The 57,671-nt window shown below is 49.4% G+C and carries 58 protein-coding genes and 2 pseudogenes (1 of these 60 running past the window's edge); 56 read left to right on the top strand and 4 right to left on the bottom strand.

Features of this window, described 5'->3' with window-relative positions; all coding sequences use genetic code 11:
* The 6 genes from DW922_RS13930 to DW922_RS13905 form a co-directional block, all read left to right on the top strand.
* Window positions 1-229, top strand: partial view of an SseB family protein gene (locus DW922_RS13930; RefSeq protein ID WP_118720080.1) — the 3' portion only. It extends 236 nt beyond the left edge of the window; the window shows 229 of its 465 coding nt (coding positions 237-465); its start codon lies off the left edge, out of view; it ends in the stop codon at window positions 227-229.
* A gap of 1 nt (window position 230) precedes the next feature.
* Window positions 231-854, top strand: a complete 624-nt coding sequence (gene coaE, locus DW922_RS13925) for a dephospho-CoA kinase (protein WP_118726895.1) — start codon at window positions 231-233, stop codon at window positions 852-854.
* A gap of 12 nt (window positions 855-866) precedes the next feature.
* Window positions 867-1,664, top strand: coding sequence for an MBL fold metallo-hydrolase (locus DW922_RS13920; RefSeq protein WP_118726894.1), 798 nt, complete (start codon window positions 867-869; stop codon window positions 1,662-1,664).
* Window positions 1,665-1,700: 36 nt separating this feature from the next.
* Window positions 1,701-1,973, top strand: a complete 273-nt coding sequence (locus DW922_RS13915) for an ACT domain-containing protein (protein WP_118726893.1) — start codon at window positions 1,701-1,703, stop codon at window positions 1,971-1,973.
* Between the two features lie 76 nt (window positions 1,974-2,049).
* Window positions 2,050-3,414 (top strand): PFL family protein, encoded by a 1,365-nt coding sequence (locus DW922_RS13910; RefSeq protein WP_118540799.1) that lies wholly within the window; start codon window positions 2,050-2,052, stop codon window positions 3,412-3,414.
* Window positions 3,415-3,497: 83 nt separating this feature from the next.
* Window positions 3,498-4,682, top strand: coding sequence for an SAM-dependent methyltransferase (locus DW922_RS13905; protein ID WP_118726892.1), 1,185 nt, complete (start codon window positions 3,498-3,500; stop codon window positions 4,680-4,682).
* A gap of 188 nt (window positions 4,683-4,870) precedes the next feature.
* Here the strand turns inward: DW922_RS13905 and DW922_RS13900 are convergent, their stop codons facing one another.
* Window positions 4,871-6,160 carry a nucleotidyltransferase gene (locus tag DW922_RS13900; RefSeq protein ID WP_195715074.1) on the bottom strand — a complete coding sequence of 430 codons (1,290 nt, stop codon included), beginning with the start codon at window positions 6,158-6,160 and terminating at the stop codon, window positions 4,871-4,873.
* 240 nt (window positions 6,161-6,400) lie between these two features.
* Here DW922_RS13900 and pta point away from each other — a divergent pair, with 240 nt between their 5' ends.
* The 18 genes from pta to trmD all read left to right on the top strand — a co-directional run bounded on the left by pta (window position 6,401) and on the right by trmD (window position 23,705).
* A complete protein-coding gene (pta, locus tag DW922_RS13895) occupies window positions 6,401-7,396 on the top strand; it encodes a phosphate acetyltransferase (protein ID WP_118540793.1) in 996 nt (331 codons plus the stop codon).
* Between the two features lie 33 nt (window positions 7,397-7,429).
* Window positions 7,430-8,629 (top strand): acetate kinase, encoded by a 1,200-nt coding sequence (locus DW922_RS13890; protein WP_118726891.1) that lies wholly within the window; start codon window positions 7,430-7,432, stop codon window positions 8,627-8,629.
* An 85-nt stretch (window positions 8,630-8,714) separates the two neighbouring features.
* The gene (locus DW922_RS13885; RefSeq protein ID WP_118726890.1) at window positions 8,715-9,242 is read left to right on the top strand and encodes a DUF177 domain-containing protein; all 528 of its coding nucleotides are present in this window, start codon (window positions 8,715-8,717) and stop codon (window positions 9,240-9,242) included.
* Between the two features lie 3 nt (window positions 9,243-9,245).
* A complete protein-coding gene (rpmF, locus tag DW922_RS13880) occupies window positions 9,246-9,428 on the top strand; it encodes a 50S ribosomal protein L32 (protein ID WP_118540788.1) in 183 nt (60 codons plus the stop codon).
* A 295-nt stretch (window positions 9,429-9,723) separates the two neighbouring features.
* On the top strand, window positions 9,724-10,749 hold the full coding sequence (gene plsX, locus DW922_RS13870) for a phosphate acyltransferase PlsX (protein WP_118540784.1): 1,026 nt from the start codon (window positions 9,724-9,726) through the stop codon (window positions 10,747-10,749).
* Between the two features lie 100 nt (window positions 10,750-10,849).
* Window positions 10,850-11,080, top strand: a complete 231-nt coding sequence (gene acpP / locus DW922_RS13865; protein ID WP_118540782.1) for an acyl carrier protein — start codon at window positions 10,850-10,852, stop codon at window positions 11,078-11,080.
* A gap of 132 nt (window positions 11,081-11,212) precedes the next feature.
* Complete coding sequence (gene rnc, locus DW922_RS13860) at window positions 11,213-11,908, top strand: ribonuclease III (RefSeq protein ID WP_118540780.1); 696 nt, start codon at window positions 11,213-11,215, stop codon at window positions 11,906-11,908.
* Window positions 11,899-15,459, top strand: a complete 3,561-nt coding sequence (gene smc, locus DW922_RS13855) for a chromosome segregation protein SMC (protein ID WP_118726889.1) — start codon at window positions 11,899-11,901, stop codon at window positions 15,457-15,459. Before rnc ends, smc begins: the two co-directional genes overlap by 10 nt.
* A 109-nt stretch (window positions 15,460-15,568) precedes the next feature.
* Entirely contained in the window at window positions 15,569-16,507 is a 939-nt protein-coding gene (gene ftsY / locus DW922_RS13850; protein ID WP_118726888.1) for a signal recognition particle-docking protein FtsY, read from the top strand.
* 90 nt (window positions 16,508-16,597) lie between these two features.
* Window positions 16,598-17,860: a threonine ammonia-lyase gene (ilvA, locus tag DW922_RS13845; protein WP_118705662.1), complete on the top strand. Its 1,263-nt coding sequence runs from the start codon at window positions 16,598-16,600 to the stop codon at window positions 17,858-17,860.
* A gap of 20 nt (window positions 17,861-17,880) precedes the next feature.
* Window positions 17,881-19,188, top strand: coding sequence for a chloride channel protein (locus tag DW922_RS13840; protein ID WP_118726887.1), 1,308 nt, complete (start codon window positions 17,881-17,883; stop codon window positions 19,186-19,188).
* A 117-nt stretch (window positions 19,189-19,305) separates the two neighbouring features.
* Entirely contained in the window at window positions 19,306-19,941 is a 636-nt protein-coding gene (gene nth / locus DW922_RS13835; RefSeq protein ID WP_118726886.1) for an endonuclease III, read from the top strand.
* 86 nt (window positions 19,942-20,027) lie between these two features.
* Window positions 20,028-20,369 carry a YlxM family DNA-binding protein gene (ylxM, locus tag DW922_RS13830; protein WP_118726885.1) on the top strand — a complete coding sequence of 114 codons (342 nt, stop codon included), beginning with the start codon at window positions 20,028-20,030 and terminating at the stop codon, window positions 20,367-20,369.
* 42 nt (window positions 20,370-20,411) lie between these two features.
* The gene (ffh, locus tag DW922_RS13825; RefSeq protein ID WP_118540768.1) at window positions 20,412-21,773 is read left to right on the top strand and encodes a signal recognition particle protein; all 1,362 of its coding nucleotides are present in this window, start codon (window positions 20,412-20,414) and stop codon (window positions 21,771-21,773) included.
* 87 nt (window positions 21,774-21,860) lie between these two features.
* Complete coding sequence (gene rpsP / locus DW922_RS13820) at window positions 21,861-22,103, top strand: 30S ribosomal protein S16 (protein WP_118532608.1); 243 nt, start codon at window positions 21,861-21,863, stop codon at window positions 22,101-22,103.
* Window positions 22,104-22,120: 17 nt separating this feature from the next.
* The gene (locus tag DW922_RS13815; protein WP_118532606.1) at window positions 22,121-22,348 is read left to right on the top strand and encodes a KH domain-containing protein; all 228 of its coding nucleotides are present in this window, start codon (window positions 22,121-22,123) and stop codon (window positions 22,346-22,348) included.
* Window positions 22,349-22,413: 65 nt separating this feature from the next.
* Complete coding sequence (gene rimM / locus DW922_RS13810; RefSeq protein WP_118541211.1) at window positions 22,414-22,926, top strand: ribosome maturation factor RimM; 513 nt, start codon at window positions 22,414-22,416, stop codon at window positions 22,924-22,926.
* A gap of 26 nt (window positions 22,927-22,952) precedes the next feature.
* Window positions 22,953-23,705: a tRNA (guanosine(37)-N1)-methyltransferase TrmD gene (trmD, locus tag DW922_RS13805; RefSeq protein ID WP_118705666.1), complete on the top strand. Its 753-nt coding sequence runs from the start codon at window positions 22,953-22,955 to the stop codon at window positions 23,703-23,705.
* Window position 23,706: 1 nt separating this feature from the next.
* On the opposite strand, the gene DW922_RS13800 is transcribed toward trmD, so the two are convergent.
* On the bottom strand, window positions 23,707-25,296 hold the full coding sequence (locus DW922_RS13800; protein WP_118720098.1) for a potassium/proton antiporter: 1,590 nt from the start codon (window positions 25,294-25,296) through the stop codon (window positions 23,707-23,709).
* 288 nt (window positions 25,297-25,584) lie between these two features.
* On the opposite strand from DW922_RS13800, the gene rplS reads away from it, so the two are divergent.
* From rplS to pgeF, 6 genes are all read left to right on the top strand, one after another.
* On the top strand, window positions 25,585-25,932 hold the full coding sequence (gene rplS, locus DW922_RS13795) for a 50S ribosomal protein L19 (RefSeq protein ID WP_118532592.1): 348 nt from the start codon (window positions 25,585-25,587) through the stop codon (window positions 25,930-25,932).
* Between the two features lie 157 nt (window positions 25,933-26,089).
* On the top strand, window positions 26,090-26,635 hold the full coding sequence (gene lepB, locus DW922_RS13790; protein WP_118726884.1) for a signal peptidase I: 546 nt from the start codon (window positions 26,090-26,092) through the stop codon (window positions 26,633-26,635).
* Between the two features lie 147 nt (window positions 26,636-26,782).
* Window positions 26,783-27,643, top strand: a complete 861-nt coding sequence (ylqF, locus tag DW922_RS13785; RefSeq protein WP_118705672.1) for a ribosome biogenesis GTPase YlqF — start codon at window positions 26,783-26,785, stop codon at window positions 27,641-27,643.
* Window positions 27,644-27,645: 2 nt separating this feature from the next.
* Window positions 27,646-28,290 carry a ribonuclease HII gene (locus DW922_RS13780; RefSeq protein ID WP_118726883.1) on the top strand — a complete coding sequence of 215 codons (645 nt, stop codon included), beginning with the start codon at window positions 27,646-27,648 and terminating at the stop codon, window positions 28,288-28,290.
* Window positions 28,291-28,316: 26 nt separating this feature from the next.
* Window positions 28,317-28,673, top strand: coding sequence for a YraN family protein (locus tag DW922_RS13775; protein ID WP_118705676.1), 357 nt, complete (start codon window positions 28,317-28,319; stop codon window positions 28,671-28,673).
* A gap of 26 nt (window positions 28,674-28,699) precedes the next feature.
* On the top strand, window positions 28,700-29,563 hold the full coding sequence (gene pgeF / locus DW922_RS13770; RefSeq protein WP_118720138.1) for a peptidoglycan editing factor PgeF: 864 nt from the start codon (window positions 28,700-28,702) through the stop codon (window positions 29,561-29,563).
* A gap of 153 nt (window positions 29,564-29,716) precedes the next feature.
* Here pgeF and DW922_RS13765 read toward each other — a convergent pair whose 3' ends face one another.
* Entirely contained in the window at window positions 29,717-30,925 is a 1,209-nt protein-coding gene (locus DW922_RS13765; protein WP_118726882.1) for a ribose-phosphate pyrophosphokinase, read from the bottom strand.
* A gap of 271 nt (window positions 30,926-31,196) precedes the next feature.
* On the opposite strand from DW922_RS13765, the gene DW922_RS13760 reads away from it, so the two are divergent.
* The 23 genes and pseudogenes from DW922_RS13760 to DW922_RS13655 all read left to right on the top strand — a co-directional run.
* A complete protein-coding gene (locus DW922_RS13760) occupies window positions 31,197-32,573 on the top strand; it encodes a DUF512 domain-containing protein (RefSeq protein ID WP_118720102.1) in 1,377 nt (458 codons plus the stop codon).
* Complete coding sequence (der, locus tag DW922_RS13755; RefSeq protein ID WP_118540750.1) at window positions 32,566-33,894, top strand: ribosome biogenesis GTPase Der; 1,329 nt, start codon at window positions 32,566-32,568, stop codon at window positions 33,892-33,894. Before DW922_RS13760 ends, der begins: the two co-directional genes overlap by 8 nt.
* Window positions 33,895-34,533: a glycerol-3-phosphate 1-O-acyltransferase PlsY gene (plsY, locus tag DW922_RS13750; protein ID WP_118726881.1), complete on the top strand. Its 639-nt coding sequence runs from the start codon at window positions 33,895-33,897 to the stop codon at window positions 34,531-34,533. It abuts the gene before it with no gap.
* 2 nt (window positions 34,534-34,535) lie between these two features.
* Window positions 34,536-35,540, top strand: a complete 1,005-nt coding sequence (locus tag DW922_RS13745) for an NAD(P)H-dependent glycerol-3-phosphate dehydrogenase (RefSeq protein ID WP_118726880.1) — start codon at window positions 34,536-34,538, stop codon at window positions 35,538-35,540.
* Window positions 35,541-35,702: 162 nt separating this feature from the next.
* Window positions 35,703-36,917: an ABC transporter substrate-binding protein gene (locus DW922_RS13740; RefSeq protein WP_118726879.1), complete on the top strand. Its 1,215-nt coding sequence runs from the start codon at window positions 35,703-35,705 to the stop codon at window positions 36,915-36,917.
* Window positions 36,918-37,256: 339 nt separating this feature from the next.
* Complete coding sequence (locus tag DW922_RS13735) at window positions 37,257-38,138, top strand: branched-chain amino acid ABC transporter permease (protein WP_118726878.1); 882 nt, start codon at window positions 37,257-37,259, stop codon at window positions 38,136-38,138.
* Window positions 38,139-38,147: 9 nt separating this feature from the next.
* Window positions 38,148-39,209, top strand: a complete 1,062-nt coding sequence (locus DW922_RS13730) for a branched-chain amino acid ABC transporter permease (RefSeq protein WP_118705847.1) — start codon at window positions 38,148-38,150, stop codon at window positions 39,207-39,209.
* 1 nt (window position 39,210) lies between these two features.
* Window positions 39,211-39,969, top strand: coding sequence for an ABC transporter ATP-binding protein (locus DW922_RS13725; protein ID WP_118540740.1), 759 nt, complete (start codon window positions 39,211-39,213; stop codon window positions 39,967-39,969).
* 12 nt (window positions 39,970-39,981) lie between these two features.
* Window positions 39,982-40,692, top strand: a complete 711-nt coding sequence (locus DW922_RS13720) for an ABC transporter ATP-binding protein (RefSeq protein WP_118720112.1) — start codon at window positions 39,982-39,984, stop codon at window positions 40,690-40,692.
* 196 nt (window positions 40,693-40,888) lie between these two features.
* Window positions 40,889-42,124 carry a 6-phosphofructokinase gene (locus DW922_RS13715; protein WP_118540736.1) on the top strand — a complete coding sequence of 412 codons (1,236 nt, stop codon included), beginning with the start codon at window positions 40,889-40,891 and terminating at the stop codon, window positions 42,122-42,124.
* 169 nt (window positions 42,125-42,293) lie between these two features.
* Complete coding sequence (gene spoIVA / locus DW922_RS13710) at window positions 42,294-43,769, top strand: stage IV sporulation protein A (RefSeq protein WP_118726877.1); 1,476 nt, start codon at window positions 42,294-42,296, stop codon at window positions 43,767-43,769.
* Between the two features lie 51 nt (window positions 43,770-43,820).
* On the top strand, window positions 43,821-45,422 hold the full coding sequence (locus DW922_RS13705; RefSeq protein WP_118726876.1) for an MBL fold metallo-hydrolase: 1,602 nt from the start codon (window positions 43,821-43,823) through the stop codon (window positions 45,420-45,422).
* Window positions 45,423-45,435: 13 nt separating this feature from the next.
* Window positions 45,436-45,918: a ribonuclease HI gene (rnhA, locus tag DW922_RS13700; RefSeq protein ID WP_118720116.1), complete on the top strand. Its 483-nt coding sequence runs from the start codon at window positions 45,436-45,438 to the stop codon at window positions 45,916-45,918.
* A gap of 213 nt (window positions 45,919-46,131) precedes the next feature.
* Window positions 46,132-47,064 (top strand): lysozyme inhibitor LprI family protein, encoded by a 933-nt coding sequence (locus DW922_RS13695; protein WP_118726875.1) that lies wholly within the window; start codon window positions 46,132-46,134, stop codon window positions 47,062-47,064.
* Window positions 47,065-47,228: 164 nt separating this feature from the next.
* Window positions 47,229-47,354, top strand: coding sequence for a hypothetical protein (locus tag DW922_RS18320; RefSeq protein ID WP_279221163.1), 126 nt, complete (start codon window positions 47,229-47,231; stop codon window positions 47,352-47,354).
* Window positions 47,355-47,460: 106 nt separating this feature from the next.
* Complete coding sequence (alaS, locus tag DW922_RS13690; protein WP_243032246.1) at window positions 47,461-50,070, top strand: alanine--tRNA ligase; 2,610 nt, start codon at window positions 47,461-47,463, stop codon at window positions 50,068-50,070.
* Window positions 50,071-50,294: 224 nt separating this feature from the next.
* Window positions 50,295-50,471: a 30S ribosomal protein S21 gene (gene rpsU, locus DW922_RS13685; protein ID WP_005539624.1), complete on the top strand. Its 177-nt coding sequence runs from the start codon at window positions 50,295-50,297 to the stop codon at window positions 50,469-50,471.
* 87 nt (window positions 50,472-50,558) lie between these two features.
* The gene (locus tag DW922_RS13680) at window positions 50,559-50,828 is read left to right on the top strand and encodes a YabP/YqfC family sporulation protein (protein ID WP_118720120.1); all 270 of its coding nucleotides are present in this window, start codon (window positions 50,559-50,561) and stop codon (window positions 50,826-50,828) included.
* 116 nt (window positions 50,829-50,944) lie between these two features.
* Window positions 50,945-52,135 carry a sporulation protein YqfD gene (gene yqfD / locus DW922_RS13675; RefSeq protein WP_118726873.1) on the top strand — a complete coding sequence of 397 codons (1,191 nt, stop codon included), beginning with the start codon at window positions 50,945-50,947 and terminating at the stop codon, window positions 52,133-52,135.
* A gap of 65 nt (window positions 52,136-52,200) precedes the next feature.
* A complete protein-coding gene (locus DW922_RS13670) occupies window positions 52,201-53,220 on the top strand; it encodes a PhoH family protein (protein ID WP_118726872.1) in 1,020 nt (339 codons plus the stop codon).
* 101 nt (window positions 53,221-53,321) lie between these two features.
* Window positions 53,322-53,819 (top strand): rRNA maturation RNase YbeY, encoded by a 498-nt coding sequence (gene ybeY, locus DW922_RS13665; RefSeq protein ID WP_118532552.1) that lies wholly within the window; start codon window positions 53,322-53,324, stop codon window positions 53,817-53,819.
* The gene (locus DW922_RS13660) at window positions 53,816-54,979 is read left to right on the top strand and encodes a DUF3048 domain-containing protein (RefSeq protein WP_347560037.1); all 1,164 of its coding nucleotides are present in this window, start codon (window positions 53,816-53,818) and stop codon (window positions 54,977-54,979) included. The genes ybeY and DW922_RS13660 overlap by 4 nt, the downstream gene beginning before the upstream one ends.
* A gap of 11 nt (window positions 54,980-54,990) precedes the next feature.
* Window positions 54,991-55,107 (top strand): annotated as a pseudogene (locus tag DW922_RS13655) (DUF2992 family protein); the annotation flags it as partial.
* Between the two features lie 35 nt (window positions 55,108-55,142).
* Here DW922_RS13655 and DW922_RS13650 read toward each other — a convergent pair.
* Entirely contained in the window at window positions 55,143-55,367 is a 225-nt protein-coding gene (locus tag DW922_RS13650; protein WP_118726871.1) for a LysR family transcriptional regulator, read from the bottom strand.
* A gap of 331 nt (window positions 55,368-55,698) precedes the next feature.
* On the opposite strand from DW922_RS13650, the gene DW922_RS13645 reads away from it, so the two are divergent.
* The 3 genes and pseudogenes from DW922_RS13645 to DW922_RS13635 all read left to right on the top strand — a co-directional run.
* On the top strand, window positions 55,699-56,952 hold the full coding sequence (locus DW922_RS13645; RefSeq protein ID WP_008400146.1) for an ATP-binding protein: 1,254 nt from the start codon (window positions 55,699-55,701) through the stop codon (window positions 56,950-56,952).
* A gap of 98 nt (window positions 56,953-57,050) precedes the next feature.
* Complete coding sequence (locus DW922_RS13640; RefSeq protein ID WP_347560322.1) at window positions 57,051-57,365, top strand: hypothetical protein; 315 nt, start codon at window positions 57,051-57,053, stop codon at window positions 57,363-57,365.
* A 9-nt stretch (window positions 57,366-57,374) separates the two neighbouring features.
* A pseudogene (locus DW922_RS13635) lies at window positions 57,375-57,629 on the top strand (GTP pyrophosphokinase family protein); the annotation flags it as partial.
* Between the last annotated feature and the right edge of the window lie 42 nt (window positions 57,630-57,671).

Raw genomic sequence — 57,671 nt, 5'->3', positions numbered from 1 at the left:
TGCATTTACCGACATGGACGAGTATTCCAAGTGGAACGAGGATGGCAGCCATGACCAGGCTCTGATCATGACCATGGAAGATTTCGGAAACATCCTGATCCGCCAGGTGAATGACTTAAAGGGCTTTGTTATCAACCCGTATGGCGAAAATATCAGTATTTCCAAACAGCTTCTGTTATCCCTTCTGCAGCAGCATGAAACCAAAATGAGAGAGAAGATGGGCAACTAATATGATGGTACTTGGCCTCACCGGCGGAGTAGGAGCCGGAAAAAGCCGGATCCTTGGGCTGTTTTCAGAAGATTACGGCGCGCAGGTGATCCAGGCAGATCTTGTGGCGCGGGAACTGGAAGAACCCGGCCAGCCCGGACTTACCGGACTGGTAAGCCTGTTTGGAAACGAAATCTTAAGTCCGGATGGCACGCTGGACCGGAAACGCTTTGCGGACCGGATCTTCGGAAATCCGGAAGCCTTAAAGCGGGTGAATGCCCTGATCCATCCGCTGACCTGGAATGAGATCAAATGCCGGATCCGGGAAAGCAAGGCGGATCTGGTGGTGGTTGAGGCAGCGCTGTTTGATGAGCGCAGCCGCGACATCTGCCAGTATCTTGTATATGTAGATACGGAGGACGAAGTCCGTATCCGGCGTCTGATGGAAAACCGCGGTTATTCCCGGGAAAAATGCCTGGGTATCATGAAAAACCAGGCAGACCGGAGCCGTTTTGAAGAACTGGCAGATTTTGTGATCGACAACAGTGGTCCGATTGATGCTGCCAGAAAGCAGATCGGCCAGATGCTTGACCAGATCAAACAACAGGGAAAACAGATGCCGCCAGGTGCCACGGCAGAAAGATAAGGAAACATACCAATGAGATTAGTAAGTATTGCCAGCGGCAGCAGCGGAAACTGCATTTATGTGGGTTCCGAGAACACGCATATCCTGGTTGATGCAGGAATCAGCAACAAACGTATTGAGCAGGGCTTGAATGAAATCGGGCTGAAGGGCTCCGAACTGAACGGGGTTGTGATCACGCATGAGCATTCCGACCACATTAAGGGACTTGGGGTGCTTGCGCGCAAGCATCATGTGCCGATCTACGGAACCAAAGAAACCCTCGAAGAGGTAGCTGCCAATACCAAATTAGGGGAATATCCGAAGGAACTTCTGCATCCGGTCCTGCCAGATGCAGATTTTGAGATCGGTGACCTGACACTGGAACCGTTTTCCATCCACCACGATGCGGCAAATCCGGTAGCTTACCGGGTGAGCCATGAGAAAAAAAGCGTGGCGGTGGCAACCGATATCGGCCATTTTGACCAGTATACCATCGACCATTTAAAGAATCTGGATGCGCTTCTTTTAGAAGCCAACCACGATGTGAACATGCTGGAAACAGGGCCTTATCCATACTATTTAAAGCGCCGTATTTTAGGGGATCATGGACATCTGTCCAATGAGAATGCGGGAAGGCTTTTAAACTATATTCTGAATGATAAATTAAAACATATTTTGCTTGGCCATTTGAGCAAAGAGAACAATTACGAGGCGCTCGCCTATGAGACGGTGCGCTTCGAGATTGACCAGGGGGATACTCCATACAAGGCGAAGGATTTTCCAATCGAGGTTGCAAAACGCGATGAGATGTCGCAGATTATCAATCTGTAGATCATAAAAACTTTTATACAAACGGAGGATAGCCACATGAGCAAGGTAATTATCACAGTTGTAGGAAAAGACACCGTAGGAATCATTGCAAAGGTATGTACGTATCTGGCAGAAAAGCAGGTCAACATTCTGGATATTTCCCAGACGATCGTACAGGATTACTTTAACATGATGATGATCGCAGACATGGAGCATGCAACAGGCTCTTTTGACGAGATCGCTTCAGAACTGGAAAAAGTCGGTGAGGAGATCGGCGTAGCCATCAAGTGCCAGCGCGAAGAAATCTTTACCAAGATGCACCGTATTTAACGAAATGCGGACAGTACCGGATAGATGTCAATTGGGCACCCGGTGATTCCAAGACTGAAGAAAAGAGGATACAGCCATGCTGAATATGTTTGAAGTAATCGAAACCAACAATATGATCGAGCATGAGAAACTGGATGTTCGGACCATTACCATGGGAATCAGCCTGTTAGACTGCTGTGACGATGATCTGCAGGCCCTGAATGAGAAAATCTACAAGAAAATTACCACCTACGCGAAAAATCTGGTTTCTACCGGAGAAGAGATTGCGCGGGATTTCGGTGTACCGATCGTAAATAAGCGCATCTCGGTAACACCGATCGCTCTGGTTGGCGGCTGCGCCTGCAAAAAGCCGGAGGATTTTGTGACCATTGCAAAAACACTGGATAAAGCGGCAAAAGAAGTTGGCGTCAACTTTATCGGCGGCTACTCTGCACTGGTTTCCAAAGGTATGACCCCGGCTGAGGAAAACCTGATCCGCTCCATTCCGCAGGCACTGGCGCAGACAGAGCGCGTGTGCAGCTCCATTAATGTCGGCTCCACCAAGACCGGCTTAAACATGGATGCAGTGCGGCTGATGGGTGAGATCGTAAAAGAAACGGCCGAGGCAACCAGGGAAGATGACTCCCTGGGCTGCGCAAAGCTGGTCGTATTCTGCAATGCACCGGATGATAACCCGTTCATGGCTGGCGCATTCCACGGTGTGACCGAGGCTGACGCGATCATCAATGTCGGCGTCAGCGGTCCTGGCGTTGTAAAGGTAGCGCTGGAAAAGGCACGCGGCGAGAACTTTGAAGTACTCTGCGAGACCATTAAAAAGACGGCGTTTAAGATTACCCGTGTCGGACAGCTGGTTGCGCAGGAAGCTTCCAAGCGTCTTGGCGTTCCGTTTGGCATCATCGACCTTTCCCTGGCTCCGACCCCGGCGGTTGGCGACAGCGTTGCGGAAATCCTGGAGGAGATTGGTCTGGAGCGTGTAGGCGCACCGGGAACCACAGCAGCACTGGCGATGTTAAACGACCAGGTGAAAAAGGGCGGTGTCATGGCATCCTCCTATGTGGGCGGCTTAAGCGGTGCGTTTATCCCGGTCAGTGAGGACCAGGGCATGATCGATGCCGTATCCTTAGGTGCTTTAACGATTGAAAAGCTGGAGGCGATGACCTGTGTCTGCTCCGTAGGTCTTGACATGATCGCGATTCCGGGTGATACCCCGGCAACGACCATTGCAGGAATTATTGCAGATGAAGCAGCCATCGGCATGATCAACCAGAAGACCACTGCAGTCCGCCTGATCCCGGTCATCGGAAAAACCGTGGGCGATACGGTAGAGTTTGGCGGCCTTTTGGGCTATGCTCCGGTTATGCCGGTAAACAAATATTCCTGCGAGAAATTTGTAACCCGCGGTGGCCGTATCCCGGCTCCGATCCACAGCTTTAAGAACTAATAACAGAACCTGTCTATAACTGCAGGTGATTGACCTTGTGTGTGAGCAGCACCGGCTGCAGAAACATGGAATGATTTAAAATTATGGCAAAAGAAACGTTAACGTCCATGCTGGACTATTTTATCAATGAACGGCTGAACCAGCTTGTCTTAAGCAATCCGGCCGAAAAAGATCATCTGCAGAAAGTAAAAGTGCGCCCTATACTCATAAGGGGCGCACTGGTCTTTCAGGCAGAAGAATTTACGAAGACCCAGGCATTTCACAAAAACCTGGGTGCACAAGAACTGAAAAGCTATTTAAGTGACATGCTTTCCGGCACCTTTAAACAGGCGGAAGTTTTGTCGGAACTGGGAAGCGCTACGGTACTGGTCAGCAAAAAAGGCACCATGACTGTGAAAACCAGAAAAAATCCTCCGGCAAAGATGCAGGCAGGAGAAACAAAGCTGCAGCACAACCGCCAGAAACGGTATGTGATCCCGGAGGGACATCCGGTACCGTTTTTGGTCGATCTTGGCGTGCAGACGCAGGACGGAAGGATTGTAAAAAGCCGTTATGATAAATTCCGCCAGATCAACCGGTTCCTGGAGTTTATCGAGGATATCCTGCCAAAGCTGGATAAGACCAGGGAAAATGTCATCATCGATTTTGGATGCGGAAAGTCCTACCTGACCTTTGCCATGTATTACTATCTGCATGAGATGAAGGGGTATCCGATCCGCATCATCGGACTGGATTTGAAAAAAGATGTCATCAGCCACTGCGGCAAGCTGGCAGAGCATTATGGGTATGACAATCTGAAGTTTTACCACGGCGACATTGCTTCCTATGAAGGAGTGGACCATGTCGATATGGTTGTGACCCTGCATGCGTGTGACACTGCAACTGATTATGCACTGGAGAAGGCCGTGCGCTGGGGCGCAAAGGTGATCCTGTCGGTGCCGTGCTGTCAGCATGAGCTGAATAAGCAGATGAAAAATGATCTGATGGAGCCGGTGCTGCATTACGGACTCATCAAAGAGCGGATGGCTGCACTTTATACCGATGCACTCCGTGCCGAGCTGTTAGAGCAGCAGGGTTACCGTACCCAGATCCTGGAATTTATCGATATGGAACACACGCCGAAGAATATCCTTCTGCGGGCTGTGTATGAGGGAAAACCAAAGCACAATGAGAAGGAGATTCAGCAGATCCTGGAGTTTTTGCAGATTGAGCCGACGTTGTATCAAATTCTTGGCAAGGATAAGAACGAAAAGGCTGATGAAAGCTAAAAATAAACGATAACAATAAAGAGAAAAATCCGCTGCGGTTATGGGACTGCGGCGGATTTTTCTGCATTTCAAAGAAGCATCAACGACATGTGCGTGCGGATTGCTATGCATTCGAAAGCGGATACCAGTGTTTTTGCAAGCACAGTGCCAGATGATAGACATGAGCCGCATATTGCCTGCCTTGTGTATTACACGATGATCACCGATTTTGTGTATTCGTTGCGGATATGACGCCCTTTGCCAGCCAGAATTGCCTGATAAAGATGGGACGCAAAAAAGTCCGTTTCTAAAATGTCCAGGGCATCCGGTGTGAGAAGCTTCCCAGCATCGGCAGTTTTGGTGATCAGCGGAATCTGGCTCTTTTCGCGCAGGTGGGACAGAAGCAAAGCAGAGGACTTTTGGAACCCCAGAATGCGGGCGTACGGCGCGTAATCCAGTGAGCGTGCATGAAAAACCTGTTCGCTGGTAATGCCAAGGAGCAGATGCAGCAGCGCCCGGCTGATACGGGTGTAGGTGTAGCCTTTGGTTTTTAAGTGGTCGATCCGTTCTGTGCAGGAAGCAAACTGCAATGTCTGCTTTGCGAGGCGTGAAGCCAGCTCCGGGGACAGATCTGAAAACGTGCTGAACCCTTTTTGTTCCTGCGTCAGGGAGAGAAGACGGAAATTCAAAAGCGTTGTCAGATCATCCGGAAAGACCGGGGTGTCCAGTGCGCCTTCGGAAATGAGGGCAGAGAGGGTGGTAGCAGGGATCTGGGAACGGAGTTTCTCTGTGATGGCGTCTGAATCAAAGCCGTTGTTCTGGATCAGGCTTCGGATGGCAGAGGCAGATGCGAAAAATTTATTTTCAGATACGCTGCGGAATGATTCCTCCTGCTCCAGCCGTGTGTCGTGATATCCTGCACCCTGTCTCTGTATGGTGACCGGTGTGACCGGGCTGCTGCGTTTCTTCAAAGCCTTTAAATACTCGATCGCGAGGATGTTATTGGGGGAGGAAAGAAGCGCGGCAAGCTCTGGGGCTTTGGTGTATTCGGTTGTGGCAAGACTGCGGGCTGTGGGGTAAGTTTCTCCTTTTTTCAGATGCTCTTTCAAACGTATTTTCCATGCTTCCGGTTCCTTGACCAGAATTTCTGCAGCTTTTTGCAGTTTCTTTAAATCGCCGGATTCGCTTCCGAAACAAAGCAGATCGACACCAAGCTTCTCCAACAGTGCCACGCCGCAGGAAGAAAAATCCTCCGCACTGGAGGTGGCAAACAGGACCGGCAGTTCCACGACTAAGTCCGCGCCGCCGCATAAAGCCATGCGGGTACGGGTATATTTATCAAAGATGGCAGGTTCTCCCCGCTGGACAAAATCCCCGCTCATGGCAACGACCACATAGTCTGCACCGGTCAGGCGGCGAAGCTCCTGGATCTGGTAATGGTGACCGTTGTGGAATGGGTTATATTCGGCAATGATGCCTGCTGTTTTGATTGGGGACATGACTTCAGAATCCTTTCTGTTTTATGGAGAAATTGTTCTACCGGTTAATACAAGCAATCATATCATAAGCCACTCCGATCTGCAACGGATGCAGATTCAGGTTTTTGAGAAGGACTTTGGAAAAATCCCCTTTCATTGTTTTACAAAAAGTGCAAAAAAATACAAAATACAGCTTGTCTTTTGCTTTTTAATCCGTATATAATAAGACTATATGCATTAAATCATGAAAGGGGTATTATTATGGGATTTATTGATGTAATCAAAGCCAAAGCAAAGGCAGATAAAAAAACAATCGTACTGCCTGAGTCCATGGACCGCAGAACCTGGGTCGCTGCAGAGAAGATTCTGAAAGAGGGTCTTGCAAACCTTGTTATCATCGGTACTCCGGAGGATATCGGCGCTCACAGCGAGGGACTGGATGTATCCGGTGCTACGATCATCAATCCGCAGACTTACGAGAAGACACAGGAGTATATCGACCTGTTCGTTGAGCTGAGAAAGTCCAAAGGCATGACTCCTGAGAAAGCAAAAGAGACCATCTTAAGCGATTACGCTTACTATGGCTGCCTTATGATCAAGAATGGCGATGCTGACGGTATGGTTTCCGGTGCTTGCCACTCTACCGCAAACACCCTTCGTCCGTGCCTGCAGGTGATCAAGACCAAACCGGGCACCAAGCTGGTATCCGCATTCTTCTTAATGGAAGTTCCGGACTGCGATCTTGGCAGCAACGGTACTTTCGTATTTGCAGACTGTGGTCTGAACCAGAATCCGAATCCGGAAGAGTTAGCAGCAATCGCAGTATCTTCTGCAGAGAGCTTCAAGATGCTGACCGGCGAGGAGCCGAAGGTTGCTATGCTGTCCCATTCTTCCAAGGGTTCCGCAAAGCATGCAGATGTTGACAAAGTTGTAGAGGCTACCAAGCTGGCTAAGGAGATGGCTCCGGAGCTTGCACTGGACGGCGAGCTTCAGCTTGATGCAGCAATCGTTCCGGAAGTTGGCGCTTCCAAAGCTCCAGACAGCAAGGTTGCAGGTCATGCAAACGTTCTGGTATTCCCGGATCTGGATGCAGGAAACATCGGCTACAAGCTGGTTCAGAGACTTGGCAAGGCAGAGGCTTATGGCCCGATGTGCCAGGGTATTGCAAAGCCGGTTAACGATCTGTCCAGAGGCTGCTCTGCTGACGATATCGTAGGCGTTGTTGCAATCACTGCAGTACAGTGCCAGAACCAGTAATTTAAGTTAAGTATTATAGGAGAATATCACATTATGAAGATTTTAGTTATCAACTGCGGAAGCTCTTCCTTAAAGTACCAGCTGATCGACATGACCGATGAGAGCGTAATCGCAAAAGGTCTGTGCGAGAGAATCGGTATCGAGGGCTCCAAGCTTACCCATCAGCCGGCTGGCAAGGACAAATATGTCGTAGAGAAAGACATGCCGAGCCACACAGTAGCAATCGAGATGGTTATGGAAGCTCTTCAGGATGCCGAGCACGGCGTAATCAAGAGCACCGATGAGATCGCAGCAATCGGTCACCGCGTACTGCACGCTGGTACCAAGTACAGCGAGTCCATCGTTGTAAACGATGACGTTAAGAAAGTAATCCGTGAGTGCTTTGATCTTGGACCGCTGCATAACCCGGCTAACTTAATGGGTATCGAGGCAGCTGAGGCAGCTATGCCGGGCAAGCCAAACGTAGCAGTATGGGATACCGGATTTGGTATGGCTATGCCGGAGAAGGCTTATCTGTACGCAATCCCGCACGAGTACTATGAGAAATACAGCATCCGTCGTTACGGTTTCCACGGCACCAGCCATATGTTCGTATCTGGCGAGGCTATCAAGTTCGGCGGACTGGATCCGAAGAATGCAAAGGTTATCGTTTGCCACTTAGGAAACGGCGCAAGCGTATCTGCTTCCATCGGCGGCAAGTGCGTAGATACCAGTATGGGTCTTACTCCTCTTGAGGGTCTGATCATGGGTACCAGAAGTGGTGACATCGATCCGGCTGTTGTACAGTTCATCTGCAACAAAGAGGGCAAGGACGTCAACGAGGTATTAAACATCCTCAACAAGAAGTCTGGTGTACTTGGCATGAGCGGCGGCATCTCCAGCGACTTCCGTGATATCGAGAAGGCAAAGGAAGAGGGCAACCACTTAGCAGCAGTAGCTCTGGATGCATTCGTTTACCGTGTAGCAAAATACATCGGTGCTTACACCGCAGCAATGAACGGCGTAGATGCAATCGCATTCACCGCAGGTGTTGGCGAGAACGATAAGGCAGGCAGAAAGGCTATCTGCGAGTACTTAGGCTACCTTGGCGTGAAGATCGATGACCAGGCTAACGATGTAAGAGGAAAGAACGCTGTTATTTCCGCAGCAGATTCCAAAGTCAAAGTAATGCTGATCCCGACCAACGAAGAGCTTGCAATCGCAAGAGAGACCAAGAGACTGGTAGAGGCATAATTTGGTTTTTGAAAAAATTAAAATATTTGTTGACAAAGCCGGCGCACCTGTGTATAATTACACAGGTGCGTATTAGGAGACTAATATGCTTATTAATTTGACAGAGCTGTTTTCCGTAGACGGAAAAGAGAAAGACTATACGTGCGATATCGATATAAACCAGCTTTGCACCAGCAAGGATGCATACGACATCGTATCCCGCAGTCCGGTTCAGCTGCATATCCGCAATCTTGGTGATAAGAAGCTTCTTCTCACCGGCAACGCGCAGGTAACCCTGCAGATGCCATGTGACAGATGCTTGGAGCCGGTCGACATTCCTTTTGAACTGGAACTCGACGAAGAGCTGGATATGACAAAGACCGAAAGCGAGCGTACAGAAGATCTCGATGAACAGCCCTATGTAAGCGGCTATAATCTGGATGTAGACCGGTTGCTCAGTAACGAACTATTGCTTAATCTGCCTATGAAGGTATTATGCAGGGAAGACTGCAAAGGAATTTGCAATAGATGTGGTGCGAACCTTAATCACACGGAATGTTCCTGTGACCGGAGTTCGCCTGACCCAAGAATGTCAGTAATCCAGGATTTATTTCAAAAGTTTAAGGAGGTGTAAACCATGTCTATCTGCCCAAAGAATAAATCTTCCAAAGCAAGACGTGACAAACGTAGAGCTAACTGGAAAATGAGCGCTATGAATTTAGTAAAGTGCAGCAAGTGCGGCGCTCTGATGATGCCTCACAGAGTCTGCAAGGCTTGTGGTTCTTACAACAAGAAAGAGATCGTTTCTGTAGAGAACTAATTAGAAATGGCTTAGAATCAAGGATTGAACAGTTTTGTTCAGTCCTTTTTTCATTTTTAAAGCGTTTGTAACCCAATCGTAACCCAATTCAAATGGTGGATATGTGAATTGGAAGGTTTCAAAAATCAGATCCGGTGCACCGCAGCAGCCGCGGTCGGTTAGCTTATCTGGATCACAAATAACTGATATATCCACATGCGAAGAGTAATGAAAAATCATATTGATTTATAGAATGGAATCTAGTATATTTAATTACGAAATCAGTTTTTTAGCTGATGAAAAAAGGAGAAGTCATATGATTCATGTAGCTGTGGATGCTATGGGCGGTGACAATGCCCCGGGCGAGATTGTAAAAGGAGCCGTTCAGGCTGTCAATAAACGAAGCGACATTCATGTTCTTTTGGTCGGACAGGAAGAAGCGGTAAAAAAAGAACTTGCTTCCCATACCTACCCGAAGGAGCAGATCACTCTGGTACAGGCTTCGGAAGTGATCGAGACGGAGGAGCCGCCGGTTAATGCAATTCGAAAAAAGAAGGATTCTTCCATTGTTGTTGGAATGAACCTGGTGAAGAACGGAGAGGCAGACGCGTTTGTATCAGCGGGCAGTTCCGGTGCCGTTCTGGTAGGCGGCCAGGTGCTGGTAGGCCGTATCAAGGGTGTGGAGCGTCCGCCGTTTGGTGCGCTGATCCCAACGGAAAAGGGCGTATCCCTGTTGCTTGACTGTGGCGCGAACGTTGATTCCAGACCATCCCATCTGGTTCAGTTTGCACGTATGGGTTCTATTTATATGGAGCATGTAATAGGTATTAGCAAGCCGAGAGTTGGCATTGTGAATATCGGTGCAGAAGAGGAAAAGGGCAATGCCCTGGTAAAGGAAACCTTCCCGCTTTTAAAGGAGTGCAAGGATATCAACTTTACCGGAAGTATCGAGGCGCGGGAGATCCCGCATGGCGGAGCCGATGTCATCGTCTGCGAGGCCTTTACGGGCAATGTTATTTTGAAGCTTTATGAAGGAACCGGAGCAGCGCTGATTTCTATGGTTAAGAAGGGCATGATGAGCAGCCTGCGCAGCAAGATTGGTGCGCTGTTAGTAAAACCGGCGCTGAAGGAAACTCTGAAAGCGTTTGATGCAAGCCAGTATGGCGGTGCACCGATGCTTGGACTGAAAGGTCTGGTAGTTAAGACGCACGGAAGCTCCAAGGCAACCGAGGTCTGCAATTCGATCATTCAGTGTGTGACCTTCAAAGAGCAGCAGATCAACGAAAAGATCAAGGAATGTCTGGACCGCGAGGCACAGAGCGAGAAAAATGCAGAAGCGTAAAAATAAAGCAGCGCTGTCATGACAGAAACAAATTCAGTAAGTAAACAGTCCGGGCTTCGGGCAGTTACAATAAAAATTAAGAAAAGTTAGGAGAGGAATTATGGAGTTTGAGAAGTTACAGAACATCATTGCAGAGGTATTAAACATTGAGCCGGATGAGATTACCATGGATACCACATTCGTAGAGGATCTTGGTGCAGATTCCCTGGATATCTTCCAGATCATCATGGGTATCGAGGAAGAGTTCGACATCGAGATCCCGACTGAGGTTGCAGAGCAGATCGTCAGCGTTTCCGATGCGATCGAGCAGATTAAAAACGCACTGAATTAATTAATATAATAAAATGAAGGATGAAAGGGGCTGTGCATTCCTTGCGCGCCCCTTTCCCATAAATTTGCGCAAGACATGGACCGCAGCAGATTGTGGTTGCCATGGAGCAGCAATATCAGACAAGGAGGAAATATGAATCGCGATCTAAACGAACTGGAACAGCGGTGCGGTTACACCTTCAAGGATAAAAACCTGTTTCACCGCGCCCTGACCCACAGCTCCTACGCCAACGAGCATAAAAAGGACAAGGCAGTCTGCAATGAGCGGCTGGAGTTTTTGGGAGATGCAGTGCTGGAAGTGGTTTCCAGTGATTTTCTATATCACAAGTACCCGGAGAAGCCGGAGGGAGAACTTTCCAAGATCCGTGCGAGCCTGGTTTGTGAGCCGACGCTGGCTTACTGTGCGGCCGATCTGGAGCTGGGCAGCTACCTGCTCTTAGGAAAAGGTGAGGAAGCAACCGGCGGCAGAGAACGCAATTCGGTGGTTTCCGATGCTATGGAGGCGCTGATCGGTTCCATTTATCTGGATGGTGGTTTTGCTAATGCAAAAGAGTTCATTCACCGTTTCATTCTGAATGACATTGAGCACAAGCAGCTCTTTTACGATAGCAAGACTATTCTGCAGGAGATGATCCAGGCCACTGCAGGAGCACATCTGGAATACGAGATTTTGCGTGAAGAGGGACCGGATCATCACAAGGTCTTTGAGGTGCGCGCTCTGTCCGGCGGCGAGGAGCTTGGCCGCGGAACCGGCCCGACCAAAAAGGCCGCGGAGGCTGTGGCCGCTTACCACGGCATTTTGAAACTGAGAGGGAAAGCATGTATTTAAAGAGCATTGAGATACAGGGTTTTAAATCCTTTGCCAATAAGATCCTCTTTGAGTTCCACAACGGCATTACCGGCATTGTGGGACCGAACGGAAGCGGCAAGAGCAATGTTGCGGACGCGGTGCGCTGGGTTTTAGGTGAACAGCGGGCCAAGCAGCTGCGCGGCGGTTCCATGCAGGATGTCATCTTTGCCGGAACGGAGATCCGCAAGCCGCAGGGGTTCGCGTACGTTGCTATCACTCTGGATAACTCCGACCACCAGCTTGCCATCGACTATGACGAGGTCACGGTTTCGAGACGTCTGTACCGTTCCGGTGAGAGTGAGTACAAGATCAACGGAAGTACCTGCCGTCTGAAAGACATCAGTGAGCTTTTCTATGATACCGGTATCGGCAAGGAGGGCTATTCCATCATCGGACAGGGCCAGATCGATAAAATCTTAAGCGGCAAGCCGGAGGAGCGACGGGAGCTGTTTGATGAGGCGGCGGGAATCGTAAAATTTAAGCGTCGCAAAGCCATTGCCCAGAAAAAGCTGGAGGATGAAAAACAGAATCTGGTCCGGGTGAGTGATATTTTGTCGGAACTGGAAAAGCAGGTCGGTCCTCTGGCAAGACAGTCCGAGACGGCAAAAAAATATCTGTCGTTCAAAGAAGAGTTAAAGACGTATGATGTGAACCTGTTTTTACTGGAGTCTGAGGAAAATGGAAAGCAGCTTCAGGAAATCAGCAAAAAGGAAGAAATCGTTTCCGGAGACTTGGAGGATGCGAATGCGCAGTCCGATCATCTGAAAGAAGCGTATGAACAGCTGGAGCAGGAGATTGCGGCACTTGACCAGGCGCTGACGGAGCAGAGAAACCAGGAAAACCAGGCGCAGATGTTAAAGGGAAATCTGGAGGGTCAGATCAACGTCTTAAAAGAGCAGATCAATACCGAGAAGATAAATGCGGAGCATATCCGCTCCCGTATCGAAGCCATTGGGGCTTCCCTGGAGGAAAAAGAGAAGCAGATCCGGCAGTATCAGGAGGATAATGCAGGCATCACCGGGGCGGAGGAAAGCAGCAGGGAACAACAGGAGACTGCGGAAACCGGGCTTCGCAATCTCGATGAATCCATGATGCTCATGGAGCAGCAGATCGAGGATGCCAGAAACCGTGTGATGAACGGCATGAATGAGAGTGCTTCGATCCATGCAAAGGACCAGCGTTTTGAGGCAATGTTAGAGCAGGTGCAGGTGCGCCGCTCTGAGGTATGCCAGAAGCTTTTGAAATTTAAGAGCGATGAGTCCGTGCAGGATGAACAGCTTGAGACAGAACGTAAAAAGCTGTCTGAGACCATGGCGCACCTGGAAGAGCTGGAGCTGGCACAGACAGAGTGTGAGGGTCAGCTTACCCAGTGTGAAGAGGAGGTACGCCGGATCACGCGTTCCTTAAATGAAACACAGCAGGAGTACCGGACCGCTTACACAAAGCTGGAGTCGTTAAAGAACCTGGCAGAGCGCTACGAGGGTTACGGAGGCAGTATCCGACGGGTCATGGAGGTCCGGGACCGGGTACGCGGCATCCGCGGCGTTGTGGCTGACCTGATCACGACGGAGAAAAAGTATGAGACCGCGATCGAGACGGCTCTGGGCGGAAGCATCCAGAATGTGGTAACGGATTCGGAGCAGACGGCCAAGCAGCTCATTGAGTATTTAAAGAAGAACCGCTATGGACGTGTGACATTTCTGCCGTTGACCAGTATCGGACAGAATGGCGGATTTTCCAAGCCGGAGGCATTAAAAGAGCCGGGCGTCATCGGTCTGGCGAGTGAACTGGTCCATGTGGAAAAAGAGTATCAGGTCCTTGCGAAATATCTGCTGGGGCGCGTGGTGGTGGCAGATACCATCGACCATGCCATTGCCCTGGCAAGGAAATTCAAATATACCCTGCGTATTGTGACGCTGGAAGGTGAGCTTCTTAGCGCCGGCGGTTCCATGACAGGTGGTGCGTTCAAGAATTCCAGCAATCTTCTGGGACGAAAGAGAGAACTGGAAGAACTGGAAGCAGCATGCCAGAAGGCATTAAAGGCTTCGGACAAGCTGCAGCAGGAACTTGGCATGAATGAGGCACTCCTTGCGCAGAAGAAGGAAGAATTGGAAAGCTTAAAGACAGAGCACCATACCGTATCCCTCCAGGCAAACACTAGGCAGATGAATGTGAACCAGCTTGAGGATAAGCGGGAGGAAATCCGGGAATCCTATCAGGATCTGGCGCTGGAAAACAGCCAGCTGGAAAGCCAGATCAGTGAGATCGAGGCAGGCAGAAAGAAGCTGGCGGTAGAAACTGAGCTTCTGAAAAAAGACAGTGAGCAGGAAAATGCCCGCATGGAAACAGTCACTGCAAAACTGGAAGAACAAAAGAAGGTCCGCGAAGAAAAAGCGAAGGCGTTGGAGACGATCCGTCTGGAAACGGCGAACTTAAAGCAGCGCGTGGACTTCGTAAAAGAAAATATCGCGCGTGTGGAGCAGGAAATAAAGGTTCTGCAGGAAGAACGGGCAGACCTTCTGACCCACGATACTGATTCCGGTTCTGTTGTGGAGGAAAAGAACCGGGAGATTGCAAAGCTGCAGGAACTGATCCTTCACACGGAGGAAGAAAAGCAGAAGCTGGCAGAGCAGGTTCAGGCCCAGGCAGCCTTGAAAGAGGAAAAAACAGGAAAACAGAAAGCGTTCTTTGGACAGCGGGAGGAGTTATCCGGACGCATTGGGCGGCTGGATAAGGATCTGTTCCGTCTGCAGAGCCAGCGGGAAAAGCTGGAAGAGCGCCGGGAAAGCCAAATCAGCTACCTGTGGAATGAATACGAGCTGACGCCGGGAGCGGCAAAGGAGCTTCGCAGCACAGAGCCAGTTTCTCTTTCCGAGGTGAAAAAGCGCATTGAGGAATTGAAGAGTTCGATCCGTGCCCTTGGCAGTGTCAATGTCAATGCGATCGAGGATTATAAAGAAATTTCGGAGCGCTATGAGTTCATGAAAACCCAGCACGATGACCTGGTAGAGGCCGAGGCAACGCTACAGGGCATCATCGAAGAGCTGGATACCGGCATGCGCCGTCAGTTTGAGGAAAAGTTCCAGGAGATCCGCAAGGAATTTGACCGGGTGTTCAAGGAGCTGTTCGGCGGCGGACACGGAACCTTGTCCTTGCAGGAGGATGAGGACATTCTGGAGGCGGGGATTCAGATCATTGCCCAGCCGCCGGGAAAAAAACTGCAGAATATGATGCAGTTATCCGGTGGCGAGAAAGCGCTGACGGCGATCTCACTGCTGTTTGCGATCCAGAACTTAAAACCGTCCCCGTTCTGCCTGCTGGATGAGATTGAGGCGGCGCTGGATGACTCGAACGTAGACCGCTATGCGAATTACTTACATAAACTGACGAAAAACACGCAGTTTATTGTCATTACGCACCGGCGTGGTACCATGGTGGCATCGGACCGCCTGTATGGTATCACCATGCAGGAAAAGGGCGTGTCGACCCTGGTGTCGGTCAACCTGATCGAAGACCAGCTGGATGCGTAAGGGGCTATATTCCTAAGTATCGAAGCAAAAGGATGCGAGGAACATGTGCAAAAGGAAAAACATCGAAAGATTCGTTTCCTGAATATAAAAGAAGCAAGGAGGAGTGCGCGTGGAAGAAAAGAAGAAGGGCTTTTTCAGCCGTCTGGTTGAGGGCTTAAATAAAACACGTGAGAATATCGTTTCCGGCATGGATTCCATTTTCAGTGGCTTTTCCGCTATTGATGAGGATTTCTATGAGGAGCTGGAGGAGACCCTGATCATGGGCGATCTGGGAATCCAGACCACCATGTCCGTGCTGGATGATTTAAGAAAAAAGGTAAAGGAGCAGCACATCAAGGAACCGGCAGAGTGCAAGCAGCTTTTGATCGATTCCATCCGGGAGCAGATGAATTTGGGCGAGAATGCCTACGAGTTTGAAAACCGCAAATCCGTTGTCCTGGTCATTGGTGTCAATGGAGTTGGTAAGACAACCTCTGTTGGTAAGCTGGCAGGCCAGTTAAAGGATGAGGGCAAGAAGGTCATCCTTGCGGCAGCCGATACCTTCCGTGCGGCAGCGATCGAGCAGCTCACGGAGTGGGCAAACCGCGCCGGCGTAGAGATCATTGCCCAGCAGGAGGGTTCTGACCCGGCAGCCGTCATTTACGATGCAGTTGCAGCGGCGAAGTCCCGCCAGGCAGATGTGCTGATCTGCGACACTGCAGGCCGTCTTCATAACAAGAAGAACCTGATGGAGGAGTTAAAAAAGATCAACCGCATCATCGACAAGGAATACCCGGATGCATACCGCGAGACGCTGGTCGTGCTGGACGGAACTACCGGACAGAATGCCATGGCCCAGGCAAAGCAGTTTATGGAGGTTGCGGACATCACCGGCATCATCCTGACCAAATTGGACGGTACAGCGAAGGGCGGCATTGCAGTTGCGATCCAGTCCGAACTGGGCATCCCGGTAAAATACGTGGGAGTGGGCGAGAAGATCGACGATCTCCAGAAGTTCAATTCCCAGGATTTTGTGACAGCACTGTTTGATGTAAAGAAAGAAGATTAAACGCAAATAGGAAGTAATACCGTTGCCATAAGAAACAAAAAAGCAATACAGGATTTTGATACCACACCAGACGAAAAGGAGATTACAGACATGGAAAACGAAAAGGTATTAGAAGAGCAGAAGGAAGAGGACTTAACCCTCGAAAAATTTGAGGAGGCTTCTGAGGAAGTCAAGAAAGTGACCCAGGAGACCAAACTGGTCTACAGTGAGTATTTCTCCGCAGCAACCGGAAACAAGGTTTACTTCAAACCGGAGAACATGCAGTATACCGGTGCTTATAAGGTGCGCGGCGCATATTACAAGATCAGCACCCTTACGGAGGAGGAGAAGCAGCGCGGCCTGATCACCGCATCTGCAGGAAACCATGCACAGGGTGTTGCATACGCAGCGAAGCTGGCTGGCATTCCGGCAACCATTGTGATGCCGACCACCACACCGCTTATGAAGGTAAACCGTACCAGAAGCTATGGCGCTGAGGTTGTTCTTTACGGAGATGTCTTCGATGAGGCATGCGACCACGCTTACGAACTGGCAGCAGAGCACGGCTATACCTTCGTGCATCCGTTCAATGACCTGGATGTGGCAACCGGACAGGGAACCATCGCCATGGAAATCATTAAGGAGCTGCCGACCGTAGATTACATTCTGGTTCCGATTGGCGGAGGCGGTCTGTGCACCGGTGTTTCCACCCTTGCAAAATTATTAAATCCGAAGATTAAAGTCATCGGCGTGGAGCCGGCTGGCGCAAACTGCATGCAGGAGTCCTTAAAGGCAGGCCATGTCCTGACCCTTCCGACCGTAAACACCATCGCAGACGGTACCGCTGTGAAGCGCCCGGGCGAGAAGCTGTTCCCGTACATCCAGAAAAATGTGGATGACATCATCACCGTGGAAGATTCCGAGCTGATCGTAGCTTTCCTCGATATGGTGGAGAACCATAAAATGATCGTCGAGAACTCCGGCCTCTTAACCGTAGCAGCCCTGAAGCACTTAAACGTACAGAAAAAGAAGATCGTTTCTATTTTGAGCGGCGGCAACATGGATGTCATCACCATGTCTTCTGTAGTACAGCATGGCCTGATCCAGAGAGACCGTATCTTCACCGTATCCGTTCTGCTTCCAGACAAGCCAGGCGAGCTGGCAAAGGTTTCTTCCCTGCTTGCAGAGCAGCGCGGCAATGTCATCAAGCTGGAGCATAACCAGTTCATCAGCATCAACCGCAATGCGGCTGTAGAGCTGCGCATTACCCTGGAGGCTGAGGGAACCGATCATAAGAACCGTATCGTGCAGGCATTAAACGATGCCGGATACCGTCCGAAGCTGGTGAAGTCCAAAGGCACCTACAGCGACTAATCGAAACAGGGGAATGAAGTATGGATACCAAAACAAATGAAACATCCGGAAATGCGTCTGGGGCGCATTCCTGTTATGCAGAACAGTTAAAATCACTGCAGAAGAATATTCATTATTTCTTAAAATGGACGCTGATTTCTCTGGTGACCGGAACGGTAGTCGGGCTGGTTGGCACGCTGTTTGGACATGGGATCCAGCTTGTTACTTCTTTCTGGAAGAGTCATGGCTGGACACTGTTTCTGATGCCGGTTGCCGGTCTCATTATCGTGTGGCTGTACCGTGTGACCAACGAGGAGAAAAACCGGGGCACGGATATGGTCATCGATTCCATTTCTTCCACGGAAGATGTCACGGCAGCTACGGCGCCTTTGATCTTTGTATCCACGCTGTTGAGCCATGCAGTGACGGCGTCTGCCGGAAGAGAGGGCGCGGCCCTGCAGCTTGGCGGAAGCCTTGGAAATGTGATCGGAAAAGTAATCCACCTGGACGAAAAAGACCGCAAGATCGCGATCATGTGCGGCATGAGCGCCGGATTCGCGGCATTGTTTGGAACACCGCTGGCAGCAGGCGTGTTTGCCATGGAGGTCATCAGCATCGGCGTCATGTATTACGCGGCGCTGGTTCCGTGCCTGTTTGCGTCGTTTCTGGGCGCGGCGATCTCCGGACATCTCGGCCTGGTGCCGGAGCATTATGAGATCGGCGTAGTGCCGGAGTTTGGACCTGGCAGCGCAGTTTATGCGGTTATTTTAGGAATCCTGTGCGCCTGCGTGGGAATTTTACTTTGCGTCAGTCTGCACCACTGCGGCCATGCGTACCGGAAATATTTTCCGAACCCGTACATCCGCATTCTGGCAGGCTCCGCGATCTTTATCGTGCTGACGCTGCTGTTCCCGTCCAGACTTTACAATGGCAGCGGTGCACAGATCATTGAGAAGGTCTTCGAGGGCGAGGCGATTCCGGTGTATGCGTTTCTGTTAAAGATCCTGTTTACCGGAGCAGCCCTGGGAGCGGGCTTTAAAGGCGGCGAGATCGTGCCGACACTGACTGTAGGCGCGGCATTTGGCTATGTCTTTGCCCTGGCGACCGGACTTCCGGTGGGACTCTGCGCGTCAGCCGGTATGGCCTGTCTGTTTGTCAGCGTGACAAACTGCCCGGTTTCCACCATGTTTATGGCATTTGAACTGTTCGGCTTTTCCGCAATGCCGTATTATTCCATTGCGGTAGCTGTGTGCTTTACCTTGTCGGGATATTACGGACTGTATCACAGCCAGAAATTTGTATATTCCAAGATCCGGACCGAATTCATCAACCGGAAATCGAACGGGTAACAAAAAAAGAATGTGCTTTGGCACGCATGCGTGAACAGCAACATACCTAGATACGGGTGCCGGTGTGCTTTTCGCAACAACCGGCGCCTGTTTTTACGATCAGGGAGGAAGAGACTTATGACAAAAAAACAGAAGACCCTGGAAATTATCCAAAGACTGAAGGAAGCCTACCCGGATGCAGACTGTACGCTGGATTATGAAGAGGCGTGGAAGCTTTTAGTGAGTGTGCGTCTGGCAGCACAGTGTACCGATGAGCGGGTAAATAAAGTCGTTCCGGCTCTTTACGAGAAATTTCCGGATGTAAACGCACTCGCGGACGCACCGGTGGAAGAGATCGAAGAGATCGTAAAGCCGTGCGGACTGGGAAAGAGCAAAGCCCGCGACATCAGCGCCTGCATGAAAATGCTGCGCGATGAGTACGGCGGAAAGGTCCCGGAGGATTTTGACGCGCTGTTAAAGCTTCCGGGCGTGGGAAGAAAGAGCGCCAACCTCATTATGGGCGATGTGTTTCACAAACCGGCGATCGTTACCGATACCCACTGCATCCGCCTGGTGAACCGCATGGGACTGGTGGACGGCATCAAAGAGCCGAAAAAAGTGGAGATGGCACTTTGGAAGCTGGTTCCGCCGGAAGAGGGGAGCGATTTCTGCCACCGTCTGGTGTGGCACGGACGCGAGGTCTGCACGGCCCGCACAAAGCCGTACTGCGACCGGTGCTGCTTAAACGACATCTGCCAGAAAAACGGGGTATAGAAAAGTTATAGAAAATTTTTTTGCGGTGTCAAGAAAAAATACTTGACAGCAACATCACTTTCGTGTATGATAGCCAAGGTGATGTTATGGAAAGCATTGTAAAACAAAGTTTACTTTATGATTTTTATGGAGAACTGCTCACAGAGCATCAGCGCAGCATCTACGAGGATGTGGTATACAATGACATGTCCTTGAGCGAGATCGCAGAAGAGAACGGGATCAGCCGTCAGGGTGTTCACGACCTCATCAAGCGCTGTGACAAAACCTTGAGCGCGTATGAAGAAAAGCTGCATCTGATCAGCAAATTCCAGACTACACGCCGCATGGTAGAGGAAATCCATAAGAAGACCCGGATTTTCAAAGAAACAAAAGACGAAAATCTGATCGACGAGATTGAACAGATTTCCAACGACATCATGGAACTTTGATTTCGGCAGACGCCGTGATCGGTTCTGAACAGGAGGTTACCTATGGCGTTTGAAAGCTTATCCGATAAACTGCAGAACGTGTTTAAAAACCTGCGCGGCAAAGGCCGTTTAAGCGAAGCGGATGTAAAGACTGCTCTTAAGGAAGTAAAAATGGCTCTCTTAGAGGCAGACGTAAGCTTCAAGGTTGTAAAACAGTTCATAAGCTCCGTTCAGGAACGCGCCGTTGGCGAAGAAGTGCTTGGTTCCTTACAGCCGGGCCAGATGGTGATCAAGATCGTTAACGAAGAACTGATCCGCCTCATGGGCTCCGAGACAACGGAAATCGCATTAAAGCCTGGCAATGAGATCACCGTCATCATGATGGCAGGTCTTCAGGGTGCAGGTAAAACGACAACGACAGCGAAGATCGCAGGAAAGCTGAAGGCGAAGGGCCGCAAGCCGGTTCTGGTTGCCTGTGACGTATACCGTCCGGCAGCAATCCAGCAGCTCCAGATCAACGGAGACAAACAGGGTGTTCCGGTCTTCTCCATGGGAGAGAATCAGAACCCGGTCAACATTGCAAAGGCCGCTATGGAGCACGCGGCAAAGAATGGCTACAATGTGGTGATCTTAGATACCGCCGGACGTCTTCACGTCGATGAAGGCATGATGGAGGAACTTCAGAACATCAAAGAGGCTGTGAACGTAGACCAGACGATTTTGGTAGTAGACGCCATGACCGGTCAGGACGCAGTCAATGTAGCATCCAATTTCCAGGATAAAGTCGGTATCGACGGAGTCATCCTCACCAAACTGGATGGCGATACCCGAGGCGGTGCAGCCCTTTCCATCCGGGCCGTAACCGGAAAGCCGATTTTATATATAGGTATGGGCGAAAAACTTTCCGATCTGGAACAGTTTTACCCGGACCGCATGGCATCCCGTATTCTGGGCATGGGAGATATCCTCACCCTGATCGAGAAAGCCGAGATGGAGGTTGACGAGGAAAAGGCAAAGGAAATGAGCCAGAAGCTGCGCAAAGCAGAGTTTGACTACAACGATTTCCTGGACCAGATGCGTCAGATCAAAAAAATGGGCGGACTGACCAGTATCATGAGCATGATGCCGGGCATGTCACAGATGAAAGGCGGAATCCCGGAGGTGGACGAAAAGTCCATGGACCGCGTGGAGGCCATCATCCTGTCCATGACAAAAGAAGAGCGCGCGAATCCGGGCCTCTTAAATCCTTCCCGCAAACAGCGTATCGCAAAGGGCGCAGGAGTGGATATCAGCGAGGTAAACCGCATTGCCAAGCAGTTTGATCAGATGAAAAAGATGATGAAGCAGCTTCCTGGCATGATGGGCGGCAAGCGTGGACGCGGCGGACTGGGCGGTATGCTCGGAAAGCTGAAAATGCCTTTCTAATCTAAGGCAGCTTACATGGTGACAGTACAGAGCATTTCTGTATTTGTTGATAAATGAACAGTATAATTTTAAGGAGGTGAAATTGACATGGCAGTAAAGATGAGATTAAGAAGAATGGGTGCTAAGAAGAAACCTTTCTATAGAGTCATCGTTGCAGATTCCAGATCCCCAAGAGATGGCAGATTCATCGCTGAGGTTGGTACTTACGATCCGAACCAGGAGCCGAGCGTTATCAAGTTTGACGAGGAGGCTACCAAGGAGTGGTTAGCAAACGGCGCACAGCCGACCGACCGTGTAGCAAAGCTTCTGAAGACCGCTGGTATTCAGTAATCTGAGAGGTGATCGCTATGAAAGAACTGGTTGAGGTTATTGCAAAAGCATTAGTTGACAATCCGGACGAGGTGGTTGTTACCGAGACCGAAAAGGAAAGCGGCACTTTTATTGAATTAAAGGTTGCCCCATCTGATATGGGAAAGGTGATTGGCAAACAGGGACGCATCGCGAAAGCAATCCGCTCCGTTGTCAAGGCAGCCGCTTCCAAAGAAGAAAAAAAGGTTGTTGTAGATATACAGTAACCATTAGAAACTGTCGTCGGGTTTTCCTGCGGCAGTTTTTCTTTTTGTATAGGAGGAACAAAATGATGGAGGATACCTTAAGAGTTGGTGTGATCTCATCCACCCACGGTGTACGCGGTGAGGTCAAAGTGTACCCTACAACCGACGATGTGAATCGTTTTAAAAAATTGAAAACAGTCATCCTTGATACCGGAAGAGAGCAGATGACATTATCCATCGAGAGTGTAAAGTTCTTTAAAAATATGGTCATCTTAAAGTTCAAGGAGTTTCATAATATCAACGACATTGAGAAATACAAAGGCAAGGATCTGCTGATCCGCCGCGACCAGGCAGTCAAGCTGGCTCCGAACGAGAACTTTATCACGGATCTGATCGGTCTGAAGGTCGTGACCGATGAGGGAGAGGAGTTTGGTACCTTGACCGATGTCCTACAGACCGGTGCGAACGATGTCTACGTGATCAAGAGCCTGGAAGGCAAGGAATACCTGTTCCCGGCCATTCCGCAGTGCATTCTGGATGTCAATCTGGAGACCCAGACTGTTACCGTTCACATTTTAGATGGTCTTCTGGATCTGTAAGGGAAAGACAGGAGGAAACCAGAACGATGAATTATCATATTTTAACCCTGTTCCCGGAGATGGTGCTAAATGGTCTGAACACCAGCATCATCGGCCGGGCAGCCGGAAAAGGCCTGCTCTCCATTGAGGCGGTCAACATCCGGGATTACACGAAAGAAAAACACGGTCATGTGGACGATACCCCATACGGCGGCGGTGCTGGCATGGTCATGCAGGCAGCACCGGTCTGCGATGCTTATGAGGCGCTGTGCGAGCGCATCGGCAAGCGCCCGCGCGTGCTTTACATGACCCCGCAGGGCCAGACCTTCAACCAGAAGATCGCGGAAGAACTGGCGCAGGAAGAAGACCTGGTGTTCTTATGCGGCCATTATGAAGGCATTGACGAACGCGCCCTGGAGCTGATCGTAACGGATTATCTGTCCGTGGGCGATTATGTGCTGACCGGCGGTGAGCTTCCGGCCATGGTCATGATCGACTGCATCTCCCGCCTGGTGCCGGGTGTCTTAAACAACGATGTATCCGCAGAGATCGAGTCCTTCCACGACAATCTGTTAGAGTACCCGCAGTACACCCGCCCGGAGGTTTATGAGGGCATGCGCGTGCCGGAGGTGCTTCTTTCCGGACACCACAAGAATATCGAGACCTGGAGACGGCAGCAGTCCATTAAGCGGACCTTAGAGCGCAGACCAGACCTTCTGGAAGACGCAAATCTGTCGAAGAAAGAGCGGCAGTATCTGGCGGAGCTGATGGCGGAGAAGGAAGAAACTCCTTCCTGTTAAATTAGAATTTTGCCAAAACCAGCACATCTCCCTCATACACGATGGTATTCCCTGTGGGTATCATCGTTTCTTTTTGCCGTGAAACCATGACGACCAGAGTCCCTTCCGGCATTGGAATGTGACTTAGGGATTTTCCATTCCATTTGTGATTTTTGTCTACGGTGATTTCCCGAAGTGTCATGTTTTTCCGGTCGCGGAATTCTTCTGCTGCCGCAACCATGAGGTCTCCGGCTTTTAAGCAGGTGTCTCCGTTAGGAACCAGAATTTCATTCCCGCGGATCAGTACCACGACGAGCAGCTTAGGCGGCAGCGTGATTTCTTTTAAGCATTTCCCAACGTAGGGATGCTGGGAAAGCAGATGAAATTTCACGAAGCTGATGTTTTCTTCTTCCTGATAATCATTGAAGGTACGGCGCACGTCGGCGTGTTCATCGATCATGCGGAGTTTTTTTGACATCCAGGGAAGAAGGGTACCCTGAATGGAAATCGATAACAGCACAATGCAAAAGACCAGGTTGAACAGGTTATAGCCGAGCGGCACCTGGCGCAAAACGACATAGATGGCAAACACAATGGATGCGACGCCCCGCAAGCCGGCCCAGGATACCAATCCGATCTGCCCGAATGAAGATTTGAAACCAGATAAAAGTATCGCTGCAGATAACGGACGTCCGATCAGTGTTAAGAATGCCATGATCACAAAAGAGGGCAGGATCACCTGCGGCAGCTGGCTTGGTGTGACGAGCAGTCCCAACAGGAAAAAGATCATCATCTGCGCAACGCCGGTCAGAACATCGAAAAACCGCACCATATCCCGCTTGTGGGGAAGATAGGAATTCCCCAGAATGATCCCGCACAGGTACACGCTCAAATATCCGTTCCCGCCGATCAGATCAGGAATGGTGTAGGCGAGTATGGCTGCTGCAAAGACAAGGATCGTCTTGCCCTGGGCAATATCGAATTCTGCTTTATTTAAGAGAAGGGCAGTGAGTTTTCCAATGCACACGCCGCAGCCTATGCCGAATGCAACCTGGAAAAACAGCATGGATGGCACGTGGACCGAATGCCCGGTAAGGATGGAGGTTAAGATCACCGTCAGCATATAGGAGACAGGATCGTTGGATCCCGACTCAATTTCCAGGAGAGAAGCAGTGTTGTCTTTTAAGTTCAGGCTCTTGGAACGCAGGATATTGAATACAGAGGCAGCATCGGTAGAGCCGATGACAGAGGCCACCAGAAAGCTTTCCAGAAGCGGGCGTTTGAATGCCAGGTGGATAAACAGGCCTGTAATTCCGGCTGTGAGCAGAACTCCTATTGTGGAAAGCAGAATAGCCTGGGGAATGACCGGCTTTGCCTCTTTGATGTTGCTGCCGAAGCCGCCGTAAAACATGATGAAAATAAGGCTGACGGAACAGATCAGCTCACTGAACTGATAATCATCGAAGGATATTTTAAAGATACCGTCCACTCCAAAGCACATGCCCAACAGGATAAACGCAAGAAGGGAAGGGACGCCCAGTTTATCGATGAGACGGCCGGATAAAATGCAGATTACGATCACAATTCCGGTGAGCAGCAGGATCTGATTCATAAAGCGCTCCTTTCCAGCGGCAATGCAAAGAGTTGCATTACGTGTTGTTTATTTTTATAAGTAGAGATGTAAGGTATTATAGCGATGAAAAAAGTAGTTCGTCAAACCATTTTCGGATGTGTGCTTGCTTTTTAACGGTATCTTTATTCACGTTAAATTCGCAAAAATAGTGCTTGCAATTTATCTGGCCATGTGATATCATAACACTGTTGTGACGAGAAAAGAGATGTTCCTCTGTTGCGGAAGAAGCATTAAAGAACATCAAACATATGAAGGAGGATCACACAAATGAACGAAATTATTAAGAACATTGAAGCAGCACAGTTAAAGGCTTCCGTACCGGAGTTTTCCGTAGGCGATACCGTTAAGGTCTACAACAAGATCAAAGAGGGTAACCGTGAGAGAATCCAGGTATTTGAGGGTACCGTAATCAAGAGACAGAACGGCGGCGCAAGAGAGACTTTCACCGTTCGTAAGAACTCCAACGGCATCGGCGTTGAGAAGACCTGGCCGGTTCATTCCCCATTCGTAGACAACATCGAGGTTGTTAGAAGAGGTAAAGTAAGACGTGCAAAACTGAACTACTTAAGAGACAGAGTAGGTAAAGCTGCTAAGGTTAAAGAGTTAGTAAAATAATTTTGCGTGGATGAGGGGGACAATGAAAATTGTCCCTTTCTGCGTAGTTACGCATGGAAAAACTAGAAAGACCCGGTTTTTCTTTGCGTAATTGGAAAAGGGGAGGTTGCTTGCAACTTCCTATTTTTTTACACGCATATCGTAAAGGAGCTGTTACGTGGATTTTTATCAGAATGAAGAACAGAATCTGATCCGGAAAATATGTGGCTGGATCGTGGATGTGGTAGTCGTGCTGGCGTTTGCCTGGTTCTGCCTGGTATTTTTTGGAACGCAGGTTACCGTAAATGGCCAGTCCATGCATCCGCTTTTAAGCTCCGGCGACATTGTTTTGATGAACCGCCTGACCTACGAGATTGGAAAACCGGACCGTATGGATGTGGTGGTGTTTGAGCGGGAAGACCAGAAGACGAATGTAAAGCGCGTGGTCGGAATTCCGGGAGACGAGATTCAGATCATAGATGGGGAACTCTATGTGAACCAGGAAAAGGTTGCACTCCCGGAAGACCGCAAGATTTCCCTTGCCGGACTGGCAGAAAAACCGGTTAAATTGGAAGAACAGGAATATTTTCTTCTCGGGGATAACCCGGACAGCAGTGAAGACAGCCGCTTCGCAAACATCGGCAATGTGCGGGAGGACCAGATCATCGGAAAGGTGTGGCTGCGTTTGTTTCCGCTGATCCGGATCGGCCTGATCCGGTCCTGACGGAAAACAGAATGCCGTTTGAAAAAGTGGAAAAACGGAAATGGAAATTGTCTTTGTGCGGGAACAGGAAAGCTGCAAAAAAGAACACAGCAGAGACACACAGAATATGAAACAGAATAGAAAACAGATTATACAGGAGGAAAATCCGTGAATATACAGTGGTATCCAGGGCACATGACCAAAGCAAAACGTGCCATGAAAGAAGACATCAAACTCATTGACCTGATCATTGAAGTGGTGGACGCCCGTGTGCCGTTAGCCAGCCGCAATCCGGATATTGATGAACTTGGAAAGGGCAAGGCAAGACTGATCCTTTTAAATAAGTCCGATCTGGCCAGCGAGCGTTACAACGAGACCTGGACTGCATGGTTTAAGGAAAAAGGTTACTATGTGGTGAAAATCAATTCCCGCAGCGGGGCAGGATTAAAACAGATTCATGGTGTCGTACAGGAAGCGTGCAAAGAGAAGATTGAACGCGATCGCCGCAGAGGTATCATGAACCGTCCGATCCGTGCCATGGTAGTGGGAATCCCGAATGTAGGAAAATCTACCTTTATCAATTCCTTTGCCGGAAAAGCCTGCGCGAAGACTGGAAATAAGCCTGGTGTGACCAAAGGCAACCAGTGGATCCGTTTGAACAAGACACTGGAACTTTTAGACACTCCTGGGATTCTCTGGCCGAAGTTTGAGGATCAGAGAGTGGGACTGCTGCTGGCGTTCATCGGTTCCATCAACGATGAAATCTTAAATAAAGATGAGCTGGCTCTGGAACTTTTAAAACTGCTTCAGAAACATTATCCGGATGTCTTAAAAGACCGTTATAAGATTGATGAATCTTCCGACGAAAACCTGCTGATCCAGGTGGCCAAGGTACGCGGATGCCTGGCCAAGGGCGGCGAGCCGGATTACAGCCGTGCGGCAGCGCTGGTAATTGACGATTACCGCAGCGGAAAACTGGGACGCATTACCCTGGAGTTCCCGCCGGTGAAGAAGGCAGAGGAGGCGTAACCATGGCACTTCGGACATTAAAGGGAGAAAAGCTGGAGGCAGAGCGTGCCCGCCTAGCCCTGATGCGGGAGTATGAGGACACTTATGCAGCCTGCAGCGCGATCTGTGGGATCGATGAGGCAGGACGTGGACCATTGGCAGGTCCGGTGGTAGCCGGTGCGGCAATTCTGACGGTGGATTGTGAAATCCTGTTTTTGAATGATTCCAAAAAGCTTTCTGAGAAGCGCAGGGAAGCGTTGTTTGAGGAAATCAAGGAAAAGGCCGTTGCGTGGAGTGTCGGCATTGTGGGACCGGATGTGATCGATGAGATCAACATTCTGCAGGCAACCTACGAGGCGATGCGTCAGGCCATTGCCGCACTTCCGGTACAGCCGGATCTGCTATTGAATGATGCCGTGACGATCCCGGGCGTGGCGATCAATCAGGTGCCGATCATCAAGGGTGACGCCAAGAGCGTTTCCATTGCGGCAGCCAGCATCCTGGCCAAAGTGACCAGGGACCATATGATGCTGGAGTACGACACCTTATTCCCGGAATATGGATTTGCCAAACATAAGGGATACGGAACTGCAGCACATATTGCGGCGCTGAAAGAATTCGGACCGACGCCGATTCACAGAAGAACCTTTATCAAAAACTTTGTGTAGTGAGGAAAAAATTCCGGGGAACTTGAATGGAAAATAAAGAAAATAAACGGGAGACTGGAACCATCAAGGAGAATCTGGCGGCACAGTATCTGACGCGTCAGGGTGTGAAGATTCTGGAACACAATTTCCGCTGCCGTCAGGGAGAGATTGATCTGATTGGGCGGGACGGGCGTTATCTGGTGTTTTTTGAGGTAAAGTACCGGAAAACAGCCCGGAATGGAATGCCTGCAGAGGCAGTTGGTTATGCCAAACAGCAGAAAATCCGCTATACAGCGCAGTTTTATCTGTACAGTCGCCGTTACCGGGAAAACATGCCATGCCGCTTTGATGTTGTGAGTATTCTGGGAGACCAGATTAGCTGGATCCGGGATGCATTTGAATGAAAGAATACGATATAGGAGATGAGAAGATGGAACAGCAAGCGTGGATCCGTAAGCAAAACAGCAACCCTCCAGAAATCGAAATCCGTGAGAAAAACGGCGTCACCTATCTGGCATTTCCTGCTCTGGACGAAACCGGTCTGGTGAGTCATGCTTTTTCTACCCGTCATGGCGGTGCCAGCGAGGGTGTTTTCTCCACAATGAATTTTAGCTTCACTAGAAACGATGACCCCGCGCATGTGATGGAAAATTACCGCCGCATGGCATCAATTCTGGGTACCGATGTGGATCGTATGGTACTTTCCTATCAGACACATACGATAAACGTGCGGACCGTGACAGAAGCAGACGCAGGAAAAGGCATCGGGAAAGAGCGGGATTACCAGGATATGGACGGACTGATCACCAACATTCCGGGTATTACGCTGGTGACGTTTTATGCGGACTGTGTCCCGCTGTACTTTGTGGACCCGGTTCATAAGGCAATCGGCCTGTCCCATTCCGGCTGGCGCGGAACCGTGCACCGCATGGGAAAAGCGACCCTGGAGGCCATGAACCGTGAGTACGGAACGGATCCTGTGGATGTGGTCGCATGCATCGGGCCAAGCATCTGCCAGGACTGCTTTGAGGTAGGACCGGAGGTGGCTGAGGAATTTGCAGGAAACTTCGCAAAGAAATATCATGCAGAATTGTTTTACCGGAAAGAAAATGGAAAATACCAGGTGGATCTGTGGCGGGCAAACCAGATCATATTAAACGAGGCAGGAATCCCAAAAGACCAGATTCACACGACGGACATTTGCACGCGCTGCAATCCGGAACATCTCTTTTCCCACCGGATCATGGGAACGGAGCGGGGAAACCTGGCAGCTTTTCTGGTACTCAAAGAGTGAGCACCAGGAACCATTACTATTTTCTAAAAAAAGAACTTCACACAGCAGATGGTATACTGTGTAAAGTTCTTTTTTCATGCTTAAAGTATTTTGGTGTCTGCCAGTCTGCTCCAGAGGAAAAACCGGACAGGGCGGATCCGATTCCACGTAAATTTACTGGATCGTTTGGAAGTAATCGTAGCCATCGTTGTGATACCGCTTTACCAGCTTCTGGATCTTCTCGGTCGGGGAAAGTGCAGCGCCGATGGAAACGTCATGGTTGAAGGAGTTGATGATGGCGGCAAGGTACTTGCTCATGTCAGCTTCCAGGTACCACTCGCGGTCTAACAGCTCTTTCGGGCGGTAGTTTAAGTTGGTGGTGATGACGTAGTCAATGTAGCCGTTCTGGTAATACTGGTCAAACTTCTCCAGTCCGCTGGTGAACAGGCCAAACGTGCAGCAGATGATAACTTTTTCTGCCTTGCGATCCTTTAATTCCCGTGCGGTATCCAGCATGCTCTCACCGGATGCGATCATATCGTCGATGATGAGAACGGTCTTGCCTTCTACGGAAGTACCCAGGAACTCGTGAGCCACGATCGGGTTGCGGCCATCGATGACTCTGGAATAGTCACGGCGCTTATAGAACATGCCCATGTCAACGCCCAGATTGTTAGCCAGGTAAACAGCACGGTTCATGGCACCCTCATCCGGGCTGATGATCATCAGATGGTCTTTGTCGATCTTTAAGGATTTGTCGTGGGTGAACAGGGCTTTTACAAACTGGTAAGTCGGCATGAAGTTATCAAAGCCGCTAAGCGGGATCGCGTTCTGGACACGCGGGTCGTGGGCGTCAAAGGTGATGATGTTGGAGACACCCATGGAGATCAGCTCCTCGAGCGCCATAGCGCAGTCTAAGGATTCACGCTTGGTGCGCTTGTGCTGACGGCCTTCATATAAAAATGGCATAACAACATTGACGCGGTGTGCGGTAGCAACGGAAGCACCGATCAGTCGTTTCAGATCCTGGAAATGATCATCCGGGGACATATGGTTGGTGTAACCGCAGACACTGTACGGGATGCTGTAGTTGGTGACATCCACCATGGCGAAAAGGTCAACGCCGCGGACAGATTCATTGATGACAGCTTTCGCCTCGCCGGAACCAAAACGCGGGCATTTGCAGTCCAGAAGATAGGAATCGACATCGTAGCCGCGGTAGTTTAAGTCCTGCTTGCGGCGAAGCAGTTCCTCGGTGTCGTTGCGGCGGAAGGTAACAATGTGGTCGTTTACCTTGGTTGCCAGATTCTTACAGCTTTCCAGGGCAGCGAGCTTTAACGGCGCTACCGGCAGAATGTCATTAAACACATAGTTGTTAGCCATTGGTACATACTCCTTCAGGTAGAATATTGTGGTTTTTGGCTGCTGCATACAGAATGCAGACAGCAACAGAATTCATCCTATTTATATCCTTAAAAAAGGAGTGCGTCAAGAGTTCACGGGTATTTTATAAAAAAATACATGGAAATCGGGTGTTTTCATGAGAAATTATTAGAAATCAATTAGAAATCATCAGAAAGCATGTGCGGATAGCTTTGACAAAGAACAGGAATCTTGTTATGATGAAAAGAGTGCAATACAGAAAGGATATTATATGAAGAAACAAAAAGGTCATCTGATAAAATCCGTTGATCCGGGTTCCATCGCAGAGGAGCTGGAGTTAGAGCCGGGCGACCGCCTGCTCACGATCAACGGAAATGAAGTAGAAGATATCTTTGATTATGAATATTATGTAGACAGTGAAAGCATGGTCATGCTGGTGGAAAAGGCAGACGGAGAGCAGTGGGAGCTGGAGATCGAAAATGAGTACCAGGATCTGGGCATTACCTTTGAGAATGGCCTTATGAGTGATTACAAATCCTGCAGCAACAAGTGCATTTTCTGTTTCATCGACCAGATGCCGCCGGGCATGCGGGAAACACTTTATTTCAAGGACGATGACTCCCGCCTCTCGTTCCTGCAGGGAAACTATGTGACCCTGACCAATATGAAGGAACACGACATCCAGCGTATCATTGATTTTAAACTGGCACCGATCAACATTTCGGTCCATACGACCAATCCAAAGCTGCGCTGTGAGATGCTTCATAACCGGTTTGCGGGAGACGCGTTAAAGAAGATCGACCGCCTCTGCGAAGCCGGGATTCCCATGAACGGGCAGATCGTTTTGTGCAAGGGGGTCAATGACCGGGAAGAACTCGACCATACCATCCGGGATATGACAAAGTATCTTCCATATATGCAGAGTGCCTCGGTCGTGCCGGTCGGACTTTCCAAATACCGGGACGGACTGTATCCGTTAAAGCCATTTGAAAAAGAAGATGCGGAGAGTGCCATTGACATTATTGAAAAGTGGCAGAAGATCGTGTATGAGCAGTATGGCATCCATTTTATCCATGCCAGCGATGAGTTTTATATCCTGGCAGAGCGGGAACTCCCGGAGACAGAACGGTATGATGGTTTCCCGCAGCTGGAAAACGGTGTGGGTATGCTGCGGCTTCTGGACAGCGAAGTAACGGAAGCCCTGGAGGCACTTCCGGAAAAACTGCAGGTAAAGCCAGAGACATTGTCCATTGCAACCGGACGTCTGGCTTATCCGTATCTGCGTAAACAGCTGGATAAGATCGAGGCGAAGTTTCCGCAGAAAAAGGTGAATCTGTATGCAATCCGCAATGACTTTTTTGGAGAGAGCATTACGGTAGCCGGACTGATCACCGGCCAGGATCTGGAAAAACAGCTTTCTGTGGTGCCTCTGGGCGAGAGACTGCTGCTTCCAATCTGTATGTTCCGAAGTGGAGAGGAAACACTTCTCGACGACCTTACCCGCACGGATGTGCAAAATGCTTTACAAGTCCCGGTGAATATTGTAAAATCAAGCGGTCAGGATCTGGTGGATGCCGTTCTTGGCCTGGAAGAAGAACAAGATACCGTTTATGACGGTTATGAATTAAAGGAGATCACATATGAGTAAACCAATCGTTGCCATTGTAGGGCGCCCGAACGTGGGAAAGTCCACCCTGTTCAATGTACTGGCAGGTGAGACCATCTCCATCGTAAAGGATACCCCTGGAGTAACCAGAGACAGAATCTATGCGGACTGCACCTGGCTGAACATGAACTTTACCCTGGTCGATACCGGCGGTATTGAGCCGGACAGCCGTGACATCATTCTTGCGCAGATGCGTGAGCAGGCACAGATCGCGATCGACACTGCTGACGTCATCATCTTCATTGTGGATGTACGTCAGGGCCTGCAGGATTCCGACTCCAAAGTAGCAGACATGCTCCGCAAATCCGGAAAGCCGGTTGTTTTAGCAGTCAATAAAGTAGACAGCATCCAGAAATTTGGAAACGATGTCTACGAGTTCTACAACCTGGGAATCGGTGACCCGATCCCGGTATCCGCAGCTTCCCGTCTGGGAATCGGTGACCTGCTGGATGAAGTATCCAAGCACTTCACCTTAGACCAGTTAGAGGAAGAAGAGGATGAGCGCCCGCGTGTAGCTATCATCGGAAAGCCGAACGTAGGAAAATCTTCTATTATTAATAAGCTGCTTGGCGAAAACCGCGTGATCGTTTCCAACATCGCAGGAACAACCCGTGACGCAGTCGATACCGAGGTTGTCTACAACGGAACCGAGTATATCTTCATCGATACGGCAGGACTCCGCCGCAAGAGCAAAATCAAGGAAGATTTGGAGCGCTACAGCATCATCCGTACCGTATCTGCCGTAGAGCGTGCCGATGTGGTCATTCTGGTCATCGATGCGACCGAGGGTGTGACCGAGCAGGATGCGAAAATCGCCGGTATTGCCCATGACCGCGGCAAGGGCATCATCGTGGCTGTGAACAAGTGGGATGCAGTCGAGAAGAACGACAAGACCATCTACGAATTTACCAGAAAGATCAAGGACACCCTGTCCTTCATGCAGTATGCAGAGATGGTATTCATTTCCGCAGTGACCGGACAGCGTATGAATAAGATGTTCGAGCTGATCGATATGGTCCGCGAGAACCAGACCCTGCGTATTGCGACCGGTGTGCTCAACGAGATCATGACCGAGGCCGTTGCCATGCAGCAGCCGCCGTCTGACAAGGGCAAGCGCTTAAAGCTTTATTACATGACCCAGGTAGCGGTAAAGCCTCCGACCTTCGTAATCTTTGTAAACGACAAAGAACTGATGCATTTCTCCTACGTGAGATACTTAGAAAACCGGATCCGCGAATCCTTTGGATTTAAGGGTACCGCTCTAAAATTCCTGATCCGTGAAAGAAATGGAAAGGAGAACTAAATGGAACGGGCAGTCTGTCTGATCATGGGTTATGTGTTCGGTCTGTTTCAGACCGGTTATCTTTACAGCCGATCCAAACATATGGATATCCGCAACTATGGAAGCGGAAACTCCGGCAGCACGAATGTCCTCCGTGTGATGGGCAAAAAAGCGGGACTGATCGTATTTTTAGGCGATGCAGGCAAGATGATCGTTGCCTGCCTGCTGACCCGGCTTTTATTCCGCAGCCAGCCGGAAATGCTGTATGTATACTTACTTTACACCGGATTTGGTGTGATCCTGGGACACAATTTCCCGTTTTACATGGGCTTTAAAGGAGGAAAGGGCATTGCGGCATCCGCAGGGCTTCTGGCTTCTACAGACTGGCGGGTTATGCTGGTCTGTCTGGTGGTATTTGCGGCGGCAGTAGCCATCACCCGCTATGTTTCCTTAGGATCGATCCTGGTGATGATCTGTTTCTTTATCGGTATGGTAATCTGCGGCGCACGCGGTGACTTTGGCATTGCGGCGGCGCATTTGACAGAATTTTATGTGCTGGCAGGCCTGATTTCTGTTATGGGAATCTGGCGTCATCACGCAAACATCAAACGACTGTTAAACGGCACAGAGAATAAACTGGGTGCCAGAAAGGAATCGTGACTATGGCAAGAATCGGTGTGATCGGAGCCGGAAGCTGGGGCATCGCGTTATCGTCCCTGCTTTCTGCGAACGGACATCAGGTAACCGTATGGTCCGCTTTTGAAAAAGAGGTGGAAAGCCTGAAAGAAACCAGAGGCTTAAAAACACTTCCGGACCTGGTGCTTCCGGATGACATGGAATTTACGGCAGATTTAGCGTCAGCTATGAAAGATAAAGATCTTCTGGTGACTGCGGTTCCTTCCATCTATGTGCGGGAGACTGCAAAAAAGATGAAACCGTTTTTAGCAGAGGGACAGCTTGTGGTCAATGTGGCGAAGGGAATCGAGGAAGCAACCCTGATGACGCTGACGGACATTCTCGAAGAAGAACTTCCGGGAGCGGATGTGGCCGTCCTTTCCGGACCAAGCCATGCGGAGGAAGTAAGCCGCGGCCTTCCGACCACCTGTGTGGCAGGTGCAAAGACCCGTGAAACGGCAGAAAAAATCCAGAATATCTTTATGAGTCCGGTATTCCGTGTCTATATCAGCCCGGACATCCTGGGAATCGAGATTGGCGGTGCATTAAAGAATGTCATTGCCCTGGCAGCCGGAATCGCAGACGGCCTTGGCTATGGCGACAACACCAAGGCAGCGCTCATTACGCGCGGTGTGGCTGAGATCAGCCGTCTCGGCATCGCGATGGGCGGAAAGGCAGAGACCTTTGGCGGTCTGACCGGGATCGGCGACCTGATTGTAACCTGTGCCAGCATGCACAGCCGCAACCGCCGCGCCGGTATCCTCATCGGAAAAGGCTATACCATGAAGGAAGCCATGGATGAGGTCCAGATGGTGGTTGAAGGCGTCTATTCCGCAAAGGCGGGATTGGCCCTTGCACGTAAATACCAGGTTTCCATGCCGATCATCGAGTCGGTCAATGAAGTGCTCTTTGATGGAAAATCTGCAAAAGAAGCAGTGGCAGACCTGATGCTGCGGGATAAAACCGTGGAAAGTGTAAATATTCCATGGTAGGAATTTTCTGAACGGAAATCCCGCAATATTTTACTTTGTTTTCACTTTAACGCAAGAAAGTTCTTGACAAGTGTTTTTCGGACTACTATAATTAGTTCAGCTTTAAGGGCACGGCTTCCTGAAGGTTCAGGAAGCCTGTTTTCATTAAGAGGAGGAAATATTATGAAGAAAAAACTGGTTAGTTTTGGTATGGCAGCTATGATGGCAGCATCTTTAGCAGCATGCGGCGGCAGCAAGCCGGCAGAGACTACCGCGGCAGCAGGCGATGCTGAGACCACTGCAGCAGCAGAGGGTGCAGAGACTGAGGCAGCAGCAGAAGGCAGCACCTTAAAAGTTGGTGTCATCGGACCGTTAACCGGTGCAGGCGCAGCTTACGGTAATGCAGTAGCAAACGGCGCAGAGCTGGCAGTAAAGGAGATCAACGAGGCTGGCGGTATCAACGGTATGATGATCGAGACCAAGGCTGAGGATGACGAGAACGATCCGGAGAAATCCATCAACGCATATAACACCTTAAAAGACTGGGGTATGCAGGTATTAGACGGTCCGACCACTTCCAAACCGTGTATCGCTGTAGGTGCAGAGGCAGAGGCTGACAACATGTTCCTGATCACTCCGTCCGGTTCCGCAGTTGAGTGCGTAGCAACCGATAACGCATTCCGCGTATGCTTCGCTGACCCGGATCAGGGTACTGCTTCCGCTAAGTACATTGGCGAGAACAAGCTGGCTACCAAGATCGCGATCATCTACGACAGCTCTACCGAGTATTCTTCTGGTATCCGTGAGGCATTTGTTGCAGAGGCAGCAAACCAGGGTCTGGAGATCGTAGCTGACGAGGCATTTACCGCAGACAGCAACACCGACTTCTCCGTACAGCTTGACAAGGCAAAAGACGCTGGCGCAGAGCTGGTATTCCTTCCGATCTATTATCAGGAGGCTTCCATCATTTTAAAGCAGGCACACGACAAAGAGTTCGCTCCGATCTTCTTTGGCTGTGACGGTATGGATGGTATCCTTTCTGTAACGAACTTCGATACTTCCCTGGCAGAGGGTCTGATGCTCTTAACCCCGTTCTCCACCACTGAGGAGAGCAGTAAGGCATTCACCGAGGCTTATGTAGCAGCTTACGGCATCGAGCCGAACCAGTTCGCTGCAGATTCCTACGATGCAATTTACGCAATCAAGGCAGCAGTTGAGCAGGCTGGCGTTACCGCCGATATGAGCGCTTCCGATATCTGTGATGCATTAAAGCCGGCTATGACCGAGATCTCTATCGATGGTCTGACTGGTGCAGGCATGGTTTGGAATGCAAACGGCGAGCCGAACAAGGCACCGAAGGCTGTTAAGATCGTAAACGGCGAGTACGAGATGCAGTAATTGGCGGTTTACGCGATGTGAAAAAAACAATGTGAAAAAATGAAATCACGTTGTCAGGCACGCATATGTGAACAGCAACGCAATATCCAAAAGGGGATCGTCTTACGCGGGCGGTCCTCTTTTTTGCTTTACACAGTACAAAGTCGCAAATAACATACCCACTGATTGAAGCTCAAATTTTCCTTTGTATGTCCTGAGCTGCGATGTCTTGCAGGTTTGTCTTTGGTTAACGGACAAATGGTGCAGTTTCACGAACTTCTGCTTGAACTTCAAATATGACTATGTTATAATTCCAGTTATGTTTTATTCTATAGGAAAAAGTAAAGAGGTGGTAGGTACATGAGTTTTCTGTCTTATTTGATCAATGGAATCAGCCTGGGCAGTGTCTACGCGATCATTGCGCTGGGTTATACCATGGTTTATGGTATTGCGAGAATGCTGAATTTCGCTCATGGTGATATTATTATGGTTGGTGGCTTTGTGATCTTTACCATGGTCAGCACCCTGGGACTTCCGCCGCTTGCAGGCGTGCTGGTCGCAGTTATCGCCTGCACGGTGCTTGGTGTTGTGATCGAGCGTGTAGCTTATAAACCGCTGCGTGGTGCATCTTCCCTTGCGGTCTTAATTACAGCCATCGGTGTCAGCTATCTGCTGCAGAATGTGGCACTGCTGATCTTTGGCTCCAACGCGCGTCAGTTCACATCCGTTGTGAACGTGCCAAGCTTAAAGCTGGCTGGTGGTGCGCTGTCTATTTCCGGTGTTACCATGGTTACGATCATCAGCTGTATTGTCATTATGGTGGTGCTGACAACCTTTATTAACAAGACCAAGGTTGGACAGGCTATGCTGGCGGTATCTGAGGATACCGGCGCTGCAACACTGATGGGTATCAATGTAAACAGCACCATTGCGATCACCTTTGCGATCGGCTCCGCGCTGGCAGCAGTCGCAGGTGCACTGCTTTGCTCCGCATATCCGTCCCTGACTCCGTATACTGGCTCCATGCCTGGTATTAAGGCATTCGTAGCAGCTGTATTCGGTGGAATCGGTTCGATTCCAGGCGCACTCATCGGCGGCGTGTTGTTAGGTGTGATCGAGAACCTTTCCAAAGCATATATTTCTTCCCAGCTTTCCGATGCGATCGTATTTACCGTACTGATCGTGGTGCTTCTGGTACGTCCTACCGGAATCCTGGGCAAAAAGATTACGGAGAAAGTGTAGGTGAATGGAATGAAGAAGAACAGTATATTTGTCCAGAACGGCATCACCTATGCAATCGTGATCGCCTGCTGGATCCTGGTGCAGATCTTAACTGCGACCGGAAATATGACAAGTTTGTTAAAGGGACTTCTGGTTCCGCTTTGTATTTATGTGATCCTGGCTGTATCGTTAAACTTAACGGTTGGTATTCTGGGTGAGTTAAGCCTTGGACATGCAGGCTTCATGTGTGTCGGTGCGTTTACCGGCGCATTTTTCACAAAATGCATGGAAAATGTGATCCCGTCTGTGGGCATGCGTTTCTTCCTGGCACTCATCATCGGTGCAGCAGTTGCTGGCGTATTCGGAATTATCATCGGTATTCCGGTACTGCGTCTGAAGGGTGACTATCTTGCGATCGTAACGCTTGCGTTTGGCGAGATCATTAAAAACCTGATCAACGTAATGTATGTAGGACTGGATTCCAACGGATTCCATTTCTCCATCAAGGATACCACTTCCCTTGGCATGGGAGCAGATGGCGTTGTCATCATCAAGGGTGCACAGGGTATTACCGGTACCCCGAAGGCAGCAACTTTCACGGTAGGTATCATTCTGGTACTTTTGACTCTGTTTATCGTACTGAACCTGATCAATTCCCGTACCGGCCGTGCGATCATGTCCATCCGTGACAACCGCATTGCGGCAGAGTCTGTGGGAATCAATATCACCAAATATAAGCTGATGGCATTTGCAATCTCAGCAGCACTGGCTGGCGTGGCAGGCGTGTTATATGCACATAACTTATCCTCCCTGGCAGCAACCCCGAAGAACTTCGGCTACAACATGTCCATCATGATCCTGGTATTCGTGGTTCTGGGCGGACTGGGCAACATCCGCGGCTCCATGATCGCAGCGCTCATTTTGACCATGCTTCCAGAGCTTTTACGCGGACTGAACGATTACCGTATGCTGATCTATGCGATCGTGCTGATCGTTATGATGATCTTTACATCCAGCCCGAAAGTAATCGAGATGCGTTCCGTATTTATGGACAGGTTTAAACATAAGAAATCTGCAAAGGAGGCTGCATAATATGGCTATGCTGGAAGTAAAAAATATCGGCATTTCATTCGGTGGCTTAAAGGCAGTCGACAATTTCAGCCTGACCATCGAAAAGGGACAGCTTTACGGCCTCATTGGACCAAACGGAGCAGGTAAGACCACAGTGTTCAACCTGCTGACCGGTGTCTATAAGGCAGATCACGGTTCTATTTTCCTGGACGGAAAAGAGCTGACTGGCAAGAATACTATCGAGATCAACCAGGCAGGAATCGCGAGAACCTTCCAGAACATCCGTCTGTTCAAGGAATTAAGTGTTCTGGACAACGTAAAGGTCGGACTTCACAACCATCATCCGTATTCCACGATCGAAGGAATCTTTCGCCTTCCGCATTACTATAAGGTAGAGAAAGAGATGAATGCCCGTGCCATGGAATTGTTAAAGGTGTTTGACCTGGACAAGGAGTGTAATTATAAAGCATCCAACCTTCCTTATGGTAAGCAGAGAAAGCTGGAGATCGCGCGTGCCCTCGCAACGGATCCGAAGCTTCTTCTTCTGGACGAGCCAGCTGCCGGCATGAACCCAAACGAGACTGCAGAGCTGATGGATACCATCCGCTTTGTGCGCGACCATTTCGATATGACGGTGCTTCTGATCGAGCACGACATGAAGCTGGTTTCCGGCATCTGCGAGAAACTGACTGTATTAAACTTTGGTCAGGTTCTGACCCAGGGCCAGACATCAGAAGTACTGAACGATAAGCGCGTTATCACGGCTTATCTTGGAGAGTAGGAGGTTGGAGCGATGGCAATACTTGAGGTAAAAGACCTGGAAGTCTACTACGGTGTGATCCAGGCAATCAAGGGAATCTCATTTGAGGTAAACCAGGGAGAAATCATCGCCCTGATCGGAGCAAATGGTGCAGGAAAGACAACGACCCTGCAGACCATTACCGGCCTGATCCCGTCGAAGGCGGGTACTATTACCTATGAGGGACAGGATATTACAAAGATTCCGGGTTACAAACTGGTTGGCATGGGAATCGCCCATGTGCCGGAGGGACGCCGCGTATTTGCAGAGCTTTCCGTACTTCAGAACTTAAAGCTGGGGGCTTATACCAGAAACGACAAAAACGAGATGGAAGAAACCCTGAAGATGATTTACGAGCGTTTCCCGCGTCTGGAAGAGCGTAAAAACCAGATGGCAGGAACCCTGTCCGGTGGTGAGCAGCAGATGCTGGCTATGGGCCGTGCGCTGATGTCCCATCCGAAGCTGATCGTTATGGACGAGCCGTCCATGGGTCTGTCCCCGCTCTATGTAAATGAAATCTTCGATATCATCCAGAAGATCAACGCAGACGGTGTGACGGTACTTCTGGTTGAGCAGAACGCGAAGAAAGCGCTTTCCATTGCGAGCCGAGCATATGTTCTGGAAACCGGTAAGATCGCGCTCAGCGGAGATGCCAAAGACCTGATGAACGACGATTCCGTCAAGAAGGCATACTTAAGCGAGTAAAAGTAAAAGATTGTGCGAAACGCAACAAAAAGTGAAACAGATGAGGTAATTTGACAAAAAAAGAGAATTTGTTTCAAAATCATAAACTGTCTGAAAATAATAGAAAAAGGAGTGGAAAGTCCTAGACTTTTCGCTCCTTTTTGTGGTATTATTGCATTACATAGCATTGGGGAAAATTTGATAAGGAGGGTTTACTATGAAGGGCAATGTAATCGTTGGACAGTCCGGAGGGCCGACTGCCGTCATCAATTCCAGTCTTGCAGGTGTTTACCGCACGGCGATCGACCGCGGTGCAAAAAAGGTATATGGAATGCTTTTCGGCATTCAGGGGCTGATGGATGAGCAGTATGTGGATCTGTCCAAATATATCCGCAGTGATCTGGACGTGGAAATCTTAAAGCGCACACCATCTGCATTTTTGGGAACGTGCCGTTACAAGCTGCCGGATATCCATGAGAATCAGGAAATCTACGTGAAGATTTTTGAAATCTTAAACAAACTGAATATCGAATGTTTTATTTATATCGGCGGAAATGATTCCATGGATACCATCAAGAAGCTTTCGGATTACGCAATCTTAACCGGGCAGTCCCAGAAGTTTGTCGGTGTTCCGAAGACCATCGACAACGATCTGGCGCTGACAGATCACACTCCGGGTTACGGAAGTGCGGCGAAGTACATTGCAACCTCCACCAAGGAAGTCATTCGGGATGGACTTGGCTTTTCCTATAAAAAGAAACAGGTGATCATTATCGAAATCATGGGCCGCAATGCAGGCTGGCTGACCGGAGCTGCAGCGCTCTCGCGCGGCGAGGACTGCGACGGACCGGACCTGATCTATCTGCCGGAGCTGACGTTCGATATTGAAAAGTTTACCGGAAGGGTAAAAAAGCTTCTGGAGAAGAAAGACGTCGTGGTTGTGGCGGTTTCCGAGGGAATCCGCATCAAAGACGGACGCTATGTCAGTGAGCTTGGAAGCGCATCCGATTATGTAGATGCTTTCGGACACAAGCAGCTGGCGGGAACGGCCACCTATCTGTCGAATGTGATCCATGCAGAGCTTGGCTGCAAGACCCGTGCGGTCGAATTTTCAACCCTGCAGCGAAGCGCAGCCCACCTGGCATCCCGCGTTGATGTAAACGAAGCCTTTATGGTAGGCGGTGCCGCAGTGAAGGCGGCAGATGAGGGCGATTCCGGAAAGATGGTAGTCATCGACCGCGTTTCGGACGACCCGTACCAGTGTGCAACCGGTATTTACGATGTCCATAAGATCGCCAATGGTGAAAAGATGGTCCCGAGAGAATGGATCACCAAGGATGGTACTTATGTGACCGAAGAATTTATCGATTATGTCAGACCGCTGATCCAGGGCGATTCCCCGTCGGTTATGGTAGACGGAATTCCGCGCCATCTTTACATGGGAAAGCGGTAGTTTGTGTCTGAAACGTAAGTTTCTGCGGCAAAGTACATAGTTTCCGGATGCAAGTTTCCGCGATAAAAGCGCATGATTCCCAGACACTCCTGCATATAGTGTTAATAACAGCAAAAATGTTACTGTTTGCAGCAACAAATAAATCTGTTTTTGGCGGGGGAGTGTCTATATGGATCAGTACAGTGTATACCGGGATATCCAGGCCAGGACCGGCGGCGAAATCTATCTTGGCGTGGTCGGACCGGTGCGGACCGGAAAATCAACGTTTATCAAGCGGTTTATGGAGCAGATGGTTTTACCGGGAATCACCGATGAACACCAGAAAAACCGCACGCGGGATGAATTGCCGCAGAGTGCGGCGGGAAAAACGATCATGACGACAGAACCGAAATTTGTGCCCAAGGAAGCAGCTAAGATCGATCTTGGGGAAGACACCCAGGTCCGTGTCCGTCTGGTGGACTGTGTAGGCTTTATGACTGAGGGCGCCAGCGGACACATGGAAAACGAGAAAGAGCGCCTGGTGAAGACCCCGTGGTTTGAGGAGAGCATTCCGTTTACCATGGCAGCAGAGATCGGAACGCGGAAGGTCATCCGTGATCATTCCACGATCGGTCTCGTGATCACGACCGATGGCTCGTTTGGCGAACTGGAACGGGAAGCCTACATAAAACCAGAAGAAACGGCAATCCGGGAATTAAAAGAGATCGGAAAGCCGTTTCTGGTACTTTTAAACTCCAGCCGCCCGTATTCAGAGGAAACAAGAACGCTTGCAAAGGATATGGAAGCACAGTATGAGGTCTGTGTCATGCCAGTCAACTGCGAGCAGTTAAAAACCACGGATATTTACCAGATCTTAAAGCAGATCCTGTTTGAATTTCCGGTGACGGAGGTGGATTTCCAGATCCCGAAGTGGCTGGAAATCCTGCCATCTTCCCACTGGTTAAAGCAGCAGGCGGTAAAAGCGGCGAAAAACGCCATGAGCCGCATCCGCCGGATGAAGGATTTAAAAGCGTCCTGGAAGGATGAAGAAGCAGAGGCGGTAAGCGGTATGGAGACCGGGCGCATGGAACTGTCTGACGGCAGAGTCCAGGTGAGGATGCTGTTTGATGAAGGCTATTATTATCGGATCCTCAGTGATTTTTCCGGACTCCAGATCGCAGATGAATACCAGCTGATGCAGCAGCTAAAAGAGCTGGCAGCGAAGCGCACGGAGTACGATAAGATCCAGAACGCGCTGGAACAGGTGCGGGCAAGGGGCTATGGCGTGGTGACACCGGAGCGGTCAGAGATTGTTTTGGATGAACCGGCGGTGATCCGTCACGGAAACCGTTACGGTGTCAAGATGAAAGCCGAAGCGCCGTCCATCAACCTGATTCGCGCCCAGATCCAGACGGAGATCGCGCCCATTGTGGGGAGCGAGCAGCAGGCGCAGGATCTGATCGCATATATGAAGGAAAATGCAAACCGGGAAGAAAACGGGATCTGGGAGACAAATATATTTGGAAAATCCATAGAACAGATTGTAGAAGATGGGATTCAGGCTAAAGTGAACCAGATGACAGAGGAGTGTCAGGCAAAGCTTCAGGATGCGCTCCAGAAGATCATCAACGACAGCAACGGAGGCCTGATCTGTATCATCATTTAAACATGTACCCTCGGACTCCGAGAGCACATAGATACAAAAGGAGGGTGCTATATGAGACTAGTTTTCAGCGGAGCAGCACATGAGGTAACAGGCAGCTGTCATTATCTGGAAGTGGGAACAACAAAATTCCTGGTTGACTGTGGTATGGAGCAGGGTGTCAACATTTATGAAAATGTAGAACCGCCGGTGCCGTGGTCGGATATCCAGTTTGTGCTTCTGACCCATTCGCATATTGACCATGTAGGTATGCTGCCTTACATTTATGCGAGAGGATTTAAAGGCAGGGTCATCGCGACCAATGCGACCTGTGACCTGTGCAACATCATGTTAAAGGACAGTGCGCACATTCAGGAGATGGATGCGGAGTGGAAGAACCGGAAGGCAAGACGTGCCGGACGCCCGGAGGTCCCGCCGTTATATGAGATGAACGATGCGCTGGGCGTTTTGGAGCATTTTGAAGGCTATAATTATGGGGAAATCGTGGAAGTCAACGATGAGGTTTCCATCCGGTTTACGGATATCGGCCACCTTCTTGGATCTGCTTCGATCGAGATCTGGATGAAGGAAGACGGTGTGGAGAAGAAGATTGTCTTTTCCGGTGATATCGGCAATTTCAACAAACCGCTGATCCGCGATCCGATCTACACAGCGGAAGCAGATTATGCGGTGATGGAGTCCACCTACGGGGACCGGTTCCACCAGAAAGGAAAAGACCATATTTCCGAGCTGGTGCGGATCGTCCAGGAAACGCTGGACCGCGGCGGCAATGTGGTGATTCCTGCTTTTGCGGTAGGTCGTACCCAGGAGCTGCTTTACTATTTCCGTCAGATCAAATCCCAGCATCTGATCCATGGACACGATAATTTTGAAGTTTATGTCGATAGCCCGCTAGCCGTGGAGGCCACCCATGTATTCAAGGAAAACCAGGTGGAGTGCTACGATGAGGAAACAAAGGAACTGGTTGAGGAGGGCATCAACCCGATCTCCTTCCCAGGCTTAAAGCTTTCCGTAACCAGCGACGAATCCATTAACATCAACTTTGATGCAAAACCGAAAGTTATCATCTCTGCTTCCGGTATGTGCGATGCAGGCCGTATCCGCCACCATTTAAAACACAATTTGTGGCGCAAGGAATGTACGGTGATCTTTGCCGGTTACCAGGCAGTGGGTACCATCGGAAGGGCACTGGTGGATGGAAGTAAGGAAGTAAAGCTTTTTGGTGAGAGTATCGATGTGGAGGCACACATTGAGGTGCTTCACGATATCAGCGGTCATGCGGACCAGAACGGACTTTTGGCCTGGGCCCTGGCATTTGAGAAGAAGCCGCAGCAGTTCTTCGTGGTTCATGGCAATGACGAGGTCTGCGACCGCTTTGCGGAGCTTTTAACCGAAAAGACCGGCGTGCCGGCCAAGGCACCGTATTCTGGTGCGGAATTTGATCTGATCAAAGGCATCTGGGTACGCGAGACTGCCGGAATCCCGATCCCGGCCAAGAGCGCACCGGCGAAGAAAGCGAGTGGAGTCTTTGCGAGACTTCTGGCTGCAGGCGAGCGCCTGATGGGCGTCATCCGCCGCAACGAGGGTGGAGCCAACAAGGATCTGGGAAAATTCGCAGACCAGATCAATGCATTATGCGATAAATGGGACAGATAGGAGAAATTAGATTATGTCAAAAGTACAGATTTACACAGATGGTTCGGCGAGAGGCAACCCAGACGGACCGGGCGGCTACGGAGCCGTGCTGCATTTTACGGACAGCAAGGGCGTGCTCCACGAGCGGGAATTGTCTGCCGGCTACAAAAAGACCACCAACAACCGGATGGAGCTGATGGCGGCGATCGTGGCTCTGGAGGCATTAAACCGTCCCTGTGAGGTAGATCTGTATTCAGATTCCAAATATCTGACGGATGCCTTCAACCAGCGCTGGATCGACAACTGGGTGAAGAACAACTGGAAGCGCGGCAAGAGCGGTCCCGTGAAGAATATTGACCTCTGGGAACGCTTATTAAAGGCGAAGGCACCGCACCGTGTGAACTTTATCTGGGTGAAGGGACATGCCGGGCACCCGCAGAATGAGCGGTGCGACCAGCTGGCTACAACGGCAGCAGACGGAACGGATCTTCTGGTGGATGAAGGACTGGACGCATAGAAGCGCGGGAAGCCGCTGATTTGTTGTGGAAGCGGTAACTGTTAAGGCTTTCTTACGATTTTTTACTTCTTTTGAACTTATATTTTCATTTCGTCCTGTTTGTGGTATGTTAAGTTCAGCAATAAACAGCCGGTACCGGATCTCTGACCGGTGCAGGCAGTGTATTTATATGGAACAGACAGAATCATACCACAGACAGGATTGAAGAAATTTATGAAATTAAAAGGAATCTGGGTAGCCATTGCAGTGATCTGCGTGGCTGGGGCTAGCATAACGAATTATTCCGTCCGGCATTTGGCAGCTGGTGGGAACGAATATGTTTCGGAACTCTCAGAAGGAAGCAATGAATCAGAAACAACGACCATAGCAGAAGAAGCTGTGGCACAGGCACTGGCTGATGCGGGACAGACAGAGACGGGACAGACACTCACTGGCATAGGGCAGACAGAATCCGGGCAACCTGTGACTGCCGCAGGACAGGCAAATGCTGGACAAACAGAATCCGGACAGGCGTTGGCTGGTGCTGGGCGGATAGAATCCGGACAGATGCCGGCTGGTGCTGGGCAGACAAAAAGCGGTCAGGCATGGACTGGTGTAGGGCAAACAGAAGAAGCACAGACAGCAGCAGGAAATGCCGGGGCATCAGATTCGCAGCCGCTTTTAAAAACGGCACCATCATCCGAAGTGCAGAGATCACCGGAAGCCGGGGCTGCGGTACAGGCGCAGGCAATGGATGAGTCCACGTATCCATCGGAGACTGCACAGACAGAAAAAAGCGGGATCATGTCCCAGCTTGCAAAACTGGACGAGCAGGCACAGAGCCGGCGGGAGGCAGCTGCGGAAGGAAGTGCCAATGCCATGAAGGCAGCAGCTGACTCGGAACGGAAAATCTGGGAAAATAAGCTTCAAGGGATTCTGGAAGTGCTGGAACAGCAGCTCTCCGGCGAGGAAAAAAACTCGTTTTTCGCAGAACAGCGCAGCTGGGTGCGAGACCGGGAGAGTACCGCGGTATCAAACTCAAAAAGACAGAATGGCAGTGCATTGGAAGAACTGGAATATATCCGTTCCCTGCGGGACATCACAAGGGAGCGGGTCTATGAACTTGCAGAGCGCTACGAAACCATTTTGGACGGGAAAAAGGAATAGATGTGAGAATGCAGGATTGGCATGCTGCCGATTTGCAATCCGCAATCCATGAAAGCAGGCAGGAACCATGTGTTCCTGCCTGTTTAGGTCTTGATAATTGTCTTTTCCTATGGTAAGATACAAAGATGAATTGATATTTTTCTGAACATAAGGAGGAATTTACTATGGCAGCAATCGCAACAAGTCTGATTGGATATACCGTAAAAGCCGTTATCTTTGCAGCACTCGCGTACGCGGGCATTATCTGCGGCAAGAAGTTCAGAGACAAGAAAGATGCAGACCGCGCATAAAGGGCGGTCTGGCAAAATCCAGCTGTTTCCTGTTCTATACAGCAAACAGTGATAATACGGAGGAAGTAGTAAAGTGAAGAAGTATGGAGTAAATGAACTGAGAAGAATGTTCCTGGAATTCTTTGAGAGCAAGGGACATCTGGCAATGAAGAGCTTTTCCCTGGTGCCGCACAACGACAACAGCCTGCTCCTCATCAACTCCGGTATGGCACCGTTAAAGCCTTATTTCACCGGACAGGAGATCCCGCCAAGAAGACGTGTGACCACCTGCCAGAAGTGTATCCGTACCGGTGATATCGAGAACATCGGTAAGACTGCACGCCACGGCACCTTCTTTGAGATGCTGGGCAACTTCTCATTCGGCGATTATTTTAAGGACGAGGCAATCCACTGGTCCTGGGAGTTCTTAACTGAGGTTGTAGGACTGGAAAAAGACCGTCTGTATCCGTCTGTATACCTGGACGATGACGAGGCATTCAACATCTGGAACAAGGAGATCGGTGTTCCGGCAGAGAAGATCTTCCGCTTCGGTAAAGAGGATAACTTCTGGGAGCATGGCGCTGGTCCGTGCGGTCCGTGTTCTGAGATCTACTATGACCGTGGTGAGAAGTACGGCTGTGGTAAGCCGGGCTGTACCGTAGGCTGTGAGTGTGACCGTTACATCGAGGTATGGAATAACGTATTCACCCAGTTCGAGAACGACGGACATGGCAACTATACCGAGTTAAAGCAGAAGAATATTGATACCGGTATGGGTCTGGAGCGTCTGGCCGTGGTTGTTCAGGATGTAGATTCCCTGTTCACCGTAGATACCAACAAGGCACTTCTGGATGAGGTTTGTGCCCTGGCACACACCGAGTATCAGGTAGACTATAAGAAAGATGTTTCCCTGCGTATCATCGCTGACCATGTGAAGTCCTGTACTTTCATGATCTCCGACGGCATCATGCCGTCCAACGAGGGCCGTGGCTATGTTCTGCGCCGTCTGATCCGCCGTGCGGCACGTCATGGACGTCTGCTTGGCATTGAGGGCAGATTCATGCCGGAGCTTTCCAAGACGGTCATCGAGCTTTCCAAGGATGGTTATCCGGAGCTGGAAGAGAAGAAGGCTATGATCTTAAAGGTTCTTGCAGAAGAGGAAGAAAAGTTCAACAAGACCATCGACCAGGGCCTTGCAATCCTTGCAGATATGGAGAGCGAGATGTCCGCAAAGAACGAGACCGTACTTTCCGGCGAGAATGCATTCAAGCTGTACGATACCTACGGATTCCCGTTAGACTTAACCATCGAGATCCTGGAAGAGAAGAACCTGACGGTAGACGAGGACGGCTTCCAGGCAGCGATGAAAGAGCAGCGTGAGAAAGCAAGAAAAGCACGTAAGACAACCAACTACATGGGTGCAGATGTTACCGTATACCAGTCTATCCCGGCTGAGATCACTTCCAAGTTCGTTGGCTACGACAGACTGCAGCATGAGTCCAAGATCACGGTTCTGACGACCGATACCGAGATCGTGGAAGCTTTAACCGACGGTCAGCGCGGAACCATCATCGTGGATGAGACGCCGTTCTACGGAACCATGGGCGGTCAGTGCGGCGATACCGGCGTGATCACCGGAGCCAACAATGGCACCTTTGTTGTAGAAGATACCATTCACTTACAGGGCGGAAAGATCGGCCATGTGGGACATATGACCAGCGGTATGCTGGCTGTGGGCGAGACCGTTACCTTAAAGGTAAATGAGGCTTCCCGCCGTTCTACCGAGAAGAACCACAGTGCAACCCATCTGTTACAGAAGGCACTGCGTACGGTATTAGGCGATCATGTAGAGCAGGCTGGTTCCTTAGTAACCCCGGACAGACTCCGTTTCGACTTTACCCATTTCTCCGCTATGACTCCGGAGGAGATCAAAAAGGTTGAAGATCTGGTAAATGAAAAGATTCAGGAGAATCTGGCTGTTGTAACTCAGGAGATGAGTCTGGATGAAGCGAAGAAGACCGGTGCTATGGCACTGTTTGGTGAAAAATATGGTGAGAAGGTCCGTGTGGTTAAGATGGGCGACTTCTCCACGGAGCTTTGCGGCGGTACTCATGTGGCTTCTACTGGCACGATTCATGCGTTCAAGATCTTCTCTGAGGCAGGCATCGCAGCAGGTGTCCGCAGAATCGAAGCACTGACCGGTGACGGTCTGATGCGCTACTATGAGAACATGGAGCAGGAGTTAGCAGAGGCGGCGAAGGCAGCAAAGACCACCCCGGCTGATTTAAAGAGCAAGATCGAATCCATGCTGGAGGAGATGAAAGCACTGCACGCTGAGAACGAGAAATTAAAGAGCAAACTGGCAAATGAAGCGTTAGGCGATGTCATGAACCAGGTTCGCGATGTCAAAGGCGTGAAGGTTCTGGCTGCAAAGGTTGCAGATGTTGACATGAACGGCCTGCGCGGTCTGGGTGACCAGCTGAAAGAGAAGCTCGGTGAGGGCGTGATCGTTCTGGCATCCGTTCAGGGCGATAAGGTTAACCTGATGGTAACCGCAACCGATGAGGCTCAGAAGAAGGGCGCTCATGCAGGCAACTTAGTCAAGGCCATTGCCGGACTTGTAGGCGGTGGCGGCGGCGGACGTCCGAACATGGCACAGGCAGGCGGTAAGAACCCGGCCGGTGTGGACGCTGCACTTGAGAAGGCTTACGAGACTGCAGCAGAGCAGATCCAGTAAAATATGTTGTAATACACAGACAGCCGGGATACGTTACTGTTTGCGCGATGCGTAAATAGCAGCGTGTTCCGGCTGTCCTGCAAAAAAATACGAAAATCCGCAAAAAAACTTAAAAAACAGTTGACGAATAGAGATTTTGTGCTATAATCATACCAGTGCTATAAAATACCCAAACAGTTGTATTATGCACAAGTACACAACTGGAGGGAGGTTAGGTGTGAGCTATGTCAAACGTTATCGTTAAAGAGAACGAGAGTCTGGACAGCGCATTACGCAGATTCAAAAGAAACTGCGCAAAGGCTGGTATTCAGCAGGAAATTCGTAAGAGAGAGCATTACGAGAAGCCAAGCGTAAGACGCAAGAAAAAGTCTGAAGCTGCAAGAAAACGCAAATTTAATTAAGCATTTCTCTGATCCCTGGTCTATGACCAGGGATTTTTTCATATCTTATTTGCAAAGGCTTTGCAGACAGAGACTGGGAGCGATACCGTGTTTGATCAGGCAAAACAGGCTGCAACAGAGCATTTGAAGCTTCCGGGAGATGTGGTCCTTGGGGAAATTTTGTTGTCTTTTTCCGGGAGATACAGTGTTACCGTGGAAAATTACCGGGGGATCCTGTGGTTTGATGATTCCTGCATCCGCCTGAAAGGCAAAGACTGCAGGCTTCAGATCTGTGGGAAGCGATTGAGGATTGAATATTACGACCGGGATGCCATGAAAATATCCGGGCAGATCCAGAGTATGGAATTTTGTGACTGAAAAGAGCAGGACAGGGAGGCTCACCTGTTTTGGAAAAAAGAAAACTGCGACGAAGCGGAAGCGACACAAAAAAGGGAACGGGATGAGTCTGGAACAGTCGGGAGGCGGTATGCAGCGTGCGGTGGCTGAAACAATGCTACACCGGATATGTAAAGGTACGCATGACAGGAGGCTCGCCGGAACGTTTTTTGAATCTGTGCCGGGGGAACGGGATTTCGTTATGGAATCTGACTTTTGAAAAGGAACAGTACCAGTTTTTTCTGCTGCTTTCTGATTTTTTCCGGATCCGGCCGTTCGTGCGCAAGGCTGGTGTTCGGGTCCGTGTTCAGGAAAAACTGGGACTGCCCTTTTTTTTATACCGGAACCGGAAACGAAAATTGTTTGCAGTCGGCATCGCGGGCTTTTTTCTCCTTTTGTTTGTGATGTCCCGGTTTATCTGGAATATCAGCTTTGACGGGAACCTTCGTTTTTCCAATGATACCCTGAGCAGGGAGCTTCAGGAAATCGGTGTAATTTATGGAATGCGAAAGTCACAGGTGGACTGTGACCAGATCGAGGAGGAACTTCGGAGCCGTTGTCCCCAGATTGTCTGGGTATCTGCCCATGTAGCCGGTACCAGGCTGCAGATCCGGATCCGGGAAAATGAAACAGCCGGAAAAATTCCATTAAAGGATGAGACACCGCGCAATCTGGTGGCCGAAAAGGCAGGAACAGTCGTTTCTATGATTGTAAGGGCCGGAAAAGCAGCGGTGCAGCCGGGAGATGAGGTGAAACCGGGACAGCTTCTGGTGGAGGGCATAGTTCCGATCACCGATGATTCCGGCGAGGTGGTGCGCAATCTGTTTGTGCGTGCAGATGCAGATATCCTGCTGCAGACACAGGAAAGCTACCGCGAAAACGTACCTCGTTTTGAACAGATCCAAAGCTATACAGGAAAAAAACAGACCGGATTCCGGCTGCGCATAGGCAGAATAGATCTTCTTGCCATGCTCCCTGTACAAAAGAAGAAGCTGTGGGAAGTTACGCGTGCCGGAAAGCAGCTGGTCTTGTTTGAGAACTTTTATCTGCCAGTCTGGATGGAGATAATCACGGCCAGGGAATATGAAGTTGTGGAGCGGAAACGTACGAAAACAGAGCTAGATGCCTTAACAAAAGCGGTTCATGAAAGGAAATTACAAGATTTTATACAAAAAGGGGTACAAATAATCGAAAATGATGTTAAAATATTAGATAACAGTACCGGCTGGACCATCTGCGGAAGCATGACTGTGGAGGAGCCTGCCGGGACCGGTCAAAAGCTAGAATAGTTCACAGGTAGAAATTTTCGGAACTGAAAATTTCGTATGATACAGTAAGGAGCAAATAAGACAGAATGAGTGTAATTGAGACAATAATTGATATCCCGGCAGAGCATGAGAAAAATGTATGCGGCCAGTTTGACGGCTATTTAAAAAAGATTGAGCGGACGCTGCATGTGACGATCGTGGCAAGAGATGGTGCCATCAAGCTGATCGGACCGGAACTGATGATCCACCGGGCAAAGAGCGTGTTCAACAATCTGGTTGAGCTGTCAAAGCGCGGCAATGCCATTACCGAGCAGAATGTAGACTATGCATTATCCCTTTGCTTTACCGAGTCAGACGATGCGATCCTGGAGATCGATAAAGATATTATCTGCCGGACCATCAACGGAAAGCCGGTAAAACCGAAAACGGTAGGACAGAAGCAGTATGTGGATACCATCCGCAAGAAAATGATCGTATTCGGCATCGGACCTGCCGGAACCGGTAAAACTTACCTTGCCATGGCCATGGCGATCTCCGCCTTTAAAAATGGCGATGTAAACCGTATCATTTTGACGCGTCCGGCCATTGAGGCAGGCGAGAAGCTTGGATTTTTGCCGGGTGACTTACAGAGCAAGATCGACCCGTACCTGCGCCCGCTCTACGATGCCCTGTACCAGATCATGGGTGCAGAGAGCTTTTTGCATAACCAGGAGAAGGGACTGATCGAGGTGGCACCGCTTGCGTACATGAGAGGCCGTACCCTGGACAATGCCTATATCATCCTGGATGAGGCGCAGAATACGACACCTGCGCAGATGAAGATGTTCTTAACCCGAATCGGCTTTGGTTCCAAGGTCATCATCACCGGTGATAAGACCCAGAAGGATCTGCCAAGCGGCGCAGTATCCGGTCTTGACGTTGCCATGAAGGTGCTTGGAAAGATTGACGATATCGGTTTCTGCAACCTGACCAGCAATGATGTAGTACGTCATCCGCTGGTTCAGAAGATCGTACAGGCTTACGACGATTACGAAAAGAAAACCACGCCAAAACAGCCTGCAAAGGAGAAAACGCATCGGCTGAGGGATTTCAAATATCATAAATAGGAACAAAGCTGCGATGCAAAACGTGCGGTGACGACACAGAATCGTTTCGATAAAACAGGACCGGAAGACTTGGTGTGCCGGTCAGAAAGGCGGAAGATACCATGACTATTAATATCGAATATGAGACAGATAAGCCTCTGGATGTGGACTATGAAAAGGTGGCAAACGACATCATCCCGGCGGCGCTGGATTATGAGAAATGCCCTTACGAGGCAGAAGTAAACCTGATCCTGACGGACAATGACGCAATTCAGGAGATCAACCGCGATTACCGCCAGATCGACCGTCCGACGGATGTCCTTTCTTTCCCAATGATCGATTTTGAGAAAGAATCCGATTTCAGCCATGTGGAGGAAGCAGTGGAGGATTATTTTAATCCGGAGACCGGAGAGCTGATCCTGGGTGACATCATTGTTTCGGTGGAAAAGGTGATCGAGCAGGCAGAAAAATATGGCCATTCCAGGGAGCGCGAACTTGCTTTTCTGATCGCGCACAGCATGCTTCATCTGTGTGGTTATGACCACATGGAAGATGCAGAGCGGGAAGTCATGGAAACCAGACAACGGGAAATACTGGCAGGAGAGGGCTATCATAGATGAGAAAAAACAAGGGGAAGAAGTATGCGTTAGGGGTTATGGCAGCGTGGTGTCTCACGGTGGGGGCTGTGGCACTGACCGGCTGTCAGGCAAAGGAAGCAGAGAATAAGATATCCGTAGAATCGGCAGTGCCGGAACCGGAGACAAAACCAATCGAGATTGAAACCGAGGCACCGGAAACCGAAGCGCCTGTGCAGGAGACCGATCTGGCTGATCCGGATGAGCAGGAGCCAAGAGTCGAAAAGGATGGCATGATCCGCAGTTATTTGACTGGAGAAATGGTGCCGGTATCCCAGGGAAACCGGCGTCCGCTGGCAATCATGATGAGCAATGACAAGGCAGCTTTGCCGCAGTATGGCATCAACCGGGCCGGGGTGGTTTATGAGGCTCCGGTTGAGGCAACCATGAACCGTTACCTGGCGATCATGGAAAATTATGATGACCTGACCCGGATCGGTTCAGTGCGCAGCTGCCGTACTTATTATGTATATTTTGCAAGAGAATTTGATGCAATCTATGCGCATTTTGGCCAGAGTACCTTTGCAAAGCCATATTTAAAATTCATTGATAACATCAATGGAATCGAAGGACAGGGAAGTACCGCATATTTCCGCTCCAAAGATAAAAAATCTCCGCACAATGCCTATGCAAGCTTTGCCGGGATCCAGCGTGCGATCGAAAAGCTGGGTTACAGCCAGGAATACGACGCAGACTATGACGGGCATTTCCGGTTTGCAAAAGAAGGCACGGAAGCAGTCATGCATGGAGCCGATGTGCGCGATGCTTATAAGGTAACGCCTGGCTACAAGTTAAACAATCCGTGGTTTGAATACCATGAGGACGACGGCCTGTATTACCGGTTCCAGTATGGAGGCCCGCATATGGGAGACGAAGGGCAGATCGCAGTGAAAAACATCATCATCCAGTACTGTCCGGCGGCTTATTACGCATCAACAGAGTACCGCAACATCAACGTGCAGGCCGATACCTGGGGATATTATATTTCCAATGGCAAGGTGGAAGACATCACCTGTGAAAAAGACGGGGAGTTTGGTGTGACCCATTACTACGATGCTTCCGGCAACGAGATCACCTTAAACCCGGGCAAGACCTGGATCTGCATCTGCACTACGAACGATATGCAGCCGGCGAAGATTGAATGAAAGTATAATCACTTGTTGAGCGTATCGAGGACGGTAAGTTGTCTGTAGCAAAGGTGACTTTTGGTGCAGAACCAAAAGATTATGAGGTGCAGGAATATATTCAAAAATATTATGCCAGTTTGAAATATATAACTCTTCATGACTTCCAACTATGATGCTTACCTCAACAGTCGGGTATAATGAGACTTTTTCTGTAAAAGTGTTCTCCTGCTGGTGTCAGTGAGAAGGTCCGGTTATGTCTGTCAAAAAGTTTTACCCCAAGCTCCTGTTCCAGCTTTTTTATCTGTTGGGAAATAGCTGATTGGGAAACATTACATTTTTCAGCAGCCTGATAAAAGTTCCCTGTTTCAATGATAGCCTGAAAATATTCAATCTGTCTAAATAGCATAGCGGAACTAATCAGGTGATAGGTAACATTTACTTCAGAATCAGTTAAGGGAATCCGTTTCCGTCCTTTTCATTCATACAACGTAAAAGACTAACGAACATATTTAATGAAACATCGAAACCATCTTCTTTTTGTTGTTTACCTATAATAACGATTGGAGTAGTCGATTATAGACACTGCAATCAAAAAAATCTGAAAATATATTTATCAACATTACATAAAAGTGTGTAGATGCACATAAAATGGGAATACATATTGAAAATCACGTCGTTCTGTGATAGAATCTCATTACTAAAAAGTGTGCAGATGCACGGAAAGGGGGAGCGTAACGATGGAGATTAAAAGAGACGCTTACCTACAGCAGCTGACCCTGCGAAAAGATAATGGAATGATAAAGGTGATTACCGGCATTCGTAGATGTGGCAAATCCTTTTTGCTGTTTACCATCTTTAAGAGATACTTACTGGAGAACGGCGTTGATGTTGATCATATTATTGAGATTGCATTGGACGGTATTGAAAATGAGGAACTAAGAGATCCTAAGGTGTGTTTCAAGTACATCAAAGATGCCATGAAAGACGATGGCAAATACTATCTGCTTCTTGATGAAGTGCAGTTTATGTCACAATTTGAGGAAGTGCTGAACAGCCTGCTCCGCATGAGCAATATTGATGTGTATGTCACCGGAAGTAATTCCAAGTTCCTGTCCAGCGACATTGTGACCGAATTCCGTGGCAGAGGTGATGAGATTAGAATCTACCCTCTCTCCTTTGCAGAGTTTTATTCTGTCTATGACGGCGATTATGATGATGCATGGGATGACTACATGATCTACGGAGGATTGCCGCAGATCGTAAGTTTCCAGAGCGAACGACAGAAAGCGGACTATCTGAAGAACATCTTTGCAAATGTCTATCTGAAGGATGTTATTGAAAGAAATAAGATTCAGAACGTGGATGAGATTGGGATTCTGGTTGATGTGCTTGCATCTGCAATCGGCGCACCGACCAACCCTTCAAAGATTGCCAATACCTTTGCCAGTGAGCGCCAGATGACTTATGCTAATAAAACCATCTCCAAGCATATCGACTATTTGACAGATGCCTTTTTGATTTCCAAGGCAAGCCGATACGATATTAAGGGCAGAAAGTATATCGGTGCAAATCTGAAATACTACTTTACGGATCTGGGACTGAGAAATGCACGTCTGAATTTCAGACAGCAGGAGCCTACTCATATCATGGAGAACATTGTTTATAACGAGCTGTTGATCCGTGGCTACAATGTTGATGTGGGTGTCGTGGATATCTTCGATAAGGATAAAGAGGGCAAACGTGTTCGCAAGCAGTTGGAGGTTGACTTTGTGGTGAATCAAGGAAACCAGAGATACTATATCCAGGTTGCATATGACATGACTTCGGAAGAAAAACAGACGCAGGAGTTCAATTCTCTGCGTAATATCCCGGACTCTTTCAAGAAGATCGTCATTGTAAATGGCAGCAAAAAGCCTTGGAGAAATGATGAAGGTTTTGTCATCATGGGAATGAAGTATTTCTTGCTGAATGCGAATAGTCTGGAATTTTAAGTCGATTTGAGTTGTTGCTGTGGTGTTGTTCTATTTCAAAAAAGAGTGAAATGATATAAATAAGGCCAGCCGATGTGGTAGCATTTATGTGGGAGTACATGAAAGTACCGGAGAATTCAAGAGAAAAAGTTAAGAATCTGCTTAAAGATGCAAATGAAAATGGAGTAAAAATAAGTCATCAGGCACCAACACTGTATGATGTTGTTCCGAAAGAAGAAATTGCTGAATTTGAAGAGCTTATGCGCAAAACCATAGCTGACATTGTATCAGAAGCCAGTAGCGTTGCCTGTTGGGTGTATGTGCAGAAATATGTGAAGCACAAAACCCTAAACGAAATGCTGCAAGAATTGCCAGACGTAAGTCAATTCATCCTAGCTATGGATACCTGGTTTGAAAAACTGATGGAGAAATAATCTGGGAAAAATATGATTGTTGAAATACCAGTATTTTTTGCTAAGGGTAAAACACCTATGCGTGTAGAATTACAGATTCGAACCAATGGTATGGATTTCTGGGCAACATTGGAACATCAACTTCGCTATAAAAAAGGAATTGAAGAAATGCCTGGCTATGATGAGATAAGTGAAGAATTACTTCATTCTGCAAGAGCTATCATTGAAGCAGATAATGAAATGCAGAGAATAAAAGACAAAATTGGTATGTTACACGAAATTTAGGATAACAAGCGGGAATCCTCGGTTATTCAATTGCCGAGATGA

The sequence above is a fragment of the Clostridium sp. AM42-4 genome, from assembly GCF_003480105.1.
GTDB lineage: Bacteria > Bacillota > Clostridia > Lachnospirales > Lachnospiraceae > Brotaphodocola.
Note: the sequence above shows the minus strand (reverse complement) of the source record. Positions and strands in the feature narration are given on the sequence as shown.

Excerpts from the sequence above, each read along its gene's own strand:
- coaE (WP_118726895.1), top strand. The coding sequence starts at position 231 with ATGATGGTACTTGGCCTCACCGGCGGAGTAGGAGCCGGAAAAAGCCGG.
- DW922_RS13920 (WP_118726894.1), top strand. The coding sequence starts at position 867 with ATGAGATTAGTAAGTATTGCCAGCGGCAGCAGCGGAAACTGCATTTAT.
- DW922_RS13915 (WP_118726893.1), top strand. The coding sequence starts at position 1,701 with ATGAGCAAGGTAATTATCACAGTTGTAGGAAAAGACACCGTAGGAATC.
- DW922_RS13910 (WP_118540799.1), top strand. The coding sequence starts at position 2,050 with ATGCTGAATATGTTTGAAGTAATCGAAACCAACAATATGATCGAGCAT.
- DW922_RS13905 (WP_118726892.1), top strand. The coding sequence starts at position 3,498 with ATGGCAAAAGAAACGTTAACGTCCATGCTGGACTATTTTATCAATGAA.
- DW922_RS13900 (WP_195715074.1), bottom strand. The coding sequence starts at position 6,160 with ATGTCCCCAATCAAAACAGCAGGCATCATTGCCGAATATAACCCATTC.
- pta (WP_118540793.1), top strand. The coding sequence starts at position 6,401 with ATGGGATTTATTGATGTAATCAAAGCCAAAGCAAAGGCAGATAAAAAA.
- DW922_RS13890 (WP_118726891.1), top strand. The coding sequence starts at position 7,430 with ATGAAGATTTTAGTTATCAACTGCGGAAGCTCTTCCTTAAAGTACCAG.
- DW922_RS13885 (WP_118726890.1), top strand. The coding sequence starts at position 8,715 with ATGCTTATTAATTTGACAGAGCTGTTTTCCGTAGACGGAAAAGAGAAA.
- rpmF (WP_118540788.1), top strand. The coding sequence starts at position 9,246 with ATGTCTATCTGCCCAAAGAATAAATCTTCCAAAGCAAGACGTGACAAA.
- plsX (WP_118540784.1), top strand. The coding sequence starts at position 9,724 with ATGATTCATGTAGCTGTGGATGCTATGGGCGGTGACAATGCCCCGGGC.
- acpP (WP_118540782.1), top strand. The coding sequence starts at position 10,850 with ATGGAGTTTGAGAAGTTACAGAACATCATTGCAGAGGTATTAAACATT.
- rnc (WP_118540780.1), top strand. The coding sequence starts at position 11,213 with ATGAATCGCGATCTAAACGAACTGGAACAGCGGTGCGGTTACACCTTC.
- smc (WP_118726889.1), top strand. The coding sequence starts at position 11,899 with ATGTATTTAAAGAGCATTGAGATACAGGGTTTTAAATCCTTTGCCAAT.
- ilvA (WP_118705662.1), top strand. The coding sequence starts at position 16,598 with ATGGAAAACGAAAAGGTATTAGAAGAGCAGAAGGAAGAGGACTTAACC.
- DW922_RS13840 (WP_118726887.1), top strand. The coding sequence starts at position 17,881 with ATGGATACCAAAACAAATGAAACATCCGGAAATGCGTCTGGGGCGCAT.
- nth (WP_118726886.1), top strand. The coding sequence starts at position 19,306 with ATGACAAAAAAACAGAAGACCCTGGAAATTATCCAAAGACTGAAGGAA.
- ylxM (WP_118726885.1), top strand. The coding sequence starts at position 20,028 with ATGGAAAGCATTGTAAAACAAAGTTTACTTTATGATTTTTATGGAGAA.
- ffh (WP_118540768.1), top strand. The coding sequence starts at position 20,412 with ATGGCGTTTGAAAGCTTATCCGATAAACTGCAGAACGTGTTTAAAAAC.
- rpsP (WP_118532608.1), top strand. The coding sequence starts at position 21,861 with ATGGCAGTAAAGATGAGATTAAGAAGAATGGGTGCTAAGAAGAAACCT.
- DW922_RS13815 (WP_118532606.1), top strand. The coding sequence starts at position 22,121 with ATGAAAGAACTGGTTGAGGTTATTGCAAAAGCATTAGTTGACAATCCG.
- rimM (WP_118541211.1), top strand. The coding sequence starts at position 22,414 with ATGGAGGATACCTTAAGAGTTGGTGTGATCTCATCCACCCACGGTGTA.
- trmD (WP_118705666.1), top strand. The coding sequence starts at position 22,953 with ATGAATTATCATATTTTAACCCTGTTCCCGGAGATGGTGCTAAATGGT.
- DW922_RS13800 (WP_118720098.1), bottom strand. The coding sequence starts at position 25,296 with ATGAATCAGATCCTGCTGCTCACCGGAATTGTGATCGTAATCTGCATT.
- rplS (WP_118532592.1), top strand. The coding sequence starts at position 25,585 with ATGAACGAAATTATTAAGAACATTGAAGCAGCACAGTTAAAGGCTTCC.
- DW922_RS13780 (WP_118726883.1), top strand. The coding sequence starts at position 27,646 with ATGGCACTTCGGACATTAAAGGGAGAAAAGCTGGAGGCAGAGCGTGCC.
- DW922_RS13775 (WP_118705676.1), top strand. The coding sequence starts at position 28,317 with ATGGAAAATAAAGAAAATAAACGGGAGACTGGAACCATCAAGGAGAAT.
- pgeF (WP_118720138.1), top strand. The coding sequence starts at position 28,700 with ATGGAACAGCAAGCGTGGATCCGTAAGCAAAACAGCAACCCTCCAGAA.
- DW922_RS13765 (WP_118726882.1), bottom strand. The coding sequence starts at position 30,925 with ATGGCTAACAACTATGTGTTTAATGACATTCTGCCGGTAGCGCCGTTA.
- DW922_RS13760 (WP_118720102.1), top strand. The coding sequence starts at position 31,197 with ATGAAGAAACAAAAAGGTCATCTGATAAAATCCGTTGATCCGGGTTCC.
- der (WP_118540750.1), top strand. The coding sequence starts at position 32,566 with ATGAGTAAACCAATCGTTGCCATTGTAGGGCGCCCGAACGTGGGAAAG.
- plsY (WP_118726881.1), top strand. The coding sequence starts at position 33,895 with ATGGAACGGGCAGTCTGTCTGATCATGGGTTATGTGTTCGGTCTGTTT.
- DW922_RS13745 (WP_118726880.1), top strand. The coding sequence starts at position 34,536 with ATGGCAAGAATCGGTGTGATCGGAGCCGGAAGCTGGGGCATCGCGTTA.
- DW922_RS13740 (WP_118726879.1), top strand. The coding sequence starts at position 35,703 with ATGAAGAAAAAACTGGTTAGTTTTGGTATGGCAGCTATGATGGCAGCA.
- DW922_RS13735 (WP_118726878.1), top strand. The coding sequence starts at position 37,257 with ATGAGTTTTCTGTCTTATTTGATCAATGGAATCAGCCTGGGCAGTGTC.
- DW922_RS13730 (WP_118705847.1), top strand. The coding sequence starts at position 38,148 with ATGAAGAAGAACAGTATATTTGTCCAGAACGGCATCACCTATGCAATC.
- DW922_RS13725 (WP_118540740.1), top strand. The coding sequence starts at position 39,211 with ATGGCTATGCTGGAAGTAAAAAATATCGGCATTTCATTCGGTGGCTTA.
- DW922_RS13720 (WP_118720112.1), top strand. The coding sequence starts at position 39,982 with ATGGCAATACTTGAGGTAAAAGACCTGGAAGTCTACTACGGTGTGATC.
- DW922_RS13715 (WP_118540736.1), top strand. The coding sequence starts at position 40,889 with ATGAAGGGCAATGTAATCGTTGGACAGTCCGGAGGGCCGACTGCCGTC.
- spoIVA (WP_118726877.1), top strand. The coding sequence starts at position 42,294 with ATGGATCAGTACAGTGTATACCGGGATATCCAGGCCAGGACCGGCGGC.
- DW922_RS13705 (WP_118726876.1), top strand. The coding sequence starts at position 43,821 with ATGAGACTAGTTTTCAGCGGAGCAGCACATGAGGTAACAGGCAGCTGT.
- rnhA (WP_118720116.1), top strand. The coding sequence starts at position 45,436 with ATGTCAAAAGTACAGATTTACACAGATGGTTCGGCGAGAGGCAACCCA.
- DW922_RS13695 (WP_118726875.1), top strand. The coding sequence starts at position 46,132 with ATGAAATTAAAAGGAATCTGGGTAGCCATTGCAGTGATCTGCGTGGCT.
- DW922_RS18320 (WP_279221163.1), top strand. The coding sequence starts at position 47,229 with ATGGCAGCAATCGCAACAAGTCTGATTGGATATACCGTAAAAGCCGTT.
- alaS (WP_243032246.1), top strand. The coding sequence starts at position 47,461 with ATGTTCCTGGAATTCTTTGAGAGCAAGGGACATCTGGCAATGAAGAGC.
- rpsU (WP_005539624.1), top strand. The coding sequence starts at position 50,295 with ATGTCAAACGTTATCGTTAAAGAGAACGAGAGTCTGGACAGCGCATTA.
- DW922_RS13670 (WP_118726872.1), top strand. The coding sequence starts at position 52,201 with ATGAGTGTAATTGAGACAATAATTGATATCCCGGCAGAGCATGAGAAA.
- ybeY (WP_118532552.1), top strand. The coding sequence starts at position 53,322 with ATGACTATTAATATCGAATATGAGACAGATAAGCCTCTGGATGTGGAC.
- DW922_RS13660 (WP_347560037.1), top strand. The coding sequence starts at position 53,816 with ATGAGAAAAAACAAGGGGAAGAAGTATGCGTTAGGGGTTATGGCAGCG.
- DW922_RS13650 (WP_118726871.1), bottom strand. The coding sequence starts at position 55,367 with ATGCTATTTAGACAGATTGAATATTTTCAGGCTATCATTGAAACAGGG.
- DW922_RS13645 (WP_008400146.1), top strand. The coding sequence starts at position 55,699 with ATGGAGATTAAAAGAGACGCTTACCTACAGCAGCTGACCCTGCGAAAA.
- DW922_RS13640 (WP_347560322.1), top strand. The coding sequence starts at position 57,051 with ATGAAAGTACCGGAGAATTCAAGAGAAAAAGTTAAGAATCTGCTTAAA.